Genomic DNA, 56,915 nt, shown 5'->3' on the forward strand with positions numbered 1-56,915 from the left:
ACGGTAAGAACTATAGCCGACGCTTTCAAAATAAAGAATTGTTAGCACACATTTTTAGTCATGTGCTTCATCACGTTTTGGAGGCGGGGCTCATTGATCCCTCAGAAATCTTCATCGATGGGACACATATCAAGGCAGCTGCTAATAATCATAAGTACAAAAATGTTGTTGTTGATCAAAAAGCTAAATTCATGAGTGAACAACTGGATGTTGAGATTAATTTAGACAGGAAGAAGTATGCAAAAAAGTTCTTAAAGCCCGCCAAAAAAGGCGAGGCTAAATCTAAGAAACAATCAACGACTGATCCAGATAGTGGTTGGTTTCACAAGGGAGAACACAAGGAAGTCTTCGCTTATAATGCTCAGGTAGCTTGTGATAAACATGGTTGGGCCTTGGCTTATACAGTTGAAGCAGGTAACATCCATGATAGTCAGGCCTTTCCTGCTCTTTTCGCCAAGTTAGAACCCTTCTCCCCTGAATTCATTATTGCGGATTCGGGCTACAAAACACCTAGTATTGCCAAGTTTCTTTTAGAAAAAGAGATTACGCCAGTATTCCCTTACACTAGGCCAAGAGGTAAGAGAGGCTTTCTACGTCCTAAAGACTTTGTCTATGACGAGCATTTTGACTGCTATCTTTGTCCAGAGAACCAGGTATTAACTTACCGTACAACGACACGTGAAGGTTATAGAGAATATAAAAGCGATCCTAAAATTTGTAAGACCTGTCCCTTGTTAGCGATTTGTACTGAAAGTCGCCAGCACCAAAAAGTTGTTGTGCGTCATATTTGGAAAGATGCCTTAGAAATCTGTGAAGATATCCGTCATCAAAGTGGGATGAAGGAACGGTACCAACACCGGAAAGAAACGATAGAACGTTTATTCGGAACAGCTAAAGAATATCATAACTTGCGTTATACCAGAGAAAAAGGAAAGTCCAAAATGGAAGATAAGGTTGGGCTTACTTTGGCATGTCTAAATATCAAAAAATTGGTAAAAATGATGGCAGGAAAGACTTGTTATTTTACCCAAATAACTCAATACTATTGAATTATAGGAGAATTAAGTGTGAATATAAAAAAAGACAAACATCAAAAACGATGTTTGTCTTCATTCTGAAATCAGCCAAACGGCTGATTTTTTTTGATGCTTAACGATAACTTGTAAGTGTTCCTTGTTGCCCTGTGTATGCATAGAAGAGAGGGTAGTGTTCCCAATTTCCTACATAGTTTTCTTTATCTGGGAAGGTCCATTTATCATCTTTTTTGGTTAGTTCGACTGAATAACCATCAAATACATTGGTTCCTTCAGTTTTTGGCGTTGATGGATTGACTTCTTTGATTGAATTAGGCAAGTAAGTTTCCATGTAGTATTGCTTGGTCAATTGGTCAACATTATCAGCATTAGCTCCCTTACCTTGCAGATAGTTTTTAAGCTCATCTGTGAGATTTGGATGGCTAGCAGCATAGGCATCGTCAGCTTCTTTCATACTAATGGTTGACAAATCAAGGTTAAATTCTGCCTTATCCTTAGTGACAATAATATTGTCAACAGTATAATGACCACGCTCACGGTTAGCAGTTTGAACCCAGTCGAAAACTTTTGGAACTTCATCTCCAGTTGGTTTGATATTGCCAGTTCCTTCATAACTGTATTGAAGGTGATCTGAGAAATATTGGCTGAGTTCGCCTTTGGACTTGTCTAAATCGTTAGAGACGAACTTGCTGTAGTCCTTGCTCTTTCCGCCTAGAAGAACAGCACTGAAATACGCATCTACAGCCTTTTTAACATTAGTAGTTGCGTTACTATCAAAGCCTTTTAGGTCGGTAGAAACCGTTTCGCCCTCGGTTTTTTCATCTTTAGATTCAAAGTATAGTTTATAGGTTTGGTTGTTTTTAACTTCGAAGAAGAGGGATGCAGACTTATAGTCGTCTGATTCAACTTTTCCAAAATCATCCGTAGCGTCCTTGACGTCCTTATTCTTCTTAAAGAGAGAAGGTAGGTCACTCTTGTCAAGATTACTTGCTGTGACTTTTTTACCATCTTTATCTTTGAGGTAGAATTGTTTAGCAGATGTTTTCAAATCTTTTTCCATATCTTCAGAAGTATTCTCAAGTTTAAAAGATACTTCAATCAGACTTTGGTTATCCTTAAGTTTGAGGTTGCTTCCTGACATCTGAACGACATCATTAACAGATAACTTGGCATCGAGTTTTGGCTTGGCACATGCTGATAATGTCAAGATGGTTGCTAGAGCAAGTGCCCCAGAGTAAAGATATTTTTTCATAAATAATCTCCCATTTTTTTGTTTAAGTGATATGTCTATTGTAACATGAAAACCCCATCGAGATGATTAGAATTTTGGTTTTCAAACCTTTTCTTATGCTATAATAAGGTTACTATGCAAAAAAATGGAGAATAAAATGACAAAAACACCTTTTATTACGGCAGATAAACTTGAACAGATTACTGCAGAATTTCCAACACCTTTTCATCTTTACGATGAAAAAGGCATTCGTGAAACAGCACGTGCTGTAAATGCAGCCTTTTCATGGAATCCAGGTTTTAAAGAATTCTTTGCTGTCAAGGCAACACCTAATCCAGCAATCCTCAGAATCTTGAAGGAAGAAGGCTGTGGAGTGGACTGTGCAACAGATACAGAGCTTGTCATGAGTAAGAAAATTGGGTTTGATAACACTACGATTAGTTTTACTTCTAATGACACACGTTCTGAAGAATTTGTATATGCTCGTAACATTGATGCGACAATTAACCTTGATGCTTACGAAGATATTTTCTTTTTAGAAGAAGTTGCGGGACTTCCAGAGACCCTTTCTTTGCGTTTTAATCCAGGTGGTGTCTTTTCTCTTGGTACAGACATTATGGACCATCCTGAAGAATCTAAATTTGGGATGACTAAGGAACAACTCTTTAAGGGTTATGCCTACCTCCAAGAAAAAGGGGTTAAATCATTTGGCTTGCACGCCTTTTTAGCATCTAATACCGTCACTAATGAGTACTATCCAACCTTAGCTGCTCAGCTATTTGAATTGGCTGTAGAAATCAAGAACGAATTAGGTGTCAGTCTTGATTTTATTAACTTGTCTGGTGGTGTTGGAGTCGACTATACTCCGGCTAACAAACAAAATGATATTGTAGCTATTGGTGAGGGCGTCCACGCTAAATTTGATGAGATTTTGGTTCCAAATGGTCTAGGTCACATCAGTATTTATACTGAACTTGGTCGCTATATGACAGCACCTCATGGTCTCGTAGTAACTAAAGTTCTTCACATTAAGGACACTTATCGTCGTTATGTAGGTGTCGATGCGTCTGCGGTTAACTTACTCCGTCCAGCTATGTATGATGCCTACCACCACATCACTAATATGACCAATCCCAATGGCGAGATTCAAGTAGTTGATGTGACAGGTTCGCTTTGTGAAAATAATGATAAGTTTGCTAAGAACCGTGAATTGCCAGAAGCTCGTATTGGAGATACTTTGGTTATCCATGACACTGGTGCCCACGGCTTCTCAATGGGTTACAACTATAATGGTCGTCTTCGCTCTGCGGAAATCCTCTATCAAGAAGATGGAACAGCTCGCATGATTCGTCGTACTGAGACCATGAATGATTACTTTGCGACACTTGACGGTTTTGATTTTGAAATCTAACAAAAATAAGCTAGGCCTATAAGGCTCTAGCTTATTTTACTTTAATGATAACAGCTTCAAGAATGATATCTGCTAACTCCTCAGGAGATTCGATACAGTCTTCCTTGAGCCAAAGTGTCAGAATGGTAACAATAGTGCTAACGTAAACTTCCAATGAATACTTGGCTGGGATATGATAGCTTTGTTCCATAAGCTCTGTGACGTTTTCAATATCAGAGTTAAGGATAGTCTCGATAATGAATTCCCGGATCATTCCATTGATGTTGGGAATATGCGTCATTAGTGTGAGACATAGTTTGCGATTGTCTTTAAGATAACGTAGCATCTCAGTGACAACACCTTCTTGGTAAGTCATGTCTTCTTGCAAAATGCTTGAGACGTTATCTAAAATTTTTGAGAAGGTGGTCTCAACCAAATCCTCTTTATTTGAATAGTAGTAGTAGAAGGTTGGTCTGCTAAGATTAGCCTTCTTGATGATGTCTGTGATGCTGATTTGTTCTAGTGAACTCTCTTCTAAGAGTTCAATAAATGCGTTGACAATTTTTCGTTCGGAAATAGTTGCTTCCTTTAGCATAAATAAACCCCTTTATATAAACATAATAATAATTCCACAACCTATATAATAACCTATTTTTTTTCTAGAAATCTTACAAGTCCTTTACAGTTGTAAGTAAAATAAACTGAAACTCTCATTTTACTAGTATTTTAGTCAAAAAATTTTTTGGTGGTTTAGAAACCATCGTCTTATTTGTCAGTAAGTGGCATTTTTGCTATAATAGGAAATAATTAACGTTATAGGAGAATAGAATTTATGAACACCGTCCTTTGGATTATTCTTGTTTTTGTAGCCCTCTTGGCTGGCTTCTACGGAGGCGCCTATTTTGCCCGCAAACAAATGGAGAAAGAGTTAGCTGAAAATCCTCGTTTGAATGTGGACGCTGTTCGTACCATGATGTCTGCAGCAGGACAAAAACCTAATGAGGCAAGGGTACGTCAAACATATAACCAAATTATCAAGCAACAAAAACAAGCACTTGCAAATAGCAAGAAAAAGAAAAAATAATGGTGGGGAGCTGGGACGTGAATCTCAGCTTTTTACATGTAACGTAAGGGGATAAGGAGGCAAGATGGATAATCGACCTATAGGATTTTTGGATTCTGGCGTCGGAGGCCTGACGGTGGTACGTGAGCTTAAACGTCAGTTGCCTCATGAGTCTGTCGTCTATATTGGCGACTCTGCTAGAGCCCCGTATGGTCCAAGACCAGCGGAACAAATCAGGGAGTATACCTGGCAGTTGGTTAGGTTCCTTCTGACTAAAAATGTCAAGATGATTGTTATTGCCTGTAATACGGCAACGGCAGTGGTTTGGGAAGAAATCAAAGAAGCCTTGGATATACCAGTGTTGGGTGTGGTTCTGCCAGGGTCTAGTGCAGCTATTAAGTCTAGTCAGTCTGGCAAAATTGGTGTGATTGGCACCCCTATGACGATTGCCTCTAACATCTATGAACAAAAAATCAAACGTTTGGCACCACAGATGGCTGTTTTAAGTTTGCCTTGTCCTCGCTTTGCCCCCATTGTTGAATCCAATGAGATTAAATCAAGTGTGGCTAAAAAGATTGTCTACGAAAGCATGGCGCCCTTAGTCGGTAAGGTAGATACCTTGGTCTTGGGTTGTACCCATTACCCACTATTACGCCCTATTATCCAAAATGTCATGGGACCAAGTGTCAAGTTAATTGATAGCGGTGCTGAGACTGTTCGTGATGTATCTGTTTTGCTCAATTATTTTGAGATTAATCGTAGTCGTGAAGTTGAAGATAAGACAGAAGAATATTACACCACAGCCAGTGTGCGAGGTTTTAAAGAAATTGCGGATCAATGGCTAGGTGAAGCCGTTACTGTTCAGCACGTAGATCTGGACAAGGAGTTAGAAAATGACTAAATCAATTTTTGAATATAAAGATGAGCAAGACTGGTACTTGGCTAGTTTTGGCAGTTACAATCAGTTGACCTGTTTTGGTGGCGATGAAGCTTATGAACAGTATGTTGATTTTTTCCAGGGATTGACAAATGCACTTGCTGTTAGTGGTTTCCAGTTGCATATTGTTAAGCACTCATCAGATCTTCGCTTGGTGTCTTTTATCTTAGACAGTTTGAAGGAGATTACTGGTCGCAATTTGGCTGTTACACAACATCAAGGTGCCTTACTCGTCAGTGAAGGTGAAAAACTTGTCTATGTCCATGTGCCTAAAGAAGGAGTCGCTTTGGAAGATTTCTTTGGTTCTAAGAGTCAGTCCGCATTTGGCGACCTTTTGTTGATTGCAACACGTAATGAAGGAAAAACTAAGGAGTTTCGTAAACTTTTTGGAAAACTCGGTATTACGGTAGAAAATCTTAATGATTATCCAGACCTACCTGAAGTTGCTGAAACAGGCACAACCTTTGAGGAAAACGCTCGTTTGAAGGCAGAAACGATTTCTGAGTTAACTGGTAAAATGGTGCTTTCAGATGATTCAGGATTGAAGGTTGATATTCTTGGGGGCTTGCCTGGAGTTTGGTCTGCTCGATTTGCGGGTCCTGATGCGACCGATGCTGAGAATAATGCTAAGTTATTACATGAGCTCGCTATGGTGCTTGATGATGATAAACGCTCAGCTCAGTTCCATACAACCTTAGTGGTTGCAGCCCCTGGACGTGATAGTCTAGTTGTTGAGGCAGACTGGGAGGGCTACATTGGTCGAGAACCAAAAGGTGACAATGGCTTCGGTTATGACCCTCTCTTTTTAGTAGGTGAGACAGGTAAGACGGCAGCAGAGCTTTCGTCAGAAGAAAAAAATGAACAGTCGCATCGTGGTCAGGCTGTTAAGAAACTTATGGAGGTTTTTCCAGCATGGCAGAACAATCAATAATTGTAATGAGCGACTCTCATGGAGATCGTGATATTGTAGAAGATATTAAGAAGCGTTACCAAGGTAAAGTAGACGCTATTTTCCATAATGGGGATTCTGAGTTAGAATCAAGTGACCCGGTTTGGGACGGTATTTATGTGGTTCGTGGGAACTGTGATTATGACTCAGGTTATCCAGAACGCTTGGTGGTTAAACTTGGTGATGTGATTATTGCTCAAACGCATGGTCATCTTTACGGTATCAATTTCACATGGGATAAGTTAGATCTTTGGGCACAACAAGAGGACGCTGATATTTGTCTTTATGGGCATTTGCATGCAGCAACAGCTTGGCGAAACGGTAAAACAGTATTTATCAATCCAGGATCTGTTTCGCAGCCACGAGGGCCTATCAATGTTAAGCTTTATGCTAAGGTGCTTATAGACAATGCTAAGATTCGTGTGGAGTATTACACACGTGATCATGAGCTTTATCCAGAACTGACACAGGAATTTGAACGATGATTGCTAAAGAATTTGAAGATTTTTTATTGGCTCATTTGGATAATTATTTGATTCCGTCAGATCAGCTTGCCATTTTTATTGATAGCCATAAGGCTAATCATGTGGTTTTGCTTTTGACAAGTAACGGGTATTCTCGTGTTCCAGTTTTGACCAAAGATAAACACTATCTTGGAACGATTTCTTTGACAGATATAAAACGTTATCAAGAAGAACACAACTTGCAAGAGTGGGAAATGGTTAACCGTGATATTAGACCGATGACATCAGACGTTATGGAAACAGTGGAAGATAATGCTAGTCTGAATGAGGTCATGCATAAGTTGGTCAATAATCCTTTTCTTCCAGTCGTTGATAGCCAAGGTATTTTCAAAGGAATTATTACACGAAAATCGATTCTCAAGGCAGTCAATAGCCTTTTACATGACTTTACACATGACTATATCATCCTTCCAAAAACAACTGGCAACTCAGATCACTGAGTTTCTGAGTACCAAGACTATCTCTGATAGTTCAAGGCAGGCCTATGCTTATGACCTTAAACAGTTTGCCAACTTAATCTCTGGACAAATTGATGCAACTAACCTCAAGGTTTATGAAAACCAATTGAAGGATTGGAAACCTTCGGTACAAAAGCGTAAGCGGTCCGCAGTTAATCAATTTTTGCGATACCTCTATCAAAAGGGTGACTTATCTGAATTTTTAACACTTTCAGAAATAGCAAGGGTGTCTACTCAAGAAGAGGAGCTAGAGAGACTGGAGCTTTTAGCGCTTTATGAAGGGCAGGAGGGACCCGGTAAACTAGCTTGTCTGTTTATTCTAGAGTTAGGACTCCTACCTTCTGAATTTTTGGAGCTAGACTGGGCTGATATTGACTTGGCATTTGGTATTGTAACTGTGGCCAAGGGAAGCACTAAGCGTGTTCTCAGACTAGATGGCGCTTTGAAGCAATCCTTGTTGATGATTCAGAATGAGAATAGTCAGGGATTACTTCTGGGTAAGCCCTTCACTCGTCAATGGTTGTATAAGCAAATTCAGACTTATGTTACTGCATGTGGATTACCTGGGGTCACCGCACAGATTTTGCGACAGCAGTTTATTCTTAGACAGATTGAAAAGGGAACGGGCGCCTTTGAACTGGCTCGTTTGCTAGGGCTAAAAAGTCCAGTGACCTTGGAGAAATACTACAAGACCTAATGGATATTAAGTTAAAAGATTTTGAGGGGCCACTGGATTTGTTGCTCCACCTGGTTTCTAAATATGAAGTAGACATTTACGATGTTCCCATTGTTGATGTCATTGAGCAATATTTGGCTTATCTGGCAACCTTGCAGGCAATGAAGCTCGAGGTTGCTGGTGAATATATGCTCATGGCCAGTCAACTCATGCTAATTAAGAGTCGCAAGCTTTTGCCGACAGTTATAGAGTCTGAGCCCGAAGCGGATGATCCGGAGCTTGAGCTCTTGAGTCAATTGGAAGAGTATGCTCGCTTTAAGACGGCTAGTCAAGAGCTTGCCAAACAACATGAAGAGCGAGCCCAATATTTTTCAAAGCCAAAGGTTGAATTGGTTTATGAAGACGTGTCCCTTAATCAGGACAAGACTATTCAAGATATTTTCTTGGCTTTTTCAAAGATTATGGCGGAAAAGCAGGAGGAGATTCGTCGAAATCACACGACCATTGTGCGTGATGATTATAAGATTGAAGACATGATGTTGGTCATTGAGGAGGCCTTTAGTGCTAAAAATGAGTTGATTCTAGCAGATCTTTTCACAGATGCTAAGGATATGAACCAAGTGATTACCCTCTTTTTAGCAACCCTTGAATTGATTAAGGTACATCGCATTTCGGTACAGCAGGAAACCATTTTTGGAACAATCACACTAAGAAAGGAATGGACGAATGAGTAGCCACTTAGCACGATTAGAAGCCCTACTTTTTGTGGCTGGTGAAGATGGACTCAGTCTACGTACTATGGCACAGCTTTTGGAAATGCCAGTTACGGGACTTACTCAGTCCTTGGAAAAATTGCAGGCAAAGTATGAGGCAGATGAGGATTCAGCTCTTTGTTTATTGGAGTCCTCAAATACCTACAAGCTAGTGACTAAGGCAGACTTTGCAAGTCTTCTTCGTGAGTACTCAAAAACGCCAATTAACCAAAGTCTCTCTCGAGCGAGCCTTGAAGTTCTTTCTATAATTGCTTATAAACAGCCTATTACTCGTGCTGAGGTTGATGCTATTCGGGGTGTTAATTCCAGTGGCGCCATTACTAAGCTTCAGGCTTTCGATTTGGTACGAGAAGCTGGTAAAAAAGATGCTGTTGGTCGCCCTAACCTTTATGCGACGACGGATTATTTTCTAGACTATATGGGAATAAACAGTTTGGATGAATTGGTGGCTATCGACCAACTAGAACTCGAGGATCAGGAAACCAGTCTCTTTAAGGAAGAAGATTTGGAAGAACATGTGGATTTCGATAATCAAGCTTGAGAGTTGGTTAAGTTTGATTACCAAAAGCTAAAGGAACATAGCAGAGATGCTAGGTAGAAAGGATACAGCGCAAAAGCTGTAGAAAAAGAATGCGTATTAATAAATATATTGCCCACGCTGGTGTGGCTAGTCGTCGTAAGGCCGAGGAACTCATAAAAGAAGGTCGTGTGACCCTAAATGGCAAGACAGTTACGGAATTGGCAACAATTGTCAAAAACGGTGATACTGTTGAAGTCAATGGCAGTCCTATTTACAATGAGGAGAAAGTTTACTATCTTCTGAACAAACCACGTGGGGTCATCTCTTCAGTATCTGATGAAAAGGATCGTAAGACGGTTATTGATCTTATGCCTCATGTTAAGGAACGTATTTATCCAGTCGGTCGCCTTGACTGGGATACGACGGGCCTTCTTATCTTGACTAATGATGGTGACTTTACTGATAAAATGATTCACCCACGTAATGAGATTGACAAGGTTTATTTGGCGCGTGTGAAAGGCATTGCGACCAAGGAAAATCTTCGTCCTTTAACTCGTGGTGTGGTGATTGACGGTAAGAAAACCAAGCCAGCACGTTACAATATTGTTAAGGTTGATCATGAAAAGAACCGTTCAGTTGTTGAATTAACCATTCATGAAGGCCGTAACCACCAGGTTAAGAAAATGTTTGAGTCAGTGGGCTTGCTTGTTGATAAGTTGTCACGTACCCGTTTTGGGACTCTTGATTTGACAGGCCTTCGTCCAGGTGAATCACGTCGTCTTAATAAAAAAGAAATCAGTCAGCTTCATAACGCTGCTGTTAACAAGGTTAAATGATAAAGAGGTTTCTGATTGTTCTGGTTAGGGCCTATCAGAGATGGATTTCTCCCCTCTTTCCACCGTCTTGTCGCTTTCGTCCAACCTGTTCGGTTTACATGATTCAAGCCATTGAAAAACATGGTTTAAAAGGTGTTCTTATGGGTATTGCTCGTATCTTACGATGTCACCCCTTTTCAGAAACTGGAGAGGATCCGGTTCCAGATTATTTTAGCCTAAAACGTCATAAAACTCCTTTGGATAAGTAATCCAAAGGAGTTCTTGTATGCTTAAATTTTTGACCAAGTTTTTGGTAGGAATAGGAGCAATACAGGATAAATTTCCAAGCGTCCAGCAATCATAGCAAATCCCATGATAAGCTTAGACAAAGGACTAAAAATAGCGAAGCTATCACTGGTTCCTAGTAATGGTCCAATGTTGTTGAAGGTTGAAGCAGCAGCGCTTGTCACGACTAAAAGATTTTGATTATCCAATGACAGAAGGGTTACTAGACCTAGCATAATAAATACATATACAGCTAAGTATTTAAGGACACTATGTTGTGTTTCTTTATCAAGAACGCTTCCATTAATGTGAAGGGAAAGGATTCTGTTAGGATAAAGACTTGCTAGGGTTTGATTACGAGCAATTTTAGCAATAATCATTGCACGGATAACCTTGAAACCACCAGCCGTAGAACCTGCTGATCCCCCGATAAACATCAAGGTGAGCAGGAGATACTGAGAAAATAGAGGCCAATTGGTAATATCTGTTAGACCAAAACCAGTGGTTGTGATGATGGTTGACACTTCAAAGAATGAATATTTAAACGAATCAGCCAAATTGTGGTAGATACCAAAAATATTGAGGACGATTAAACCTGTTGAGATTGCAACAATCGCAAAATAAGTACGTAATTCTTCATCTTGGAAGAAGAATTTGACTTTGCGCAGCAAAATATAGAAATAAAGGTTGAAGTTAACCCCAAAGAGAAGGGTACCAACTGTAACCACATAGGTAATTAAGTCGCTATGATAGTGAGCGATAGAGTCATTGTAGACTGCAAAGCCACCGGTACCAGCACCTCCCATAGCAATGATAATACTATCAAAGAGTGGCATACCACAAATCCATAGAATCATAGCAAAAATCACAAACATGACCAGATAGATGATGTACAGAATCTGAGCTGTATTTTTCAGCTTGGCAACAACCTTACCAAAGACTGGGCCAGGGACCTCTGCACGCATAACCTCATGGTGACCATTTTTACTGTTGTTCATGATAGCTAATGCAAAAACCAATACCCCCATCCCTCCAATTAAGTGGGCGAAGCTTCGCCAGAAGAGAAGAGAGTGTGTCAGGACCCCAGTGTCAGTGAGAATTGTAGCTCCTGTGGTTGTGAAACCTGAGCTCATTTCGAAGAAAGCATCGATAACACTTGGGATTTGCCCAGCGAAAACAAATGGCAAGCCTCCAAAGAAGGACCAAAGTACCCAACAGAGGGCTACAATGAGCATTCCTTCTTTTGTGTAAATATGGTAATTTTTTGGTTTAAAGAGAGAGCCAATACCACCAAGGAGGAGAAGTATCCCCATCGTCCCCAAAATACTAGCAAATACCTTAGCATCCTCATGGTAAATAAGGGCAACGATAAGTGGTACAACTAAGAGACCAGCTTCAATAAGCAGAAGTTTTGAAATAAGAAAACGGACAATAGATCTATTCATGGCAGCTTACCTCTTTAACAAGTCGTAAATGTGAGTCACGTTTTGCAAGAGGGTAACGACCACGATTTTATCACCATAAGCCAGTCTATCCTCACCAGTAGGGAAAATCGCTTTTCCATTACGGATGATAGCGGCGATAAGAACACCGTTAGCGAAATCAATGTCAGAAAGCTTCATACCGGCAATTTGGTTATTTTCCTTGATTTGAAATTGCAAGGTTTCGATGCGACCATTTGCCACATGGTGAAGAGCATCAAGACTAGAATCTTTGGCATTATAGCGTCCACGGACAAAGTGCATGACAGTATCGACGGCAATACTCTTTGGTGTGACAATTGTTGAAGTCTCACGTGTATCGATAATCTCTAAAAGACTGGTACGGTTAACCTTGGTAATGTTTTTATGAATACCAAGACTCTCAAGGAACATAGAGGTAATGATGTTTTCTTCGTCTACCCCAGTGAGCGTAGCTACCGCATCATAACTAGCAGCACTTTCCTCAAGAAGAAGGTCTTTGGCCGTACCATCTCCCAGAATGACAGAAACTTCTGGGAAGACCTGACTAAAAGTTTGTGCTCGATCCATTTTCTGCTCAATCAATTTGACCTTAATACGAGTGTTTTTCAAGATATTGAGCAAATAGTAGGAGATACGTCCAGCACCAATTAACATAAGATTTTTAATGCTTTTTGATTTGATGTAGCTGTGGAAAAGTGCCATGTCAACACGTTTCCCGGTTACATAGATCTTATCGCCAACTTGAATGGTGGCATTCCCATCTGGAATGATGAGTTCATTTTTACGATCAATCGTACAAACCAAAATGTTACTAAATTTCTTCCGGAATTGTTCAAGAGTCATGCCAGATAATTGACTGTTTTCGGTGACTTTAAAGGCCATAAGAATGACACGCCCATTAGCAAAAGTCTCGACCGATAAAGCATTCGGAAATTCAACTGTATTGGCGATATACCGAGCTGCTAGCAGTTCAGGGTTAACTACCGCTGAGAATCCAAGGAAGTTTTTGTCTTTGAAATAAGCATTGGAATATTCTGGGTTACGAACACGAACGATGGTTTCTTTAGCCCCCATTTGTTTGGCCAGAACCGCTGAAATCATGTTTACTTCATCTTTGTCAGTCATTGCAATAAAAACATCACAATTATTGACCTCGGCTTGTTCTAAAATTTTGAAGTTGGCGCCATTACCGGCAAAGCCCATAATATCGTAGCGCTTGATGAGGCGTTTAAGGACCTCTTCCTTCTGTTCAATTAAAATAACATCGTGCTTCTCTTCGACAAGAGAACGACAGAGTGCGGCACCGACTTTACCGGCACCTACGACAATAATACGCATGAGTTACCTCCAAATAATCACTTCTATGATACTCTATTTTGGCTGAAAAATCATCCTTTTCAGGCCTTTATAAGTGATTCCTATGAAAATTAGATGACAAGATCATAAATAATAATTTTTTTCTGTCAATAGTATTGACTTTTATAACAATAGTGCTAAAATAGTTTTTAAAGATTCGTTATTTTAAATCTAACCTGTCATGATTTAAGCTAATGAACGTCCACAACCATGTCGTCTGCTGAGCTTGACTCCGGGCGACATGGTATTTTTTATGTCTAGGAGAATTGCTATGTCACGTAATCACATTGTCTTGTTTGAGCCTCGTATCCCACAAAACACAGGGAATATTGCCCGTACCTGTGCAGCGACCAATAGCCCTCTTCATATTATTCGACCAATGGGTTTTCCGATTGATGACAAGAAAATGAAACGTGCAGGCTTAGACTACTGGGATAAGCTTGACATCACTTATTATGACAATTTGGCAGATTTCATGTCTAAAAATCAGCAAGGACGTTTACATTTAGTTACGAAGTTTGCGGATAAAACTTATTCTGATGAGGTCTATGACGATGGCAAGGACCACTACTTTATGTTTGGACGTGAAGATACGGGTCTACCCGAGGAATTTATGCGTGAGCATGCTGAAAAAGCTATCCGTATTCCGATGAATGATGAACATGTCCGTAGTCTTAATGTATCAAATACGGTTTGCATGATTGTTTATGAAGCACTGCGTCAGCAGCAGTTCAAGGGGTTGGAATTGAGTCACCATTATCAGCATGACAAATTAAAATAAACAGTCTTATCTCCATACCAAGAGTCTATAGTTAATGGTTATCAATAGATTAGAAATCCATAATTCCAAAACCTTGTCACCAAGGTTTTTTTATGTTACTCTTAAAAGGTCTTCAGGGCAGGGTGAAACTCCCGACCGGTGGTGATTCTATAATCTACTGTTAGGACCTAATTGAAAGAGATTCTCTAGATGGCTTGTCAGCTTTTGGAGGATTTTAGACATTAATGGTATTGATAGTAATCTTAGATAAGTCCGCGAGCGCAAGCTGATGAGGTGTGATTCCTCAACCGACAGTACAGTCTGGATGGAAGAAGACCAGTCTTTTTGCGTAGGCTTTTTTGGCATAGGCAAATCCATTGGGAACTTCTTTCAAATTGTTCAAATTTGGAGGAATTTTTTTATGACAAACACACGTAAATTGGCTTATATCGCCATTTTATCCGCAATTTCATTCTTGTTGCTTTATTTTTCATTTCCATTGATTCCGGCAGCAGATTTTTTGAAGGTTGATTTTTCAATCCTTCCTGTTATGATTGCCTTAGTCATCTTTGATTTTAAGAGTGCTATTGGCGTTCTCTTGTTGCGTTCATTGCTGAAGCTTTTGCTAAACAATGGGGGTCCAGGTTCAATAATTGGACTTCCTATGAATTTTATTGCTTTAGGATTCTTTGTTTGGGGACTTAGCTATTTCTGGAAGAAAAACCAAACAAGTAAGAATTTTATTCTTGGTTCAGTTGTAGGAACACTAGCTCTTACACTTGCCATGGTTGTCCTCAACTACATTTATGCAGTACCACTCTATGCTAAATTTGCTAATTTCGATATTGGACAATTCATAGGACTTTATAAATACCTTTTTACTATGGTTGTACCTTTTAATTTGCTTCAAGGTTTGATTTTTGCAGTAGTCTTTGCTCTGATTTATGCTCCGCTTAAGTCAATTCTAGTAAAATTATAAAAATTCTAGTAAAATTATAAATATGAAACACAAACAAATACATTATATTTATACTTCTTTTACCCTCTTACTATTTGTTGCTCTCGGTTACATGGTCAAGTTCTACCCTGAAGCCTTGACAGGATTTGATAGCAGCATCCAGACCTGGGTTCGAGGAGATTTGCCAACAGGACTGACGCATTTTTTTAAGGCGGTTACGGTCCTTGGGAACACACCTGTTCAGGCCATTATTGCAATTGTAGCGGTAATTTGGCTTTATTTAAACCAGTACAAATCTGAAGCTATCTTTGTGGGAACCAGTGGCGTTCTCGCTAGTATCATGATTGTAAGTCTGAAATATATTTACCAACGTCTACGTCCATCAATTACGCATTTGGTCCATGCTGGTGGTTATTCTTTTCCTAGTGGCCACTCCCTGGGAACCTTTATGATTCTTGGTGCAATTGCTATTGTCCTTGCCCAGCGTCTGGCTAAAAAAGGAGCAAAAGTAGTCATTTATATTGTTACGGGGCTTCTAATTGCGCTCGTCGGACTTTCCCGTATTTACGTAGGGGTTCACTATCCTACAGATGTTTTGGCCGGTTTTACCTTGGCATTTGGTTTACTGAATGCTATTTACCCGACTTACGACCGTATTCGCTTTGAATGGCGGTTCCAAAGTAAACAGAAATAGCATCAAGAGGTTGGAACAGATGTTTCCAACCTTTGACTCATTATTAAGGCAACGATACAGGTCCGTATTTCTTAAAGATCATATGAATTATCGATACATTAAAAAATACTAACTATATGTCAATTACATTACAATTGTGATATAATAGCCTTAAGCTTTTGAATTGAATAAAGGAGATTTTATTGAGTATTAAGAACAGTATCGGATTAAGAATAAAAACTGAGCGTGAAAGTCAACAGATGTCACGTGAAGTACTCTGTTTAGATGGTAAGGAGTTGACCGTTCGCCAGTTAATTCGTATTGAAAAAGGAGAGTCTCTCCCTTCTTTGGATAAATTATCCTACATAGCAAAACGTCTGGGGAAAAGCATGGCTGACTTATTGGATCATGACAGGATTGAAATTCCTGACACTTACTATGAGATGAAAAATCGTTTAATAAAGTTCCCAACGTACGGAGATAAGGAGAGAATTAAACAGAAGTTGGATCTTATTGAAGATGTGTATGATCAATTCTTTGATATTCTTCCAGAAGAGGAACTATTGACTCTAGATATTCTCGAAAATATATTGAGTTTTACCAGTTGGGAGGAGAGACCTAAAGTCGAAGAAATCTATGAAGATTTGTTTGAACAAGTCAAAAGAAAGAAGAAGTTTTCAACTAATGATTTGTTAGTTATTGATTATTATTTCTATCATCTTTATGGGAGAAAGCAGTATGATAAAAAGATTTTTGACAGAATAGCAGGTAGAGTATTAAAGCAAAACATCCCAACGGATGATGCTTATAATATTGCCTTATTTAATGATTTGATGGCTATAGCTGCTTTAAAGATTTCTCATGAGTCCTTCTCAGATTTCTTAACAGTAATAGATAAACTTTTAGCTGTCATAGAAAAATCACAGTTTCATAGTTACAAACCAGGTGTCTATATTTTAGAAGCTAAGTATGAGCTTATACATAATGGGAACAAGAAAAAAGCTGCTGAAAACTATGATAAGGCTATAATGTTTGCGTCGGTTTTAGAAGATTCCGTTTTGGAAGAAAAGACTCGAGCAGAGAAAGCGGCAGATGGTTTGTAAACAACTGAGTAGTGACATTTATGTCACTACTTTTTTTATAGTTAAACGTTTATCATATAGTTAATAAAAATATTAAGGAGTTTAATTTTGAAAAACTTAAGAAAATTTTTAGTATTACTTATTGCAGCAGCACCATTCTTCATTATTTATTATTAAATAGGAGTCACCATGTCAAAATATCCATATATTTCTCAGGTTGATCAGCGTGATTGTGGTGTAGCTGCCTTGGCCATGATTCTTAAAAACTATGGTTCATCTTATAGTTTGGCTTATTTGAGGGAGTTGGCTCAGACTTCTCGTGAAGGCACTTCTGCGCTTGGCTTGGTTGAAGCAGCCAAGCAGTTGGGTCTTGAAACGCAAGCTATTCGTGCGGATTTAGACTTGTTTAAACAAGAAAATCTATCTTATCCTTTTATTGCACATGTGGTAAAGGATGGTGGTCTTCAACATTATTATACGGTGTTTGGTCAAGCCAAGGGTCAGGTCGTCGTCGGTGATCCAGATCCTAGCAAGAAGGTCATTAAAATGTCACTTGAGGAGTTTGCTAAGGAATGGACAGGGGTTACTCTATTTTTCGAACCAGGAGAAACCTACATTAAATATAAGGAAGAGGTACCTGGTCTCTTTTCATTCCTACCAATTTTATTTTGTCGTAAGGGATTGATAGCAATCATTGTCTTGCTGAGTTTCCTAGTGACGCTTGTTAATATTATTGGTTCTTATTATTTGCAATCTATTATTGACCGCTTGATTCCTCAAGAAGACTATGCTCTTCTGACCATGATTTCTCTAGGCCTGTGTATCGCTTATCTAGCTCAACAAGTTTTTACTTTCTTCAAAGAATATCTATTGCATCGATTGGGTAATTACTTGTCCATTGCGGTCATCCTTCCTTATATCAAGCATGTGCTTTCTTTGCCCATTAGTTTCTTTAGTTCACGTCGTACTGGGGAAATCACGTCACGTTTTGGAGACGCCAATACCATTATCGATGCCCTGGCTTCAACTATTTTATCGATTTTCTTAGATGTGACCATTGTGATGACTCTAGCTGTGGCTCTCATTTTACAAAACCCTTCGCTTTTTGCGATGACTTTAACTGTAGTACCTCTCTATGTTTTGATTATTCTAGCTTTCTATAAGCTTTTTGAGAAGGAAAATTATCAGTTGATGGAGGCAAACAGTCAAGTCAATACCGCCGTTATTGATGATTTGAGAGGCATTGAAACGCTAAAATCTTTAAGAGTTGAAGAGAGACGTTATCGAGAAATTGAGGTGAAATTCCATGACTACTTGAAGAAGTCCTTGTCTAAGGCCAAGTGGCAATTAACACAAGATGGTTTAAAGACTGGGGTTCAGCTAGTTTCCAATGTCTTTATCCTCTGGTATGGAGCGCAATTGGTCATGGAGGGACAGCTATCTGCTGGTCAGTTGATTACCTATAATATGTTGCTGAATTATTTTACAACTCCTTTAATTAATATTATCAATCTCCAATCCAAAATTCAGCAGGCCAAGGTAGCCAATAATCGTCTTCAGGAAGTTTATGTTGTGGATAAGGAAGAAAAGGGAAAACTCAAGGATTTATCCTTTAAGCAATTAACTCTCAGAGGTGTTAGCCATCGTTTCAGTTATCAGCAAGAGACTCTTAGTGATGTTGATTTGACCATTAACAAGGGTGAGAAGATTGCTCTCATGGGGCAGAGTGGGTCTGGAAAAACAACTTTGGCTAAAATTTTGTCGGGCTATTATACAAGGTCTGCTGGACATGTTTGTCTGGATAAAAGTGCCATTAGCCATGCAGAGTTACGTCAATTGGTGACCTATGTCCCCCAGCAAACCTATGTGTTTACGGGAACCATTTTAGAAAATCTGCTATTAGGATTTGAAGGAGAAGTTGATGAGAGAAAACTTCTTAAAGTTTGCCAACAAGCTGATATCTTAGACGATATTCAAAAAATGCCACTAGGCTTTCAGACCCAAGTATCTGAAGATGGAGGCCTCTCTGGTGGTCAAAAACAGAGGTTAGCGATAGCAAGGGCTCTCTTGTCTAAACAACCTATCTTGATTTTTGATGAAGCGACAAGCGGTCTAGATAGTGATACAGAGAACAGGGTGTTGACTAATCTTGCTAAAATGAAACGAACAGTGATTTTCATTGCTCACCGAGCCAGTGTCCGTCAGCATGTTAGTCGCATAGTAACCATGACTAACGGACAGGTCGAAGGAGATAGTCCTATTTTCAATCCGTTTCAGTTTATTTAAAAAATTTCCTTACTTATATGAAAAAAACTTAAGAAGTCTAACATTTCACATCTTGCACCTATAAAGTTTCTATAGTATACTGTTAACATCATACTAAGAGGTGTAAACATGTTAGAGGCATATAAAAATTTTTGGTTAGGCTATCTCGATTTTTATGGTCGTACAAAACGATCAGACTATTGGTGGGTAGTCTTGATTAATGGCGTTATCGGTAGCTTGATTTTCCTACTGATGGACTTACTTGGTCAAACAAAAGCTGCTGGCTTTACGTTGACGGCTTTCATTTTATTCATAGCAGCAACGGCACTTCCTACGATTGCAATTCAGATTCGTCGTCTACGTGATGCTGATTTTAATGTTGCTTGGATAGTTTTAAAGGCAACTCCTTTAACGGTAGCTCTCTGGGTAATGTACGCCTTCCCAACAAGAAATTCAAAATAACTCCAATGAAAAAAAGGGGTGAGACTAGGAAATCTAGTTTCACTCCTTTTTCTTATAAAATAAAGCTACCTAAGAGGCTAACGAGGGTAAAGCTGATAGTCGCATAAAAGATGGCTAGACGAGTTGTTTGAATGGGTTTATAAAGTCTAATAAGCGTAAGAATACACCAAACGAAGAGCACGGTCACAAACCATCCTGACAGTAAGCGACGTGGTGTAATGCCATAAAGTGCAATATAGACCCCAAAGAGTTTCCAACCAGCGATAAGGGCAAAGAGGCTAGTAAAAGTAAAGAGTAGAGTACTAATCCAACGGAGTCCTTTGTGGTTAAAGATATTTTCTTTTGAGTAAAGATAGAGTCCCACTAAGACACCAAAATTCAGAATAGAAACGCGAACCAATTGCCAGAAGCCCTGAACAGCCATATGTGAGGCTTGGTGGGCTGGGATATTGACTTGGTTGAGAGAAAGGAGTTCTCCCATTTGACTTGTGGCAGTGAGTAAAAATAGGGCATAAGTGAAGCAGAGACTTCCAATCACAATATAAGCTGCCAGTTTTGGGAAAAGACGGGTCTTTTTGAGACTAGTTTCAAGTTGAGTTTGACTGAGTGGCTTATCCTTGGCTAAATAGACTGCAGCCAGTTGGGCAAAAAGTCCCAAAGCTAGAGGAATACTTGAAAGCAAACGGAAGATGATTAGGCCACTGTTTTCGAAGTGAATGTTGAAGTTAAACAAAGTAGCAAGTGTCTGGAAAACTTGTTTCCAAAGTTGTCCGAAAGCAGGTAATACCTGACTGAGCTGGCTGGCAGCAAATACAGTAAGTATCAAGGCTACAAAAATACTAACTAAAATCATCCCCTTGTGGAGCTGGCGGTTGTGTCGCTCTTCTGTAGAAAGTTCTTGCTTAGGTCTTGTTTTATAGGGGAGTGTAAAAACTCCAAGGAAAAAATATTTCAGAGGAAAGAGGCAGCTAGTGTAGATGAGGTCTATCCAAACCATAATTCCCAGTCTATCCTGGCTACTTTGTCCAGTTCGTGCCATTAAATAAAGTAAAAAACTGGCATGAAGGCAGAGCATTTGAGCACTTTCCCAACTGTCGTGTAGTCCCCAAAGACTTATTTGCAGACCTTGTAGGAGGCTAGTAGTCATAAATATTCCTGATTCAAGACGCATTCCTCTCTTTTCTTTTCCTGCCAGTAAACGACAGCCAAGTTCGACAGTCATTATGAGTACAATTATTGCCGGTAAGGCGAAAGAAAAATTGGTAAGGTAAGTAACATAGAGGAAGCAGGCGACAAGTAAACCGATAATCAAGCTCTTGAGTTTCCAGATGTCTCTTGGTGAAAGATGTTTCAAGAGTTTTTTTGTTTTGGTTTGCAGACTTTCCTCTTCGTAGGGATACTCCTGAGAGACTACCTGTAAATCGGTGTTGTAGTTATTTGTTTCCATCATAATTCTCCTTTAGATTTTAAATCCAAAGAAGACTTTATCATAAAAAATGAAGATAATTGTTACGCAACCGTAAAATTACTAAAAATAGGTCTATGGACTTAGGACTAGAGAAGGAGAGAGAAATAAAACGCCACCATAAAAATTTTTCTCACACGAGATGATAGAATTTGGCTGATGATTGGCAGTATCTTTCTCATTCGAAAAAAGTGTTTGCCTAATTTATAAATGGTTTATCCACTTTCAACCGAAATAGTACAAGGAATCATTTTACTTGATGGTCAAATGATGGTCAAAAGTGACGCTATTTTTTGACATTTTATGTGAGATTGAGGCCTACAGTGATGTTGCAAAAATTCTGAAAATTCGTTGACATGTGTTGTCAAAGTAGTATGATATTAACATAAAAAAATTTTAGGAGGTTCTTATGTTAGGTGTCATCCTACTCTATGTTGGCATGGTTTTAATGAGTAATGGATTTCATCGCTTGGAAGGGATTCCCGACAAATCAAATGTTGTCATGAATATCTTTACAGGTGGTTTGGGATTGATTCTCAATATTATTGTCATTGCTTATGGGGCCTGCACAGGAAAAGGTGCTGACTGGTTTTATGGTAGTGCCACAGGTCTTTTGTTTGCTTTTACCTATCTTTATTCAGCTATCAATACGATTTTTGATTTTGATCAACGTTTGTACGGCTGGTTTAGTTTATTTGTGGCAATTAATACGATACCAGCAGGGATTCTTTGCTTAACATCTGGATATGGTGGTAATGCTTGGTATGGTATTATTTGGTTCTTGTGGGGCATTCTATGGCTAACTGCCTTTATTGAAATTAACCTTAAGAAGAATCTAGGGAAATTTGTTCCTTACCTAGCTATTTTTGAAGGAATTGTAACAGCTTGGATTCCAGGGCTTTTGATGCTTTGGGGCAAGTGGTAAGCATTGATTTAAGGAGGAAAAACGATGCAATTGACAATGCGTGAGCAGGAAAAAATGATGATTAGTCTTGCGGCTATGATTGCTCAACGACGTAAAGATAAAGGGATCAAATTGAATCACCCAGAAGCAGTCGCTTTGATTACAGATTATGTACTTGAGGGTGCAAGAGAAGGTAAGACGGTTGCTCAATTGATGGATGAAGCTCGTAATCTCTTAACACGTGAAGATGTTATGGAGGGAATTGCGGAAATGATTCCAATGATTCAAGTTGAAGCTACTTTTACAGACAGTACAAAATTGGTTACTGTTCATGATCCTATTCAGTAAGGAGAAAATGTAATGATTCCAGGTGAATACCATGTGGCGAGTGAGCCAATTGATTATAATGGTGGTTATGAGGCCATTAGTCTTGAAGTGAAAAATGTGGGTGACCGTGCTGCCCAAGTAGGGTCTCACTATCATTTTTACGAAGCAAATGAAGCTGGTCTTCAATTTGACCGTGAGAAAGCACGAGGCAAACGTCTAGATATTCCAGCAGGTACAGCCATTCGTTTCGAACCAGGTGAAACGAAAACAGTGCAACTTATTGACTTTGGAGGCAAACGTCGTATTTTTGGTTTCAATAACAAAGTCAATGGTTTCTTAGACTAGAAAGAGGGCAGATAGATGAGTTTTAAAATGGATCGTAAAGAATATGCTCAACACTATGGACCAACTGTAGGAGATAGCGTACGTCTTGGAGATACCAATCTTTTTGCAGCCATTGAAAAAGACTTCACAGTATATGGACAGGAGTCTAAGTTCGGTGGTGGTAAAGTTTTGCGTGATGGTATGGGTGTCAGTGCTACGGAAACACGTGAAAATCCATCGGTTGTGGACACGATTATTACAGGTGCTACCATCATTGACTATACAGGTATCATTAAAGCGGATATCGGTATTCGTGATGGTAAGATTGTTGCTATCGGTCGTGGTGGTAATCCAGATACAATGGACAATGTGGACTTTGTTGTGGGTGCTAGTACAGAAGCCATTGCAGCAGAAGGTTTAATTGTGACTGCTGGTGGTATTGACCTTCACGTACACTATATTTCTGCTGACCTTCCTGAATTCGGTTTGGATAATGGAATCACAACCCTCTTTGGTGGTGGTACTGGTCCTGCTGACGGAAGTAATGCAACAACATGTACGCCAGGTAAATTCCACATTACTCGTATGTTGCAAGCTGTGGACGATATGCCTGCTAACTTTGGTTTCCTCGCTAAAGGTGTTGGTTCTGAAACTGAAGTGGTTGAAGAACAAATCAAGGCAGGTGCAGCAGGTATTAAGACACACGAAGACTGGGGTGCAACTTACGCAGGAATTGATAATTCTCTTAAAGTTGCGGATAAATATGATGTTTCCTTTGCGGTCCACACTGACTCATTGAATGAGGGTGGATTCATGGAAAACACTCTTGAGTCTTTCCAAGGTCGTACCGTTCACACCTTCCACACCGAAGGTTCAGGTGGTGGACACGCTCCAGATATCATGGTTTTTGCTGGTAAAGAAAATATTTTGCCATCATCAACAAACCCAACTAATCCATACACGACAAATGCTATTGGTGAATTGTTGGATATGGTTATGGTTTGTCACCACTTGGATCCAAAAATTCCAGAAGATGTTTCCTTTGCGGAATCACGTGTTCGTAAGCAAACTGTTGCTGCAGAAGATGTTCTTCACGATATGGGTGCCCTTAGTATCATGACTTCTGATGCCATGGCAATGGGACGTGTCGGTGAGGTTGCTATGCGTTGTTGGCAACTAGCTGATAAAATGAAGGCTCAACGTGGTCCACTTGAAGGGGATTCAGAGTTTAACGACAATAACCGTATCAAACGTTATGTGGCTAAATATACTATTAATCCTGCTATCACTAATGGTATTGCAGACTATATTGGTTCTGTAGAAGTTGGTAAATTTGCGGACCTCGTTATCTGGGAACCAGCTCAATTTGGTGCAAAACCTAAATTGGTGCTTAAGGGTGGTATGTTAACTTACGGTGTTATGGGTGACGCTGGTTCAAGTCTTCCAACACCTCAACCTCGTATAATGCGTAAATTATATGGTGCTTATGGTCAAGCGGTTCACCAAACAAATCTTACATTTGTTTCTCAATATGCCTATGATCACGGTATCAAGGAAGAAATTGGTTTGAATAAGATAGTTCTTCCGGTTAAGAATACACGTAACTTGACTAAGCGTGATATGAAACTTAATGATTACGCTCCAAAAACAATCCGTATTGACCCACAGACCTTTGATGTCTTTATTGATGATGAATTAGTTACTTGTGAACCAATCCATACGACATCATTGTCTCAACGCTATTTCTTGTTCTAAGAAAGAGTGTCATATAAATGAGGCTGGAATTTTTCCTCCAACCTCTTTTGTATTTTATGGCGAAAACGTTTTTAGTGCTTTCTTAAAGCGCTAAATGACTTTGATGCAGTTTTTAAATGTAATAGAAAAGGAAAAAGTATGATTTTTACAAAAGTAGATGCTCTTGTTAAAGATATTGATGTTGATAAATATCATATTGAAACAGTCATTCTTTCAAGTGATGATCTTAATAAAAAAATTATTCGTGTGAAAAGCGACCACGGCAATGAATTTGGTATTCGTCTTGATAAGGGGCAAAAATTGCAAAATGGCTCTGCCTTTTTCATTGATGACCATCATGTTTTGGCGATTGGTGTTGAATCACAGGATTTGATTGTCATTTCTCCTAAAGATATGGATGAAATGGGAATTACAGCTCACATACTTGGAAATACTCATAAACCAATTGAGGTGAAAGATGCCAAGATTTATTTGGAAGTTGACCCTGTTGTAGAGCAAGTATTGACTCAAAAAGACATTGCCTACACGATTGAGGAAGTGGTCCTTGACAAACCCCTTCGTCACGTGAATTTGACTGCCCATGAACATTAATCCTTTTGCTAACGTGTCTTTGCGAGACTATCTTGAAATTGTTCAAATTGTTGATTCAACCTTTCCAATTGGATCATTTAACCACTCTTTTGGGATGGAAAATTATCTGCGTGAAGACACTGTAACAGATGATAAGGGCTATGAGGAATGGCAAGAGGCTTATTTAGATAGCCAATTTAAGTATGGTGAAGGACTTGTGATTAAGCTAGTCTATGATGCCATGGCTTCTGATGATTTGGCTCAAGTTTGGCAATATGATAAGACTTTGACTGTTTCGACGCAAGCACGTGAAACCAGACAAGGAACGAAGATGATTGCTAAGCAAATGTTGCGCCTGATTCAAAGGCTACATGCTATTCCAGTATTGGATGACTATCAGTCCAAAATACGTAAGGGTGAGGTTTATGGCAATCCTGCTATTGTCTTTGCGCTTTATGTCTTCAACAAGGGGGTTGGTTGCAGTGAGGCCATAGCCCTTTATGGCTATAGCATTATCTCGACTATGGTTCAAAATGCTGTTCGTGCCATTCCCCTTGGACAATTTGCTGGACAAGAGATCGTTTTACGTAGCTTTTCACAATTAGAACACATAACACAAGCCATTCAAGAGCTGGATGCGTCCTACCTTGGGGCCAATACACCTGGTCTTGAATTAGCTCAGATGAAACATGAAACTCAGGTGTTCCGCCTATTCATGTCTTAAAATATCAACAAGGTTAAGAGGAAAAAACAATGACAAAACGTACTGTAATTATTGGAGTTGGTGGACCTGTTGGTTCAGGGAAGACTCTTTTGCTTGAACGTCTCACACGACGTATGTCTGACCTAAATTTAGCGGTTATTACCAACGATATTTATACCAAAGAAGACGCCCTTTTCTTGGCGAAAAATTCAAGCCTAGATGAAGACCGTATCATTGGTGTAGAAACTGGTGGATGTCCTCATACTGCGATTCGTGAGGATGCTTCTATGAACTTTGAAGCGATTGAAACCCTTCAAGAACGCTTCAACCATGATTTGGATGTTATCTTCCTTGAAAGTGGTGGGGATAACTTGGCTGCGACCTTCAGTCCTGATTTGGTTGATTTCACCATTTATATTATTGACGTTGCTCAGGGTGAAAAAATCCCACGTAAGGCTGGTCAAGGGATGATTAAGAGTGATTTGTTCTTGATCAATAAGACTGACCTTGCTCCTTATGTTGGAGCCAACCTAGACCGTATGCGTGAAGATACCCTTCATTTCCGTAACGAAGATTCTTTCATTTTCACAAATTTAAATAATGATGACAATGTTAAGGAAGTGGAAGAATGGATTCGTAAGAATTTCCTACTAGAGGACTTGTAAGATGACACAAGCATACGATGGCTTTGTCCATCTTGGATTTTCAAACCGAAATGGTCGTACAATTTCCCACAAGAAATACCAAGAAGGTAACTCTCGAGTATCAGCGGATAATTCAGATGCCAATGGTGTTCCTTACTATTTCCTGATTAATATGGGTGGGGGCTTTGTCGAGGGTGAGCAGTATCAAGTGACCATTGATGTTAATAAAGATGCTCATGCCTTGGTAACAACCCAAACACCTACCTATGTTTACAAGTGTGAAAGAGGACAGTTGACGCAACAACATACGTCCATCACACTTGAAGAAAATAGCTATTTGGAGTACATGGCTGATGAAGTCATTCCCTATTTGAAATCACGCTATTTCCAAACAAGTCGTATTGATATGGATAAGTCTGCCCACTTGATTTATTCAGATGGTGTGACGGCAGGTTGGTCTCATGAGGATTTGCCGTTTCAATACCATTATTTTCGTAATTTGACACAAATCTACCAAGATAATGAGCTTGTTTATAGCGATCAGACCCTCTTAGAGCCTCAGAAACAAGATATGTTTAAACTTGGTTATTTTGAAGGCTGGCGAAATTATAATAGTTTGGTAATGGTGTCACCAAATATTGACGAGGCTTTTGTTAAGGCTTTGCAGAAGCACTTAGAAGATCTGAATTTAGAGTCTGATTTTGCTATTTCATCCTTAGATATCCCAGGTCTGGTGTTACGTATCTTAGGAAAAACTGCTGAGGATAATCGTCGCGTCATTTATGCCTGTGCAGACTATTTTAGACAAGAAATACATGGATTAACCCCTTTGAATTTGAGAAAAAATGATATGAGGAGATAAAAAATGCATATTCCTGAAAATTACCTAAGCCCTACGACTTGTGCGGCAATGGGGGCAGTTATGTTGCCTATTTGGTATAAGGCCGTCAAGGAAGTAAAGGTTAAAGTTGATACGGATAAAAAAACGATTCCTATGTTGGGAATCGGGACTTCCTTGTCCTTCCTTATCATGATGTTTAATCTTCCAGCCCCAGGTGGAACGAGTGCCCATGCTGTTGGAGCAGTGCTAATTGCTATATTGTTAGGGCCTTGGGCTTCCTGTTTAGCAGTTAGTGTGGCCCTGGCTATGCAGGCCTTGCTCTTTGGTGATGGTGGAATCTTGGCCTTTGGTGCTAACGCCTTTTGTATGGCCGTTGTTATGCCATTTGTAGGTTATGCTGTTTATAAACTCTTGAATAAGTGGACAAAGAACAGGATAATTGCCAGCTTTTTTGGAGGTTATATTGGGATTGTAGCTGCAGCTCTGACTGTTGCTGTTTTACTTGGTATTCAGCCGATTTTCTTTAAAGACAGCAGTGGTAACCCTCTTTACAATCCTTACCCATTGTCGGTGACGATTCCAGTCATGGGTGTAACCCACCTCTTAATTGGTCTGGTAGAAGGTTTTTTCACAGCAGGTGTACAACAATTCATTGAACGTTTAAATCTTGAGAATAATAAGCAAACGACTGTCAAAAAGCTTCGTCCTTTGTTGTTGTTTATCTTGGCGATGATTATTTTAACCCCTCTTGGTTTATTGGCCACTGGAACAGCTTTTGCTGAATGGGATGTTCAAGAGTTGGTGGAAAAATTGTCCCACTATCATGTGGTAGCTCAAGCGCCCAAAGGTATGCTAAATGGATTCTCATTCCACGCCATCTTCCCTGACTATAGTATTGCAGGAATTCCTGAAGTCTTGGGATATATCCTAAGTGCTGCGTCTGCTGTTTTGATTTCCTTTGTCCTCTACCGCTTGATTTTTGGTAGAAAGGTTGAAAAATGATTCTGCCAGATTGGATGTTAGAAGAGCGTCCGGAAGTGACTAAAGTTGGGAAAAATAGCTTTCTTATCCGAAATCGTCACCATTTGGAAGCTCTTATCCAAAAGTTTGAGACACATCCTGTGCCAGTCGCATCCATCTTTCATCCAACGACTAAGGTTTTACTTCTCCTCTTGTTTCTTTTTTCGGTTGGGATTAGTCGAAACCTCACAGTCCTATGGATTCTAGGCTTAGTCTTAGGTTTTGGTGTGGCTTTCCTACCCCATTCCGTTTTAGTTAGGACCTTAAAAAAGACCATTTTATTATTGGTCTTCCCTATAATTATTTATCTGCCCCATCTCTTATTTAGCGGTGGACAAACCCTCTTTCTTTTAAGGCTTCCCTTGATTGCTTTGGCCATTGCCTATTATTCGGAGACGAGTACGATAAGTGAGATGTTAGCTGCCTTAAAGGGTCTGCATTTTCCTGACCTTATCCTACTCCAGTTGGATATTACCATAAAATATATTGATGTTTTTGGGAAACAATTAATGGACTTGCTTAAAGGAATTGAGGCACGTAGCTATGGTGGTAACCACCGTTTCCAAATTGGGAGCAATGTCTGGGGAATTCTCTACCTTAAAGCAATACGTTATGGTGAGGAACTCACTCAGGCCATGGAAGCGCGTTGTTTTGTTGGTGAGTATGTCAAGTCATCACGGTCGTTCACATGGAAGGATTGGTTTGCCTTGGTTGGACTAGTGGTAGTAATTTTAGGACAAATTCTTTTAGGAGGATGAGATGTTTCAATTGAATCAAGTGGCCTGTGCCTATGAACAAAAAAAGGTCTTTACTGGTCTTGATTTGGAGATTAGACAAGGGCAATATGTGATGTTGATGGGGGAAAATGGGACTGGAAAGTCGAGTCTCATCAGTCTATTAACAGGCTTCAAACAAGAAGAGTCTGGCCGTATTCTTTTCCTAGGGAAAGAGGTCAGGGAATGGTTGAAGGACAAACGTCAAAAACGTGATTTCTATAGTCGGTTAGGTATTCTTTTTCAAGATGTAGATAGTCAGCTTTTTAATAGTACGGTCTATGATGAGATTGCCTTTGGGCCTCGTCAGTTAGGTTTGACTGAAGAAGAAGTCTCAAAACGTGTTGAGGACACTCTAACCTTACTTAAAATTGACGATTTAAGGGACCGAGTGCCTTATCAATTGTCTGGTGGTGAAAAGAAGAAAGTAGCCTTTGCCAGCATTATGGTAACCAATCCAGATGTCTATATTCTTGATGAACCCTTCAACAATCTCTCTAAAGAATATGAAGAATTTTTTAGAGAGCTCTTACATGAGCTTCATTCGGCCGGTAAAACCATTATCATGTCAGCCCATCACTTTAAGCATCTTCATCATGAGAAGGCAGATGTTCTTCTTTTTGAGAATGGGAAGGCTGATTTCTTTCCTGCAAGGGAGGTTCTCAGTAATCAGCAAGTGATTGAGCGCTTATCACATTACTAATGAGTAAAAAGGTAGAAAATCGTTATTGGTTTTCTCCCTTTTTTATTTTGTCAAACAATTGATACTTCAGAGTGATAGGATTTTCTTATCACCTTGATTATGTTTAAGTATTAGTTAAGACTAGTGATTTTTGTTACAATTAGAACAATCAATCTCAAAGGAGACAATTATGAAACTTAAAAAAATTCTTGGAATCACAGGTGTAGCCATTGCTTCAGTAGCATTGCTCGCTGCATGTTCTTCAAAATCAAAAGATACATCTTCAGATACATCTTCGTCAAAATCATCTGGTGCTAAAGAAACTGTTAATTTTGCAACGGTCGGAACAACAGCACCATTTTCATATGAAAAAGATGGTGAATTAACTGGTTACGATGTGGAAGTGGCTAAAGCGGTCTTCAAAGACTCTGACAAGTATGAAGTGAAATTCCAAAAAACAGAATGGTCTTCAGTCTTTACAGGTCTTGACTCAGCTAAATACCAAATGGCTGGGAACAATATCTCTTACTCAGAAGAACGTGACCAAAAATACCTCTTCTCATATCCAATTGGAACAACACCTGCAGTCTTGACGGTTCCAAAAGATAGTAAAATCAAGAAGTATGATGACATCGCTGGTCACTCTACACAGGTAGTTCAAGGAACATCAACAGCTACTCAATTGACTGAATTCAATGATAAACATTCAGATAAGCCAGTTGAACTCAACTACACTAATGAAAACATTACACAAATGTTGACAAACTTAAATGAAGGTAAATACGACTTCAAGATCTTTGATGCCCCAACAGTTAATTCAATTATCAAAAACAATAAGTTGACAAACTTGAAGACCATTGAACTTAAGTCTGATCAACAACCATACATTTACTTCTTGTTTGCTGATAATCAAAAAGACCTTCAAAAATTTGTAAATAAACGTTTGGAAGAACTCCAAAAGGATGGTACTTTGGCTAAATTGGCTGAGAAATTCCTTGGAAATAAAGATTATATCCCAACTAAAGATGCCTTGAAAGTACCAAGCAAAAAATAAGAAAATAGGCTGAGGATAGATATTTCTCAGCATTTTCTTATAAATAAAATTTAGGATAGGCTATAGCTAATAACTATAGATTCATACAATTATAAACAATTTGCTACAATTGTCATCCTATGGGATAATAGTTTTACACTTAAAACAATTTAAAGGAGCTTATGATGAAATTTAAAAAAATTCTTGGAATTGCAGGATTAGCAGTCGCTTCAACAGTAGCCTTGGCTGCATGTGGTGCTGGTGGTAACAAGTCAGCTAAAGATGATAAAACATTGACAGTTGGTATCATGACATTGGATGATGCAACTGAACCAGTATGGGATAAGGTCAAAGAATTGGCTAAAGAAAAAGGCGTAACGATTGAGTTGAAAGAGTTTACGGACTACAACCAACCAAACGAAGCCCTTAAAAACGGTGAAATCGATGTCAATGCTTTCCAACACATTTACTTCTTGAATAACTGGAATAAAGAAAACAAGGGTGATGTTGTTGCTGCAGCAGATACACTTCTTAGCCCTATCCACCTTTTCTCAGGTACTGAAAACGGAAAAGCTAAATATAAAGATGTGAAAGATCTTCCTGAAGGGGCTACTATCTCAGTGCCTAATGATGGTACAAATGAAAGCCGTGCTTTGACTCTTCTCCAAACAGCTGGTTTGATTAAATTAGATGTTAAAAAAGGTGAATTGGCAACAATCAAGAACATTTCTGAAAATCCAAAGAAATTGGAAATCAAAGAAATCGCAGCTGAACAAACAGCTCAAACTCTTTCATCTGTAGATGCAGCAGTTGTTAACAACTCATATGCCCAACAACAGAACGTTAACTACGATACAACCCTCTTCCAAGAAGATCCAAGTCAAGATTTGAAAGATTGGGTTAACATCATTGCAGCTAACAAGGATTGGGAAAAATCAAATAAGGCTGATGCGATCAAAGTTTTGATTAAAGCTTACCAAAATGATGAAGTTGCCCAAACCATTTACGATGCCTCTAACAAGGTTGACCTTCCAGCATGGAAAGGTGCACCAACACAAGATCAATTGAAAGCTAATTCAAAGAAATAAGCTAAGGGCGGAAGGGCGTGTGAGAACACGCCGTTTTGTCTTGTATGAAGGAGACGAATTTGATGGCATTTTCTAGTGAAGAAGAACAGTTACAAAAGTTCCGTAATGACGAAACTGCTCAACACTATTTTGAAGTTTTGCGGACTTTGATTTCTAAAAAATCTATTTTTGCTCAAAATATTGGTCTCTATGATGTGGCTGCCTACCTTGGTGAAATCTTTTCAAGGATAGGTGCAGAGGTGACGATTGACGAGACCTATACGGCACCTTTTGTCTTGGCAAAATTTAAGAGTCCAAATCCGGATGCTAAGACCATTATCTTTTATCAGCATTATGATACTGTTCCTGCGGATAATGATCAGCCTTGGACGGATGAACCTTTTCGTTTGACTGTTCGTAAGGGTTACATGTATGGTCGTGGTGTTGATGATGATAAGGGGCATATTACAGCTCGTCTGACAGCCCTTCGTAAATATATTCGAGAGGTCGGTGACCTTCCTGTTAATATCACGTTTATGATGGAAGGCGCTGAGGAATCTGCTTCAACTGATCTTGAAAAGTATTTGGAAAAATACCGTGACGACCTTCTTCCTGCAGATCTTTTGGTTTGGGAACAAGGTAACCGCAATAGTAAAGGACAACTAGAAATCACAGGTGGCAACAAGGGGATTATTACCTTTGATTTGTCTGTCGAGAGTGCCGATGTTGATATTCATTCTAAATTTGGTGCTGTGATTGAATCGGCGTCATGGTATTTACTCAATGCTATCTCTAGTATGCGTGATGATCAGGGACGGATTCTCATTGATGGTATCTACGATAAAGTGATTCAACCTAACGAACGTGAGATGGATCTCATTGAGACCTATGCTATTGAAAATGCAGACAGCCTTCGAAAAATTTACGGGCTAAAACTTCCAATTTTGGAAAGTGACCGCCGTGATTTCTTAAAGACTTATTACTTTGAACCAGCCCTTTCTATCGAAGGGATTTCGACGGGTTATCAGGGACAAGGGGTTAAGACCATCTTACCAGCGCAAGCCAAAGCTAAAATGGAGATGCGTTTGGTTCCTGGCTTGACACCTGAGTATGTTTTGGAGCATATCAAGGCCCATCTTAAAAAAGAAGGATTCGACCGTATTAAGGTAACCTTCACTCTTGGTGAAGAAAGTTATCGTAGCGATATGTCTGATCCGGCTATTGTCAATGTTATTGAGTTGGCAAAAGGCTTTTATGAGGAAGGTGTCGCTGTACTCCCAACGGCTGCCGGTACTGGACCTATGCATATGATTTATGAGGCTTTGGGTGTTCCTATGGCAGCTTTTGGTATAGGAAATGCTAATAGCCGTGACCACGGTGGGGATGAAAATGTTAGCCTAGCAGACTACTATACCCACATTGAACTAATTAAGGAGTTAATTGCAAGTTATGAGTAATGTCATTATTGATTTGAAAAATATTGATATCACCTTTACACAGAAACGCCGCACTATCCAAGCGGTTAAAGATGTGTCTATCCAGATTGAAAAAGGTGATATTTACGGAATTGTTGGTTATTCAGGGGCTGGGAAGTCTACCCTGGTGCGTGCTATTAATCTTTTGCAAGTGCCTACAGCTGGTCAAATCACTATCGGTAAGGATGTGACTTTTGCAGATGGTAAGGTCCAATTAACGACAAAAGAGTTGCGTCAAAAACGTCAAACAATTGGGATGATTTTCCAACACTTTAACTTAATGGCTCAGAAAACAGCTTATGAAAATGTTGCCTTTGCTCTCCGCCACTCTAAGTTAAGCAGTGAAGAAAAGGACAAAAAAGTTCGTGGCCTCTTGGAGTTGGTTGACTTAGCTGACCGTGCCGAAAACTATCCTGCACAATTGTCAGGTGGACAAAAACAACGTGTAGCGATTGCCCGTGCCTTGGCCAACGATCCTGAAATCTTGATTTCAGATGAATCTACATCAGCCCTTGACCCTAAAACGACTAAGCAAATTCTTTCACTTCTGCAAGATTTGAATAAGAAACTTGGTTTGACAGTGGTTATGATTACCCACGAAATGCAAATTGTTAAAGATATTTGTAACCGTGTAGCTGTCATGCAAAATGGTCAACTTTTGGAAGAAGGCAGTGTCCTTGATATCTTCTCAAATCCACAAGAAGATTTGACACAAGAGTTTATTGAAACTGCAGCGGGAATTGAAGATGCTTTGACTAAGATTAATGCGCAACCTTTGGTTAAAAACTTGCCAAGTTCAGCTCTTCTTGTTCAACTTAAATACGCTGGTTCTTCGACAGATGAGCCACTCTTGACTGAAATCTTCAAAGATTACGGTGTTTCAAGTAATATCCTTTATGGAAATGTTGAAATTCTCGGTGATACACCTGTTGGTGAATTGGTCGTTGTTTTGGATGGCGATTCTGACAAGGTTATTGCAGCGCAAAAAGCGATTGAAAATGCAGGTGTTAACTTGCAGGTACTTAAGAAAGGAGCCCAATAATGGCAGATTGGATTCAACAAAACTTTCCAGATATTTATCGTATCGGTATGCAAGGGGTTAACTCTTGGCCAGATGCCATCTACGCAACTCTTTATATGACCGTGATTTCCTTCATCATTGGGGGACTTCTTGGTCTGGTTATGGGACTCTTCTTGGTATTGACAGGACCTCGTGGGGTTATTGAAAATAAATTTGTTTTCCAAATCCTAGATAAGGTGACCTCTATCTTTCGTGCCATTCCTTTCATCATCCTCCTAGCGATTTTGAAAGGCTTTACTTACTTCATCGTAGGGACTAACCTTGGGATGACAGCGGCCTTGGTTCCATTGTCAGCGGCAACCTTCCCATTCTTTGCCCGTCAAGTACAGGTGGTACTTGCAGACTTAGACCGTGGGGTAATTGAAGCAGCACAAGCTAGTGGTGCGACTCTTTGGGATACTATTAAGGTTTACCTTGGTGAAGGTCTACCTGAGTTGGTTTGTGTATCAACCGTGACCCTGATTTCACTCGTTGGTGAAACTGCTATGGCCGGTGCCATCGGTGCAGGTGGTCTTGGTTATATTGCCATCTACTATGGATACAACCGTTCAAATACTTCCGTCACTATCTTGGCAACCTTGTTGATCCTGATTTTGATCTTCCTTATCCAATTTGTCGGTGACTTCTTAACTCGTAAATTGAGTCATAAATAAGAGTGGAAAGCCTGCTTTCAACAGGCTTTTTTCATGTCTTGACGATTTGAGAAATATATCATAATATGGAAGTCAATGAATGTTTTGTGGTTTTGTTAACCACATAAAAGGAGTTAATGAGTTATGCAACGTTTTATTTCAACGTGGAATAGAACCAGCTTGATAAAGCGTATTGCCATTGGTGTGGTAATCGGTGCTTTGCTTGGTTTGCTTATTCCTAAGATTACAGTTATTGGTCTCTTGGGAGATATGTTTGTTGGTGGTTTGAAGGCCATTGCACCCCTCTTGGTTTTTGCCTTGGTTGCCAATGCCCTTTCCCAAACACGTGAAGGCCAACAAAGCAACATGAAGACGGTAATTGTTCTCTACCTATTTGGAACCTTTGCTGCAGCTTTGACAGCTGTGATTTCCCACTATATTTTTCCAATTTCATTGAAATTGGGAGCAGCCGCAGCTACCAAAGCAAGTGCACCTCAGGGGGTTGGTGAGGTGTTTAAGGATTTATTGCTTAAGATGGTGGATAATCCTATTAATGCCTTGGCTCAAGCCAACTATATTGGGGTTTTGGTCTGGGCTGTTGTCTTTGGTTTTGCTATGCGAACAGCCAGTCAACACACTAAAGAATTGCTTAATACCTTGGCTGAGGTGACCTCTCAAATCGTGCGTTGGATTATTAACCTAGCACCATTTGGTATTCTTGGTCTTGTCTTTAATACGATTTCTGAAAATGGTATTGGCGTCTTGGCAGATTATGGAGTTCTTATCCTTGTTCTGGTTGGTACTATGGCCTTTGTTGCCTTGGTGGTCAATCCAGCCATTGCCTTTGTGATGATGGGCAAGAATCCTTTCCCATTGGTTTTCCGTTGTCTGAAAGATTCTGGGATTACTGCCTTCTTTACCCGCTCATCAGCTGCCAATATCCCCGTCAACCTTCAATTGTGTGAAGACCTTGGTTTGAATCCTGATACTTACTCAGTTTCTATCCCTCTGGGTTCAACAATTAACATGGCAGGGGCAGCCGTGACAATTAATGTTTTGACACTGGCTGCAGTGACTACTTTGGGAATTGAGGTTGACTTTGCGACAGCCCTTATTCTTAGTGTAGTGTCAGCTATTTCTGCCTGTGGTGCCTCAGGTATTGCAGGAGGTTCCCTTCTCTTGGTCCCCGTAGCATGTAGCCTCTTTGGTATTTCAAATGATCTGGCCATGCAGGTTGTCGGTGTCGGCTTTATCGTCGGTGTCATCCAAGACTCATGTGAAACGGCCCTCAACTCGTCAACAGATGTTCTCTTTACAGCAGTAGCAGAAAAAAGCCGTTGGAATAAGGCTTAGATAATAAAGAAGGTCAGCCTCTGGGGCTGACTTTTTGAGGTTATGTAGTCAACATAGGCAAAGACTATAGCTAGCTCAAGGATTTGTCATCTTTAAAATACCCATAAAATGTGGTAAAATAAACGTCTCTAATAGAAAAGGGTGAGATATTTATGACTAATAATCTATTAGTACTTCAATCGGATTTTGGTTTGGTTGATGGTGCTGTTTCGGCCATGATTGGTGTGGCTTTACAAGAAGAGCCAAGCCTAGGAGTGCACAACTTAACCCACGACATCACTCCCTATAACACATTTGAAGCTTCCTACCGTCTCTTTCAAACCGTTGAATACTGGCCGAAAGGGACAACTTTTGTATCCGTAGTTGACCCTGGTGTCGGATCGTCACGAAAAAGTGTGGTTGCTCTGACTAAGACTGGGCAATATATCGTTACTCCCGACAATGGCACACTTTCTTATATTAAAAAGAATGTTGGTATCGTGGCTGTTCGAGAAATTTCAGAGGTTGAGAACCGCCGTAGTAATACCGAGCTATCTTATACCTTCCACGGACGTGATGTTTATGCTTATACAGGTGCCAGATTAGCCTCTGGTCATATCAGTTTTGAAGATGTTGGACCCGAGTTACCTGTGGAGAAAATTCTAGAACTTCCAGTGGTTGAAACCATCATAGAAGATCATTTAGTTCGTGGTGCGATTGACATTCTAGACGTCCGTTTCGGATCGCTTTGGACCTCAATCACACGTGATGACTTTTACGCTTTGGAACCAAACTTTGGTGATCGTTTCGAAGTGACCATCTTTAACAATGATATGTTGGTCTACCAAAACCAAGTTACCTATGGAAAATCTTTTGCGGATGTTCGTATTGGTCAACCCATTATTTATATCAACTCCCTCTATCGTGTGGGACTAGCCATTAACCAAGGGTCTTTTGCCAAGGCTTATAATGTCGGTGTAGGATCTAACTGGCACATTGAAATTAAACGTTTAGGAGATTAAAGTAAAATTATGAAAAATAATTCAATTCGTACAGTAGTTGCGACAGGTATTGGTGCAGCACTCTTTATTATCATTGGTATGTTTGTTAACATTCCTATTTTTGGGAATACTAGCATCCAACTGCAATATGCAGTTCAGGCTCTGTTTTCAGTAATATTTGGCCCCATCACAGGTTTCTTCATGGGCCTCATTGGTCATGCGCTTAAGGATGGTATCCAATACGGAAGTATTTCATGGGCTTGGGTTCTTGCTAGTGGTGTTATAGGTCTTGTCATTGGTCTATTTCGTAAAAAATACGATGCAACAAAAGGGGTTCTGACATTTGGAAATATGATTTGGTTTAACCTCATCCAACTCTTATCTCTTATTATTGCGTATGGTGTTGTGACACCAATCGGTGATAAAATCCAATTTGCGCAAGAATGGTCTTACCTCTATGCTCAAGGTTTTGTTGCTGGATTGGCAAACTTTATTACAATTGCAGTTGGAGGAACGGCTCTACTTGCAATTTACGCCCACTCACGTACACAATCAGGTAGTCTTACTAAAGACTAGAAATAATTTATAGCAGAGTGTGGCTTGTCAAGATTTTTTTGATAAGCCCTCTCTTTTTTAGTAGAAACATGGATAAATACATTAGTTTTAATCAGTTTACATTTCAATATGATGCGCAAGCGGAAGCTACAATCAAAAATATCAGTTTTGATATTGCCAAGGGTGAGAAAGTACTTATCTTAGGCCCGTCTGGTAGTGGAAAATCAACCCTGGCCCAGTGTCTTAATGGTATCATTCCTAACATTAACAAAGGTCAAGCGCAGGGGCAGGTGACTATAGGCGGCCAAGACATTTTCAATCAATCAATCTATGATAGGTCTCAATTGGTATCTACGGTGTTACAGGATCCAGATGGTCAGTTTATTGGATTGACGGTAGCTGAAGATTTGGCCTTTTCCTTGGAAAATGATTGTGTCAATCAAGGTAAGATGAAAGATAAGGTGGCTCTCTGGGCCGAACGTTTGAATTTGAGTTCTCTCTTGGGTCATCGTCCTCAAGATTTATCAGGTGGACAAAAACAACGGGTCAGTCTAGCTGGGGTCTTGATTGATGAGAGTCCGATCCTCTTATTTGATGAGCCGTTGGCAAATTTGGATCCTAAATCGGGCCAAGAAACGATTGCCCTTATTGATAAAATTCACAAGGAAGTAGGAGCCACGACGATTATTATTGAGCACCGTCTGGAGGATGTTCTTTATCGTCCTGTTGACCGTGTTTTATTGGTCAATGATGGGAAACTCCTCTTTAACGGTAGCCCAGATGAGCTTTTATCAACTACTCTCTTGTTGGATAATGGTATTCGTGAACCCCTCTATGTGACGGTTTTACGTCAGTTGGGATTTAACACCAAAAGTGCAGAGCAACTCAGCCAACTAGAAACTTTGGACCTGTCTGGTTTAAGCTTGCCGGACAGAACGAGAAAGGTTCCATCTGAAAGTCAAACAACTCCTATTTTAGAGGTTGGGAAACTTAAAGTTGGCTACGGAGATAACCTACCTATAATTGAGAATTTGTCCTTTAGTCTGAAAAAGGGTGAGCGTCTAGCAATTGTTGGTAAAAACGGAGCTGGTAAGTCAACGCTTGCCAAGGCTTTATGTGGCTTTGTCCCTAGTCACGGCAGGCTGATTTATAAAGGTCAGGATATTAGCCAGGATAGCATCGCTGAGCGTTCAGAACGTATCGGGTTTGTTTTACAAAATCCTAACCAGATGATTAGTCAAGCTATGATTTTTGATGAAGTAGCTTTAGGTTTACGTTTGAGAGGTGTTGACGAGTCAGAAGTTGAAGAGCGTGTTTATGAGGTTTTGAAGACCTGTGGCCTCTATAGTTTTCGTAAATGGCCCATTTCTGCCCTATCATTTGGTCAGAAAAAGCGTGTGACTATAGCTTCTATCTTGGTTTTGAAACCTGAAATCATTATCTTAGATGAGCCAACGGCTGGTCAAGATTACCAAACGTATACGGATATCATGACTTTCCTTGACAGTCTTCAGCAGCAAGGCCATACGATTGTAATGATTACCCACGACATGCAACTTATGTTGGAATACAGTGATCGTTGTTTGGTTGTCGTTGATGGTGCGATTATCGCAGATGATAATCCTGTCGCCATCCTCAATCAGCACGACCTGTTGGAGGCAGCTAATCTGAAACAGACATCACTCTATACCTTGGGTCAGAAATTGTCCTGTGATCCAGTAGACGTGACAGAGTATTATATTGATAAAATTAACAAAGGAGGCCCTTATGTCTAATCGTTTAATTGGTTATCAATCAGGTCAAGGTTTCCTTTATGGATTATCTGGTGCAAGTAAAATGATTTTCTTCATTTTAGTATCAGTTGCTTGTATGGCAACTTACGATCCTAGATTTATATTAGTAATAGGTTTTCTATCTATTTATCTTTTCAAGCGAGCTAATATTCGATGGAAAGATGTTTCATTTGTTGTTGAAATCATTGGAGCTGTTGCCCTCTTTAACTTAGTCATGGTTTATCTTTTCGATCCTAGCTATGGTGAGGAGATTTATGGTGCTAAGACCGTATTGGTTGAAGGATGGGGCCGCTTTTATTTAACCAGTCAGGAGATTTTCTATCTTGCTAATCTCTTGCTTAAGTATTTTTCAACGGTTCCTCTTGCCATTCTCTTTCTGATGACTACCCATCCGAGTCAGTTTGCAGCTAGTCTTAATCAGATTGGATTGCCTTATAAATTTGCCTACTCCGTTAGTTTGACATTGCGTTATATTCCAGATGTTCAAGAAGAATTTTTTACGATTCGCAAGGCCCAGGAAGCGCGTGGCTTAGATTTGTCGAAAAAGGCAGGTCTGGTTAAGCGCATTCGTGGGAATCTACAAATCGTTCTTCCATTAATTTTTTCTTCGTTAGAGCGTATTGATACCATATCGACAGCTATGGAATTACGTCGCTTTGGTCGCTATAAAAAACGTACCTGGTATGTTCATAAATCTTTGACTAAGCAAGATTATCTTGTAATCTTATTAGCGTTTCTGCTGTTAGGGATTAGTCTAGGATTGATTTTCCTGAATCAGGGTCGCTTTTACAATCCTTGGTTATGATATTAAGGTTAAAGATTGTATGGATTTTTGCAACAATAAAAAACGTTCTAGTCCTGTTCATTGTGAACAAGATTAGAACGTTTTTCTGTTATTTCAAATACCCCAAATAATCAAATTTTTCTAGTGTTCGATTGTCAGCAACGACTAGGATAGTTCCTTCATTAGGCAGCTGTTTCGTAGGGTCAAAATGAGTGTTTAGTTTTCCATTTTCATCGTTTCTAAAACCAATGACATTGACGTTGTAAGTTTTTCGGAGATTCAAGGTGTGCAAAGATTTTCCTGCCCATTCATGAGGAATCCTAAGCTCGATTAAAGCCACGTCATCCTCTAGATGAAAGACATTTGAAATGTTATAGCGGAGTATGTTGGAAGCCAGTTCTTTTGCCGTACTGCGTTCGGGTGTAATGACGAGGTTGGCTCCCATACCATAGAGAACCTCTTCGTAATTGATGCTTTTAGCTTTAGCAATGATACGTTTAATCCCTAGCTTCTTACAGTGCAAAAGAGCCAATGCTGAAGACTCCAGATGCTCCCCTGTAGCAATAATAACGGTATCACAGCTCTCAATACCAGTCGAGCGAAGAAAATCAATGTCAGTAATATCCCCCACAGCAGCCTTAGTCACCTGATCTGCTAGAGAATCAATGGTTTTAGGATTGTTATCTAAGGCAATGACATTTTGGCCAAAAGTGGAAAGTTCGGTTGCGATGGTTTGTCCAAAAATCCCCAAACCGAGGACGCCGATAATTTGTGTTTTCATGTAGAATCCTTTCAGAATTTTGTTAATGAATTGGTTGTTTAGCCAACAGAGATGTCAGTTGGTGAGTAGGAAACCTGTTTCTCTTTTTTGGTCATCAAACTCAAGAGAACAGTGATGGGACCGACACGACCAATGAACATGAGAGCCATGATAACAAAGCGCCCTATGGTATTAAGACTAGGAGTCAAATCCATAGACACACCGACTGTGGCAATAGCTGACACACTCTCAAATAGCAAGGCCAGTGGTGAGAGATTTGGATTGGTTTCAAGCAGAATAACATAGCCGACAAAGAGCATTGTTAGGAAAAAGAGTATAACTGTGAATGCTTGCAAAACAGTCTTATTAGATATAATACGATTTCGAAAAACAACGCTCGAGTTACCAGATAGCTCTGACTTAAAAAGTAGGAACATGATGGAGGCAGTTGTCACCTTGATACCACCCGCAGTTCCTCCAGGTCCACCACCGATAATCATCTGAATCATAAAAAGAAGATTAGTAGAGAAATCGGCCTTGGTATAGGAAATCGTTGCGAAGCCAGCGGTACGCATGGTTACAGTTTGAAAGAAACTGACCATAAGTTGCTGCCAAACGTTGAGAGAACCGATAGTCTTAACATTATCCATTTCCAGTAGCCAAGCTAACAAGGTCCCCATCAAGAGGATACAAGCTGTACTAATAAGCACAAGACGGCTTTGATTACTAAGGGGTCTACAAGCTAAATTCCAGTTTCTAGGACGATTCTTGATATAACGCTTAAATAACTGAATCAAATCAATCCAGACTGCAAAACCCAAACTTCCAGACATGATGAGACCTGCGACAGCAAGGTTTATTGTTGGATTGGTCGCATAGTCTTGTAGGCTGTTAGCTCCTAAGTTATCAAAACCAGCGTTACAAAAAGCTGAGACCGCTAGAAATAGACTGTTAAAAATGCCGTGACCAAGTCCAAAGCGAGGGATAAAATCAGTCATAATCACTAGTGCCGCTAAAGCTTCAATGGAAAAAGTTATTTTATAGACCTTGAAAAGATAGGATTTTAAATCTTTTTGATTGTCCCTGCTGAGTGCAGATTGAAGGAGATCTTGATCGCTCAAGCCCAATTTATTTTTAAGGCTGTAGGTACTGATAGCAATCAAAGAGACTAGCCCAAGACCCCCGGTCTGCATGAGAAGCATGGAGACAATTTGACCAAAACCATTGTAAGCTTTACTAACAGGAACCACAGAAAGTCCAGTCACACAGACCATTGATACCGTGTTGAAAAGATGGTCTAGATAGTTTGTTTCTGGACTATTAGCATAGTGACTAATGGGAAGACTAAGTAAGATACTTCCCACCAGAATGACAAAGACAAAACTAAGCACAAGTCTTTGAGTGACAGAAAAACGATTAATCAATGAAAACCTCCAAATTTACCATAAGGGGAAACAATAATCCAAGGAATCAAAAACATCCTTGGATGAACGTTATAGTGGCTTCTTATTAGGCATTCCAGCACGACGAGGGTACTTGTTTGGAGTTTCTTTTTTCTTCTCGACAATGGTAATATGACGCCCATCACCATTTGGTAAATGGTAGTTATCGTTGAGAATAGGTTTGGCAAAAAGGAGGTTCAAAGCATTCTTAGCTTCAGCCAATTCTTCATCGGCCGCTGCAGCCTTAAGTGCAATGAGTTGTCCACCAACCTTCAAGAAAGGAATGGTCAATTCTGAGAGAATCTGCAGACGTGCAACAGCACGGGCAGTCACCACATCAAATTGAGCACGGAAGGACTTATCTTGACCAAAATCCTCGGCACGTCCATGATAGAAGTGAACACCGCTAAGTTGCAGCTCATCTGCCAAGAGATTGAGAAAATTGATGCGTTTATTAAGAGAATCAATGATGGTCACTTCAAGCTTAGGACAAAGAATCTTCATAGGGAGACTTGGAAAACCAGCTCCAGCCCCAATATCTAAGAGTCGAATATCTTGATTTTTGATATGTCCTTGCAGAACGGGAGCCAACGAATCATAGAAATGCTTAAGGTAAACATCGTTTTTATCAGTGATTGCCGTAAGATTGATTTTTTCGTTCCATTCTACCAATAGCTCAAAATAGCGTTGAAATTGGTCTTTTTGCTGCTGACTCAGATTGAATCCCTCTTCTTGTAGAGCCTTGTAAAAATCTTCAGGTGTCATTTTTATATTCCTTTTAAATAGTTTCAATGCTCTTATTTTACCATAATTAAGGCCTTTCATCTAACACCAAAAATGAGCGAACATTAGGAGCAAACGTATTTTTCATTATCTTTTAAAGAAGTTCTAAGTTTAAGAAATATGTAATATTTAAGGTGTTATTTTTTCTTAAAAATCTGATATAATACTAATTAAGTCTAAAATCATAATTACTCGCTTAAAAGAAAGTGACAATATAGTTGCTTTAATGAAAGGCGGTTGTGGGGGATTATGGTCTTGTGGATTAAAAATCACTCCCCGTGGGGAAATTTAGTTTGAGGATTGACAATGATTTATCTTTCAGAAGTTAGAAAGTCTCCAGAAGGGCTTGCTTTTAACGAAGCACCTTTACTTTTGGAGTCTATTAAAGAACGCTATAATCAGGTTTTAAATCTTGAACAGATTCAAGCAAGTGGACAGGTAGTCTATGATAATGGATTGTACCTTTTGGATTATCAATTAGCTTATAATATTACATTACCATCTAGCCGTTCTCTTGAGCCTGTAACGCTTAGTTTTAACTATCCAGTCTCGGAGACCTTTATTCAAGAGGCAGATGCCCTTCTACAGAAGGAATTAGTCGAAGAAAACTTGGTTCTTATCTTGGATGGTGATGCCATTAATCTAGATGAGAGTATATTGGACAATATTCTTCTTAATATTCCTATGAAAGTCTTAACACCAGAAGAAGAGAAAGGTCAAATTTCTCTTTCAGGAAATGACTGGGAAGTCCTGTCGGAAGAGGAATATGCAGCCCTCCAACAAGAGAAAAAAGAGGCAAGTAATCCTTTTGCCCAATTGAATGGTCTATTTGATGAAAATTAATTCAAAAAAATAAACTAAAAATGTTTGACAATTTTAAAACTGTATATTATTATATCATTAGAAGTTAATTTTCAGATTTATTTGCTAAATAAATCGACAGACTTTTAAAGGGAAATAGAAGTCAAAAAAATTTAAGAAAGTGGTAAATACTTATTATGAGCAAACGCATTTTGATTGTTGAAGATGAGAAAAACCTTGCTCGTTTTGTCTCGTTAGAACTTCAACACGAAGGATACGACGTTGTGACAGCAGACAACGGACGTGAAGGACTAGAAATGGCACTTGAGAAAGATTTCGATCTTATTCTCTTGGATCTTATGTTACCTGAGATGGACGGTTTTGAAGTAACTCGTCGTCTCCAACAGGAAAAAGATACTTATATTATGATGATGACAGCTCGCGACTCAATCATGGACATCGTTGCCGGATTGGATCGTGGTGCTGATGACTATATTGTAAAACCATTTGCGATTGAAGAACTTTTGGCACGTATTCGTGCGACCTTCCGTCGTCAAGATATTGAAGCTGCTAAGAATGCACCAGCTAAAGCGTCAACTTACCGTGACTTGAAATTAGATGTTCAAAACCGTACAGTTGTACGTGGTGATGAAGCTATCCCATTGACAAAACGTGAGTTTGATTTGTTGAACACACTTTTGAGCAATATGAACCAAGTGATGACCCGTGAAGAACTTTTACTTCAAGTTTGGAAATATGATGATGCTATCGAAACAAACGTTGTAGACGTTTATATTCGTTACTTGCGTGGAAAAATTGATGTTCCAGGCAAAGAATCATATATTCAAACGGTACGAGGCATGGGTTATGTTATTCGTGAAAAATGAGTAAATTACAAGATAAATTATTCGGTAAAGTAACCATTAGAAAAAAGTTGACCATGACAACTGCTGTGGTCTTCTTTCTTGTATTATCGATGTTCACCCTCGTTGTTGTTTTTTCAGCAAATACGCTTCTTTTACAACGTGAACGTCAAAATGTAAATGCTACCATCTCAAAGGTTGTTACATACATTGAAAAAGACTGGGATTCTGATGAAGAATTAAGTCCAGAACCGCTCTTAGCTGCCCTTTATTCGCCTAAAAATATCTATGCATCAATTATTAATGGCGTGCTTTCTGAAAAGCATTCTCTAGATGGCCAAGTTGCGATTTCTAATAAACTCTATTCAAATCAGTCAGTCTTTGTTTATGACAAAAAAGGAACGTTTATCTTTACCTCTGAGGAGAATACAGATTCTCCACCAGGCATGTCTGAGGTTAACAAACTAAAGTCAGTGTCTTATAAGGGAAAACGTGGCTTCTTGCTAGAGGTTCCGATTTATGGTAAAGATAAAAAGACAATAGTTGGTTATGCCCAAATCTTCCATGATTTGGAATTCTATTATGCCCTCAAAGAGCGTCTGATTTTCTTATTGATTTTCCTTGAAGTAGGGATGACGGTCTTGGTCATCGCAGCGACTGTCGTTGTCTTGACATCTATTCTTCGTCCGATGAGACAGTTGCACGAGACTATGGGGGTTATCACCGATTCACCAAGCGATTTGGAGCTCCGTTCTAAGATTGAAAGTCATGATGAAATTGGTGATTTGGCGGTTAACTTTAACCGTATGATGGATAAAATCCAAGAAAATAATCAGATGCAGATGCGCTTCTTGAGTGACGTGAGTCACGAGTTGCGTACTCCGATTGCCGTTATCAAGGGACATATGGACCTCTTGCAACGTTGGGGTAAAAATGACCCTGAGATTTTGGAAGAAAGTCTTGAGGCTGCAAGCCATGAGGCCAACCGTATGACCATTATGATCAATGATATGTTGGATTCTATCCGAGTTAAGGGATCCTTTGAGAATCACAGAAATGACACTTGTGATTTGAATTCTTCAATTCGTACGGTTATTGGGAACTTCCGTGTTTTGCATGAAGATTACCAATTCTATCTCAATGATTTTGAAAGTTCTGAGCGTCCAGCACAGATTTACAGCCAACACTTTGAACAGGCTATCACAATTTTGATTGATAATGCCGTCAAGTATTCACCTGTTGACAAGGAAATCCAGGTAACAATTAAAGCTCTGGAAAATGAAATGCTGGTACAGGTACAAGATAATGGTGAAGGAATTTCTAAAGAGGACATCGAACATATCTTTGAGCGCTTCTACCGTTCAGACAAGGCACGTAATCGTACTACAACTCAATCTGGTGTGGGTATTGGTTTATCAATCCTTTACCAAATTGTGGAAGCTTACCGATGCCGTATTGAAGTTAGTTCTGAATTGGGTGTCGGTACACGTTTCGACCTCTATATTCCTTTTGCAGAGGCAGAAACTACGTCACCACAACTTGAACTTTAAGTAAGAAAAAATGAGTGCTATAGCGACTCTCTTCATAAGCATGTCCTAGCTTAGGGCGTGCTTTTTACGTGCATTTATGGTAAAATAGAGTACCGAATTTCGAAGATTGGTGGTGAAATGCATGCGTTGTCCAAAATGTCAACATAATAAATCTAGTGTTATCGATAGCCGTCAGGCAGAGGATGGGAATACCATCCGTCGTCGTCGGGAGTGTGATACGTGTCACACTCGTTTTACAACATTTGAGCGTGTGGAGGAAGTTCCACTTTTAGTTGTCAAAAAAGACGGTACGCGTGAACAATTCTCTCGTGATAAGATTTTCAATGGTATCTTGATGAGTGCACAAAAACGCCCAGTTTCTAGTGAGGATATTGAAAATGCTATCACTCGGATTGAGCAAAACATTCGCCGCAACCATGATGGAGAGGTTGATAGCGAGGTTATTGGGAATTTAGTCATGAAAGAACTCGCTGACCTTGATGAAATTACCTATGTCCGTTTTGCCAGTGTTTACCGTTCTTTCAAAGATGTTGATGAAATTGAAGAGTTACTTCAAGAAATCACCAAGACAGTACGTGCGAAAAAAGAGTCTAAAAAATGAGACCTATTGAAGAATTTGTCTATGTTGGCAATCAGGTTATCGTTCCCGATCAGGCAAGTTTAATGCGTTGCTACTACCCCATTATTGGGAGTGAGGGTTACGCTCTTTACCAGTATTTTGTGGCTTTCTATGACAATGGAAATCACCGTCATAAGTTTGCGGCTATTTTGAATCACCTCAATTTTGGCATGCAGCCCCTCAAGGAGGCTCTGGCCGTCCTGACAGCGGTGGATCTTTTAGCCTTCTATCAATCACCCCAAGGAATTTATGTTGTTGAGCTTAAGTCTCCTTTATCCATTGAGCAATTCCTCAAGCATGCGGTTTACAGCTCGCTTTTGGAACAAAAAATTAGCGAACCATCAGTAGATGCTTTAAAACCGGCAAGTCTACACGGTTTGCAAGATTTATCCAAACGTTTTTCAGATGTCTTTACAGATGAGCGTTTGGCTCAAAAGACCGTGTCAGACATCAAGCCTAAGAATTCATTTGATTTAACTAGCTTCAGAAATCGGATGCAGGCCGATGGTCTTGTCTTTACAGATGAAAAGACAGATGTGCCTGAAATCTATAAATTGTCTGAAATTCATCATATGAATTGGTATGATACCTATCTCTTGGCTAAAAAAACAGCTGTAAACCATCAGATTATTGTCAAGCGTATGCAGGTGCAATTAGAGCAGGCACAAGCTCAAAAATTAGGTGGTGACTCTGCTTTGACGGAGACTGAAGAAAAGATTCTTAAGGCGGTCAGGTCTGAAAAACCTATAGATTATCTACAAGGTGCCAAGGGTCCTGGTGGTGCTGTGACTAATTCTGAGAAGAAGATTCTCACAGACTTGGCACAAAGAGGCTTTATGGATGAGGTCATCAATCTCATGGTTGCCTATAGTTTGGGTAGGACACATTCAACCAATGTGAATAGAGAGTATATTTCTAAACTTGCTAATGATTTTGCCTTTAAGAAGATTATCAGTGCTGAACAAGGGCTTTTAGCTTTGCGTAGTGGTTACGATAAGAAATCAAAGCAAACTAAGGCTGATGCTAAGAAAAAAACAAATGTGCCGAGCTGGAGTGATCCTAATTATGACAATCAGACCAGCCAGGCCGATCAAGCCAAATTGGACGAAATTAGACGTCGTGCTTTGGCTAAACTAGAAAAAGGAAAGGAGTAGCCCATGGAAAGAGTTGGACAAACCCTCAACCGAGCGGGTCATTACGGGTCTGCTAATGCAACAGATTTAACCAAGCAAATCTTGGCAGATCCAAGAGTGGCACGTTTTATTCAAGAGCATGGCTTAAGTCAGGATGAAATCAAGCGTAGTCTCCCTAAGTTTAATCAATTCTTGGTGGAATGCCGTAAGGTCAAAGAAGGTGATGTCTCCTACATTGCCAAGGGGTATGAGCCAATTCTAACCATGAATGAGGGCTACGCTGATGTGACTTATAAGGAGACACGTCAGCTCAAAGAGCAGCAGGAGCAACAGGCTATTGCCAATCGGATTAACTTGGTAAGTCTCCCTCAATCTTATCGTAAGATTACTTTTGCGGATATTGCTTTAGACGATGTGGCTCGTGTTGATACCTATGAGAGTCTTGTAGAGTTTGTGGCTGATTATCCAAGTCCAGATCAAAAGGGTCTCTACCTCTATGGTGACATGGGAGTTGGAAAGTCCTTTATGTTGGCTGCCATGGCTCATGAACTTTCAGAGACCAAGAAGGTTGCTACGACCATTATCCACTACCCATCCTTTACCATTGATGTTAAAAATGGTATTAAAGATGGTTCTGTTAAGGAACAAATTGATGCTGTAAAAGAAGCAGAAGTCTTGGTTTTAGATGATATTGGTGCAGAGCAGTTCTCTTCTTGGATTAGAGACGATGTTTTGCAGGTCATCCTCCAGTACCGCATGATTGAGGAGCTACCGACCTTCTTCACATCTAACTATAGCTTTGTGGACCTAGAAGCTAAGCTATCTAATGGACGTCAGGGAGACGAAACATGGCAGGCTAAACGTGTCATGGAGCGAATCCGTTTTCTAGCCAAAGAGGTTCACTTGAGAGGCGTTAATCGTCGTTAAGTTGACCCCAATAAATGATAAAAAAATGATTGATTTTGCTTTACTTGTGGAAGGTAAGGTTGCTAAACGAAGAAAGGAATCCCTGTTTTAACTAGGGACTTAAACATATGACATTACCTACAGTTGCTATTGTGGGTCGCCCCAATGTTGGGAAGTCGACCCTATTTAACCGAATTGCGGGTGAACGTATCTCTATCGTCGAAGACGTCGAGGGGGTAACACGTGACCGTATTTATACTTCTGCTGAATGGCTTAACCGTCAGTTTAGCTTGATTGATACGGGTGGTATTGATGATGTTGATGCCCCATTCATGGAGCAAATCAAGCATCAAGCTGACATTGCCATGACTGAAGCAGACGTTATTGTCTTTGTTGTTTCAGGTAAAGAAGGCGTTACAGATGCGGATGAGTACGTTGCTCGTATTCTCTATAAGACTCATAAGCCAGTTATCCTAGCCGTCAATAAAGTGGATAACCCTGAAATGCGTGCAGATATCTATGATTTCTATTCTTTGGGGCTTGGCGATCCCTATCCTGTTTCATCTGTTCATGGTATCGGAACGGGGGACGTTCTCGACGCTATCGTTGAAAATCTCCCAACAGAGATTGAAGAAGAAAATCCAGACATCATTCGTTTCAGTTTGATTGGGCGTCCAAATGTCGGAAAATCAAGTTTGATTAACGCCATTTTGGGCGAGGACCGTGTGATTGCCAGCCCAATTGCTGGTACGACTCGCGATGCCATTGATACAAACTTTGTGGACAGTGAAGGTCAAGAGTATACCATGATTGACACCGCTGGTATGCGTAAATCTGGTAAGGTTTATGAAAATACAGAGAAATACTCTGTCATGCGTTCTATGCGTGCCATTGACCGTTCTGATATTGTTCTTATGGTTATCAATGCAGAAGAAGGTATCCGTGAGTATGACAAGCGCATTGCTGGTTTCGCCCATGAAGCTGGTAAAGGGATTATCATCGTAGTTAACAAATGGGATACGATTAAGAAGGACAACCATACTGTTGCCAATTGGGAAGCGGATATCCGTGAGCAGTTCCAATTTTTGAGCTATGCACCAATTATCTTTGTATCGGCTGAAACTAAACAACGTCTTAACAAGTTGCCAGAGATGATTAAACGCATCAGTGAGAGTCAAAACCGTCGTATTTCATCGGCTGTCTTGAATGATGTTATTATGGATGCCATTGCCATCAACCCAACACCAACAGATAAAGGAAAACGTCTTAAGATTTTCTACGGCACACAAGTTTCGGTTAAACCACCAACATTTGTTATCTTTGTCAATGAAGAAGAGCTTATGCACTTCTCATACATGCGTTTCTTGGAAAATCAAATTCGTCAGGCTTTCGGTTTTGAAGGAACACCAATCCACTTGATTGCTCGTAAACGTAAATAAAAAAAGAGACCAACCAGAATAGAATCTTTAAGGGTTGGTCTTTTGTCATTGTAAGGAGAAATGATGTTAGAAAATATTAAAGCTTATTTATCTAAACAAGGGGTTAAGTATATCAAACCTGAAAAAGCGGGTCCGCATCAAGAAGAGATGGAAATGCTCAAGGCACTTGGTCAAGCAGCTCGTAAGGAAATGCAGACTTTGTCAAAAGTTTTAGAGGAGCGTTTGGCACCCTTTAAGGTGGATCGTGTCAGTAATTGGGCCAATCAGGCACAAATATGTCGCCCACACTTTTGGTGCTATTATAGGGCCCCTGAGGACAGTTTAGACGATGTTGCCATGGCGATTCGCCTTTATGGTCAGCCTGAAAAATGGGGGATTTCAGTTGAGGTTAGCTTTGTCGAACGGAAAAAATCAGACACCACTCTAGCTAAGCAACATAAGGTCCTAGACTTACCGATTGCCCCCTCTCTATACTATTTTGCCCAGGAAGATGGTGTCAGTCATCGTGTAGAAGGAACTGAAGAGAATCGTCAGATGCTTAAAGCAGCAGTTAGAGATGGTCGTGTTCGTAAGGTGTTGGTTAAATATGATGTACCTGTGACGAGTAGCTTGACTGAGGCTGACTTGATAGATCAACTAATGGAAGGCTTTCAACTATTAAGGCCCTATTATGATAGTTGTCATGACACAAATGAGTTATTGTAGTAATAGTGTAAACGAGGAGAATACATACACAGGGCTTACTGCTTTGAATGAGAATTTTAAATTAGCCTCCAAAGGTATCCCTTTCGTAATATCAGCCCCACAAGATTGACTTGGGTTTTCCCGAGTCGGAAAGTGGACAAAAAGCTCAGTTGGCTACTGCATTAATGCTTTAAAGTAAAATAAAAACGAGGTTGGAACAATTGTCCCAGCCTCGTTTATTCATTTATTTATTTTGGTGCAATAACTTCAGCACCACCCATGTAAGGACGAAGAACTTCAGGGATAGTTACTGAACCATCTTCGTTTTGATAGTTTTCAAGGATAGCAGCTACTGTACGTCCAACAGCAAGTCCTGAACCGTTAAGAGTGTGAAGAAGTTTTACTTTACCATCAGCTTCGTCACGATAGCGGATTTGTGCACGGCGGGCTTGGAAATCTTCTGTGTTTGAACATGAAGAAATTTCGCGGTAAGTGTTTTGCGCTGGAATCCAAACTTCCAAATCGTAAGTTTTCGCAGCTGAGAATCCCATATCGCCAGTACACAAAGTGATGACACGGTATGGCAAGTTAAGTTTTTGAAGAATATTTTCAGCGTTAACTACCATTTTTTCCAATTCATCGTATGAGCTTTCTGGTTTTGAGAATTTGACCATTTCAACCTTGTGGAATTGGTGAAGACGGATTAATCCACGTGTATCACGACCGGCTGAACCAGCTTCTGAACGGAATGAAGGGCTCATGGCTGTGAAGTAGATTGGTAATTCTTTTCCGTCAAGAATTTCACCACGGTAGTAGTTGGTCAAAGGAACTTCGGCTGTTGGGATAAGGACGTAGTCAGTACCATCAAGTTCGAAAGTGTCCTCTTTGAATTTTGGATATTGACCAGTACCAAACATTGAGTCGTGGTTAACCATGTAAGGTGTAATCATTTCAGTATAGCCTTCTTTAGCGTGTTCATCCAGCATGAAGTTGTAGATTGCACGTTCCAATTTTGCTCCCAAGCCTTTGTAGAAGAGGAAGCGAGAACCAGTGACCTTAGCACCACGTTCCCAATCAAGAATGCCAAGGTCTTCACCAAGATCCCAGTGAGGTTTAATCTCAAAATCAAAGTCACGAGGTGTTCCCCAACGGCGAACTTCTACATTTTCATCTTCGTCAGCACCAACTGGTACAGTCTCGTGTGGTGTGTTTGGAAGTGTCACAACGATACTGTTAAGTTTTTCATCGATAGCAGCAAGTTCAGCATCAATTTCTTTGATTTCGGCAGAAACTTTTTGCATGGCTGCAATTTGCTCTGAGGCGTCTTCTTTATTACGTTTTGCTTGAGCGATACCGTCTGAGGCAACGTTACGTTGAGCTTTGAGTTCTTCAGATTTGATAAGAAGTTCACGACGTTTGACATCAAGTTCTTTTAGTTCATTTAAAGTTTCAGCAGCGACACCACGTGTAGCCAATTTTTCAGCAAGGGCATCGAAGTCGTTACGAATACGTTTTACATCTAACATAGGTTCCTCCAAAAAATAAAACACCCCAGTGAAACTGTTGGAGTGACATGAGCCACGGTTCCATCCAACTTCACAGGAGTGCACTTGTTTATGTCTTTAATTAAATGAAACGGTAGAATTTCGTAGGTTAACCCTACCTGCTCGCAGCAACCGCAGGCTTTCTGGAAAGGTCTAGCTATTACTTATCCGTCCCTAACATTATACAAAAATTATGATTTTTTGGCAAATAAACCTTTGAAACGAGCGCCAATAGTCTGAAGAAGAGTTGGTAATTTGACGACCTTGTCATTTCCTAGATGTTCCCTTGCAATCTTTAGAATCTTTCCAGAGTCCTTTGAAGCAAAGAGAAATTTGCTCTTGTCGGTTAGGATTTCAAAATGACGGCTGATCCTCTTTCCTGACACATTAGCACCAATTTGAGTGATGCTGGTCCAAGGAATTTGAATATATTGTTCAACATTAATATCAGGATAGAATTCAATAGCCACATCGCCAATTAGAAACTTCCCCACCTTACCTCCGATGGCCATGTAGGAGACGCCTGTTGTATGCAATTCAACTGTTTTGTTTAATGATTGTGCCATATTTTTCTCGCTTTTTGATAGTAGTATCCTTATTATAGCATAAGAAAAGAGTTTAGCTCGGCTAAACTCTTACTCTTTTTGTTACATAATTTTGAAGAAGCTTGCAATAATACCAACTACAAAGAGTCCGATAATGATTGTGATTGGTGAAACTTTCTTCTTAAGCAACCACATACATGCAAACGTAAGGAGAAGTCCCATCAAACCTGGAATCAAAGAATCCAATTGTTTTTGTAGGGTATCGACTTGAATCTTATCAAAGCTGAGTTTATCGTTGACTTGACCAAGGATAGTTTTAAGTTGGTCACCAGAAACATTTCCTTTTGGCCATACAATGTAAGCACCTTTAGAAAGTACCTTACCAGGAAGATTTACGATGAAGTTGATTGAAACCCAACGTTCAACCAAGACGGCAAGGATGAACATACCGAGGATTGAAGCCCCTTTAGTAATATCTTTCAAGATACCACCAGACATGTCTTTAGTAATTTCTGAACCTGCTTTGTAGCCAAGTTCTTGAGTATACCACAAGAAGGCCATACGAATAATATTCCAACCGATGAAGAAAATAAGTGGACCAGCAATGTTACCAGATGCAGCAAGAGAAGCACCAAGTGCCCCAAGGATAGGACGGATTGTGAACCAGAAGACTGGGTCACCGATACCAGCAAGAGGTCCCATCATACCAATCTTAACCCCTTGAACAGCAGCATCTTCGATAGGAGTACCATTAGCTTTTTCTTCTTCAAGAGCTAGGGTAACACCCATGATAGGAGCGGCAACATAAGGGTGAGTATTAAAGAATTCCAAGTGGCGTTTTAAGGCAGCAGCTTGATCTTCTTTCTTTGAGTAGAGTTTTTTAATAGCAGGAATGAGTGAGTAAGCCCAACCCAAGTTTTGCATACGTTCGTAGTTCCATGAACCTTGCAAGAATTGTGAGCGCCACCAAACTTTTTGACGATCTGATTTGGATAATTGAATTTTTTCAGCCATGAGAGCACTCCTTCCTAGTAGTCTTCTAAAATATCGCCGATAGGGTCGCCAGAACCAGAAGCAGTTCCACCACCACCGTTACCGCCACCTTGTTTAGAAAGGTTGAGGTAAACGAAGGCGATAGCGACACCGATTGCACCAAGAGCAATAAGAGTCAATTGACTAATAGCTGCAAGTGCAAAACCAATGGCGAAGAATGGCCAAACTTCACGAGTTGCCATCATGTTGATAACCATGGCATAACCAACGGCTACAACCATTCCACCACCGACAACCATACCATGGTTGAGCCAGTCAGGCATCAAGCCAAGGGCATGTTGAACAGATTGAGCTGGGATAGCAAGAAGAAGTGCAGCAGGAACAGCAATACGCAAACCTTGAAGAACAAGAGCTAGGTAGTGAGCACGTTCAACACCTGCGATATTTCCGTTTTCTGCAGCCTTATCAGCAGTGTGAACAAGGGCAACAGAAGCTGTACGAACAAGCATCGTTAAGAAGAGACCAGCAACTGCAAGTGGGATAGCTGTTGCAGTTGCAACCCCGATACCTTCAGTTGTGAAGTTACCACCTTTAACCAAAATAATGGCAGCAGCAACAGATGCAAGGGCAGCGTCAGGAGCGACGGCAGCACCGATATTGGCCCAGGCAAGGGCAATCATTTGAAGGGAACCACCAAGCATGATACCTGCAGTGAGGTTACCTGTAGCAGCACCAATAAGAGTACAAGCAACAAGTGGTTGGTGGAATTGGAATTGGTCAAGGATACCTTCAAGACCAGCAAGGAAGGCAACAACTACGACCAAAATAGCAGAAATAATTGACATATCTGACATGGTTATAATTCCTTTTCTATTGAGTTGTGATTAGCTGAGCAAGTCAACTAATGTATCCGAATGAAGATTATTGAACGTTTGCTTTTTTGATAAGGTCAAACAAGTCTTTCTTAGAATCGTTTGGAACCTTACGAACGTCAAATGCTACGCCAAGGTCACGCAATTTTTCAAAACATGCAACATCGTCTTTGTCCATTGACAAAACGTTGTTAACCATTGTTTTACCAGTTGAGTGAGCCATAGAACCAATGTTAAGTTCTTTGATTGGCACGCCACCTTCGACAGCACGAAGGGCATCTTGAACAGTTTCGAACAAGATAAGAGCGTGTGTGTTACCAAAGCGAGGATCTTTAGAAGCATCAATCAATTTTTGAATTGGAACCACGTTAGCTTTAACGCCATTTGGTGCTGCTTGTTTAATCAATTCCTTACGCAATTCGTCTTTAGCAACATCGTCTGATGCTACAATGATACGGTCTGCTTTAGATGCAGGGGTCCAGTTAGTTGCAACCTGACCATGCAAAAGACGTGTATCCAAACGTGCCAAGTTAATCTTGAGCTTACCATCTCCAATAACTGTCCCTTCTGGGATAGCTCCTTGAGGTGCTGCAGCTTCTTGAGGTGCAGCTGTTGTTTCTTCCACAGGATTAAGTTCCTCTGGAAGTGCTTTAATACCACCCTTAGCTTCCTTGATGATATTACCAGCAACTTGCTCTGCAGTAGCGTTAGCATCTATCATACGTTCTGTGTATGCTTGGATAAGCATTGGCAAGTTAAGACCTGTGATGATGGCAATCTTACGATCTGGATTTTCCCCAGCAATACGGCTGGCTTGGTTAAATGGTGATCCACTCCAAAGGTCAGCCAAAACAAGAATTTCATCATCAGCATCGAATTGTGCGATGGCATCGTTGAAGTGGCCGTAAAGGTCGTCAGGACCTTCACTTGGCATAAAGGTAACGACTTGAACCTTCTCTTGGTCCCCAAAAATCATAGATCCTGATTGGTGGATTCCCTCAGCGAACTTACCATGGCTGGCGATAATAATACCGATACCCATTCGTGTTCTCCTCCTTTAAAATATTTTTTCCTAGGCTTAAAAAGACTATCTCCGATTTCATTAAGACGGCAAAAAAAGCGCCTCTCAATCTTTTTGAACATAAGAAATCAAGAACAATTATATTCTAAAACGCTTCCACTAAAATGTCAATAGCTAGTGAAACAAAAATGTAAAACAGACCAATCACTATCAGAAATTAGCGTGAAATGATAAAAAAGATTATCCAATGATTAGACTGGATAATCTTTTTATCATATTTAAAGACTAGTTCTTCTTAACAATGAGTCGGAAGAGATTTTTAAAGCCTTGTTTGAGAACAGCTAGAAAGCTAGGAGCTTTTCTTAAGCTTTCACGTGGAATTCTTTTTTGAATTTCTTTTAAGGTTGTTCTGCTTTTTCGACTGGCAAAACGGAAACGTCCATTTTGCTTAGTGCGGATTTCAAAGCGTGGGATGAATTTACCGCCAAAGTAAACGTCAGCAATCACATAAGTAATTTCATCCCA

At 39.9% G+C, this 56,915-nt stretch carries 60 protein-coding genes, 1 pseudogene and 1 riboswitch (1 of these 62 running past the window's edge); of the genes and pseudogenes, 47 read left to right on the top strand and 14 right to left on the bottom strand.

The window, feature by feature from the left end; all coding sequences use genetic code 11:
* A pseudogene (locus HMPREF0848_RS07915) lies at positions 1-1,146 on the top strand (IS1182 family transposase); the annotation flags it as partial.
* Positions 1,147-1,149: 3 nt separating this feature from the next.
* Here the strand turns inward: HMPREF0848_RS07915 and HMPREF0848_RS07920 are convergent.
* A complete protein-coding gene (locus HMPREF0848_RS07920; RefSeq protein WP_008535814.1) occupies positions 1,150-2,286 on the bottom strand; it encodes a DUF5105 domain-containing protein in 1,137 nt (378 codons plus the stop codon).
* A 136-nt stretch (positions 2,287-2,422) separates the two neighbouring features.
* Here HMPREF0848_RS07920 and HMPREF0848_RS07925 point away from each other — a divergent pair, with 136 nt between their 5' ends.
* Positions 2,423-3,676 carry a diaminopimelate decarboxylase gene (locus HMPREF0848_RS07925; protein ID WP_037609354.1) on the top strand — a complete coding sequence of 418 codons (1,254 nt, stop codon included), beginning with the start codon at positions 2,423-2,425 and terminating at the stop codon, positions 3,674-3,676.
* A 31-nt stretch (positions 3,677-3,707) separates the two neighbouring features.
* Here the strand turns inward: HMPREF0848_RS07925 and HMPREF0848_RS07930 are convergent, their stop codons facing one another.
* Complete coding sequence (locus tag HMPREF0848_RS07930) at positions 3,708-4,250, bottom strand: TetR/AcrR family transcriptional regulator (RefSeq protein ID WP_004183717.1); 543 nt, start codon at positions 4,248-4,250, stop codon at positions 3,708-3,710.
* A gap of 237 nt (positions 4,251-4,487) precedes the next feature.
* On the opposite strand from HMPREF0848_RS07930, the gene HMPREF0848_RS07935 reads away from it, so the two are divergent.
* The 10 genes from HMPREF0848_RS07935 (at position 4,488) to yidD (ending at position 10,639) form a co-directional block, all read left to right on the top strand.
* A complete protein-coding gene (locus HMPREF0848_RS07935) occupies positions 4,488-4,739 on the top strand; it encodes a YneF family protein (protein WP_008535824.1) in 252 nt (83 codons plus the stop codon).
* 64 nt (positions 4,740-4,803) lie between these two features.
* A complete protein-coding gene (gene racE / locus HMPREF0848_RS07940; protein WP_008535826.1) occupies positions 4,804-5,619 on the top strand; it encodes a glutamate racemase in 816 nt (271 codons plus the stop codon).
* Positions 5,612-6,586: a nucleoside-triphosphate diphosphatase gene (locus tag HMPREF0848_RS07945; protein WP_008535827.1), complete on the top strand. Its 975-nt coding sequence runs from the start codon at positions 5,612-5,614 to the stop codon at positions 6,584-6,586. Before racE ends, HMPREF0848_RS07945 begins: the two co-directional genes overlap by 8 nt.
* The gene (locus HMPREF0848_RS07950) at positions 6,568-7,089 is read left to right on the top strand and encodes a metallophosphoesterase (protein WP_004183713.1); all 522 of its coding nucleotides are present in this window, start codon (positions 6,568-6,570) and stop codon (positions 7,087-7,089) included. Before HMPREF0848_RS07945 ends, HMPREF0848_RS07950 begins: the two co-directional genes overlap by 19 nt.
* Positions 7,086-7,568: a cyclic-di-AMP-binding protein CbpB gene (gene cbpB / locus HMPREF0848_RS07955; protein ID WP_008535828.1), complete on the top strand. Its 483-nt coding sequence runs from the start codon at positions 7,086-7,088 to the stop codon at positions 7,566-7,568. The genes HMPREF0848_RS07950 and cbpB overlap by 4 nt, the downstream gene beginning before the upstream one ends.
* Positions 7,522-8,283: a site-specific tyrosine recombinase XerD gene (gene xerD, locus HMPREF0848_RS07960; protein WP_008535829.1), complete on the top strand. Its 762-nt coding sequence runs from the start codon at positions 7,522-7,524 to the stop codon at positions 8,281-8,283. The genes cbpB and xerD overlap by 47 nt, the downstream gene beginning before the upstream one ends.
* The gene (locus HMPREF0848_RS07965; RefSeq protein ID WP_008535830.1) at positions 8,283-8,996 is read left to right on the top strand and encodes a segregation/condensation protein A; all 714 of its coding nucleotides are present in this window, start codon (positions 8,283-8,285) and stop codon (positions 8,994-8,996) included. Before xerD ends, HMPREF0848_RS07965 begins: the two co-directional genes overlap by 1 nt.
* Positions 8,989-9,576, top strand: a complete 588-nt coding sequence (gene scpB, locus HMPREF0848_RS07970; RefSeq protein ID WP_004183708.1) for an SMC-Scp complex subunit ScpB — start codon at positions 8,989-8,991, stop codon at positions 9,574-9,576. Before HMPREF0848_RS07965 ends, scpB begins: the two co-directional genes overlap by 8 nt.
* An 89-nt stretch (positions 9,577-9,665) precedes the next feature.
* Entirely contained in the window at positions 9,666-10,391 is a 726-nt protein-coding gene (locus HMPREF0848_RS07975) for a pseudouridine synthase (protein WP_008535833.1), read from the top strand.
* A complete protein-coding gene (gene yidD, locus HMPREF0848_RS07980) occupies positions 10,388-10,639 on the top strand; it encodes a membrane protein insertion efficiency factor YidD (protein ID WP_008535835.1) in 252 nt (83 codons plus the stop codon). The genes HMPREF0848_RS07975 and yidD overlap by 4 nt, the downstream gene beginning before the upstream one ends.
* Before the next feature lie 21 nt (positions 10,640-10,660).
* On the opposite strand, the gene HMPREF0848_RS07985 is transcribed toward yidD, so the two are convergent.
* Complete coding sequence (locus HMPREF0848_RS07985; protein WP_008535836.1) at positions 10,661-12,100, bottom strand: TrkH family potassium uptake protein; 1,440 nt, start codon at positions 12,098-12,100, stop codon at positions 10,661-10,663.
* Between the two features lie 6 nt (positions 12,101-12,106).
* Positions 12,107-13,456, bottom strand: a complete 1,350-nt coding sequence (gene trkA, locus HMPREF0848_RS07990) for a Trk system potassium transporter TrkA (RefSeq protein ID WP_008535837.1) — start codon at positions 13,454-13,456, stop codon at positions 12,107-12,109.
* Between the two features lie 289 nt (positions 13,457-13,745).
* Between trkA and HMPREF0848_RS07995 the strand changes: the two genes are divergently transcribed.
* The 6 genes from HMPREF0848_RS07995 to HMPREF0848_RS08020 all read left to right on the top strand — a co-directional run bounded on the left by HMPREF0848_RS07995 (position 13,746) and on the right by HMPREF0848_RS08020 (position 19,674).
* The gene (locus HMPREF0848_RS07995; protein ID WP_050788006.1) at positions 13,746-14,255 is read left to right on the top strand and encodes a tRNA (cytidine(34)-2'-O)-methyltransferase; all 510 of its coding nucleotides are present in this window, start codon (positions 13,746-13,748) and stop codon (positions 14,253-14,255) included.
* 104 nt (positions 14,256-14,359) lie between these two features.
* Positions 14,360-14,575: riboswitch (FMN riboswitch) on the top strand.
* An 80-nt stretch (positions 14,576-14,655) separates the two neighbouring features.
* Positions 14,656-15,213 (top strand): ECF transporter S component, encoded by a 558-nt coding sequence (locus tag HMPREF0848_RS08000; RefSeq protein ID WP_008535840.1) that lies wholly within the window; start codon positions 14,656-14,658, stop codon positions 15,211-15,213.
* Positions 15,214-15,235: 22 nt separating this feature from the next.
* Positions 15,236-15,886 (top strand): phosphatase PAP2 family protein, encoded by a 651-nt coding sequence (locus HMPREF0848_RS08005; protein WP_008535842.1) that lies wholly within the window; start codon positions 15,236-15,238, stop codon positions 15,884-15,886.
* Between the two features lie 182 nt (positions 15,887-16,068).
* Positions 16,069-16,968, top strand: a complete 900-nt coding sequence (locus HMPREF0848_RS08010) for a helix-turn-helix domain-containing protein (protein WP_008535844.1) — start codon at positions 16,069-16,071, stop codon at positions 16,966-16,968.
* Positions 16,969-17,136: 168 nt separating this feature from the next.
* Complete coding sequence (locus HMPREF0848_RS08015; RefSeq protein ID WP_008535846.1) at positions 17,137-19,233, top strand: peptide cleavage/export ABC transporter; 2,097 nt, start codon at positions 17,137-17,139, stop codon at positions 19,231-19,233.
* Between the two features lie 108 nt (positions 19,234-19,341).
* Complete coding sequence (locus HMPREF0848_RS08020) at positions 19,342-19,674, top strand: DUF805 domain-containing protein (RefSeq protein WP_008535848.1); 333 nt, start codon at positions 19,342-19,344, stop codon at positions 19,672-19,674.
* A 52-nt stretch (positions 19,675-19,726) separates the two neighbouring features.
* Here the strand turns inward: HMPREF0848_RS08020 and HMPREF0848_RS08025 are convergent, their stop codons facing one another.
* Positions 19,727-21,121 (bottom strand): DUF4153 domain-containing protein, encoded by a 1,395-nt coding sequence (locus HMPREF0848_RS08025; protein ID WP_008535849.1) that lies wholly within the window; start codon positions 21,119-21,121, stop codon positions 19,727-19,729.
* 427 nt (positions 21,122-21,548) lie between these two features.
* Between HMPREF0848_RS08025 and HMPREF0848_RS08030 the strand changes: the two genes are divergently transcribed.
* The 21 genes from HMPREF0848_RS08030 to HMPREF0848_RS08130 all read left to right on the top strand — a co-directional run bounded on the left by HMPREF0848_RS08030 (position 21,549) and on the right by HMPREF0848_RS08130 (position 40,456).
* Complete coding sequence (locus HMPREF0848_RS08030; protein ID WP_002889220.1) at positions 21,549-22,064, top strand: AmiS/UreI family transporter; 516 nt, start codon at positions 21,549-21,551, stop codon at positions 22,062-22,064.
* 24 nt (positions 22,065-22,088) lie between these two features.
* Positions 22,089-22,391: an urease subunit gamma gene (locus tag HMPREF0848_RS08035; protein WP_002886558.1), complete on the top strand. Its 303-nt coding sequence runs from the start codon at positions 22,089-22,091 to the stop codon at positions 22,389-22,391.
* A 12-nt stretch (positions 22,392-22,403) separates the two neighbouring features.
* Positions 22,404-22,715: an urease subunit beta gene (locus tag HMPREF0848_RS08040; protein WP_002886559.1), complete on the top strand. Its 312-nt coding sequence runs from the start codon at positions 22,404-22,406 to the stop codon at positions 22,713-22,715.
* Between the two features lie 15 nt (positions 22,716-22,730).
* On the top strand, positions 22,731-24,449 hold the full coding sequence (gene ureC, locus HMPREF0848_RS08045; protein WP_002889219.1) for an urease subunit alpha: 1,719 nt from the start codon (positions 22,731-22,733) through the stop codon (positions 24,447-24,449).
* Positions 24,450-24,587: 138 nt separating this feature from the next.
* The gene (gene ureE, locus HMPREF0848_RS08050; protein WP_008535851.1) at positions 24,588-25,040 is read left to right on the top strand and encodes an urease accessory protein UreE; all 453 of its coding nucleotides are present in this window, start codon (positions 24,588-24,590) and stop codon (positions 25,038-25,040) included.
* Positions 25,030-25,743: an urease accessory protein UreF gene (locus tag HMPREF0848_RS08055; RefSeq protein WP_008535852.1), complete on the top strand. Its 714-nt coding sequence runs from the start codon at positions 25,030-25,032 to the stop codon at positions 25,741-25,743. The genes ureE and HMPREF0848_RS08055 overlap by 11 nt, the downstream gene beginning before the upstream one ends.
* Before the next feature lie 29 nt (positions 25,744-25,772).
* Positions 25,773-26,387 carry an urease accessory protein UreG gene (gene ureG / locus HMPREF0848_RS08060; RefSeq protein WP_002889928.1) on the top strand — a complete coding sequence of 205 codons (615 nt, stop codon included), beginning with the start codon at positions 25,773-25,775 and terminating at the stop codon, positions 26,385-26,387.
* A gap of 1 nt (position 26,388) precedes the next feature.
* The gene (locus HMPREF0848_RS08065) at positions 26,389-27,228 is read left to right on the top strand and encodes an urease accessory protein UreD (RefSeq protein WP_008535853.1); all 840 of its coding nucleotides are present in this window, start codon (positions 26,389-26,391) and stop codon (positions 27,226-27,228) included.
* 3 nt (positions 27,229-27,231) lie between these two features.
* Positions 27,232-28,209: a cobalt transporter CbiM gene (cbiM, locus tag HMPREF0848_RS08070; RefSeq protein ID WP_008535859.1), complete on the top strand. Its 978-nt coding sequence runs from the start codon at positions 27,232-27,234 to the stop codon at positions 28,207-28,209.
* On the top strand, positions 28,206-28,985 hold the full coding sequence (locus tag HMPREF0848_RS08075; protein ID WP_008535861.1) for an energy-coupling factor transporter transmembrane component T: 780 nt from the start codon (positions 28,206-28,208) through the stop codon (positions 28,983-28,985). Before cbiM ends, HMPREF0848_RS08075 begins: the two co-directional genes overlap by 4 nt.
* 1 nt (position 28,986) lies before the next feature.
* Complete coding sequence (locus HMPREF0848_RS08080; protein ID WP_008535863.1) at positions 28,987-29,703, top strand: ABC transporter ATP-binding protein; 717 nt, start codon at positions 28,987-28,989, stop codon at positions 29,701-29,703.
* Between the two features lie 169 nt (positions 29,704-29,872).
* Positions 29,873-30,736, top strand: coding sequence for an amino acid ABC transporter substrate-binding protein (locus HMPREF0848_RS08085; RefSeq protein ID WP_008535864.1), 864 nt, complete (start codon positions 29,873-29,875; stop codon positions 30,734-30,736).
* Positions 30,737-30,900: 164 nt separating this feature from the next.
* A complete protein-coding gene (locus tag HMPREF0848_RS08090; RefSeq protein ID WP_008535865.1) occupies positions 30,901-31,803 on the top strand; it encodes a MetQ/NlpA family ABC transporter substrate-binding protein in 903 nt (300 codons plus the stop codon).
* 62 nt (positions 31,804-31,865) lie between these two features.
* The gene (locus HMPREF0848_RS08095; RefSeq protein WP_008535866.1) at positions 31,866-33,239 is read left to right on the top strand and encodes a M20/M25/M40 family metallo-hydrolase; all 1,374 of its coding nucleotides are present in this window, start codon (positions 31,866-31,868) and stop codon (positions 33,237-33,239) included.
* A complete protein-coding gene (locus tag HMPREF0848_RS08100) occupies positions 33,232-34,299 on the top strand; it encodes a methionine ABC transporter ATP-binding protein (protein ID WP_008535867.1) in 1,068 nt (355 codons plus the stop codon). Before HMPREF0848_RS08095 ends, HMPREF0848_RS08100 begins: the two co-directional genes overlap by 8 nt.
* Positions 34,299-34,991 carry a methionine ABC transporter permease gene (locus tag HMPREF0848_RS08105; RefSeq protein ID WP_008535868.1) on the top strand — a complete coding sequence of 231 codons (693 nt, stop codon included), beginning with the start codon at positions 34,299-34,301 and terminating at the stop codon, positions 34,989-34,991. Before HMPREF0848_RS08100 ends, HMPREF0848_RS08105 begins: the two co-directional genes overlap by 1 nt.
* Positions 34,992-35,114: 123 nt before the next feature.
* Positions 35,115-36,323 (top strand): serine/threonine transporter SstT, encoded by a 1,209-nt coding sequence (gene sstT, locus HMPREF0848_RS08110; protein ID WP_008535875.1) that lies wholly within the window; start codon positions 35,115-35,117, stop codon positions 36,321-36,323.
* A gap of 152 nt (positions 36,324-36,475) precedes the next feature.
* Positions 36,476-37,324, top strand: a complete 849-nt coding sequence (locus HMPREF0848_RS08115) for an SAM hydrolase/SAM-dependent halogenase family protein (RefSeq protein ID WP_008535880.1) — start codon at positions 36,476-36,478, stop codon at positions 37,322-37,324.
* Positions 37,325-37,333: 9 nt separating this feature from the next.
* Complete coding sequence (locus tag HMPREF0848_RS08120; protein WP_002889196.1) at positions 37,334-37,879, top strand: ECF-type riboflavin transporter substrate-binding protein; 546 nt, start codon at positions 37,334-37,336, stop codon at positions 37,877-37,879.
* Between the two features lie 68 nt (positions 37,880-37,947).
* Complete coding sequence (locus tag HMPREF0848_RS08125; protein WP_037609358.1) at positions 37,948-39,633, top strand: ABC transporter ATP-binding protein; 1,686 nt, start codon at positions 37,948-37,950, stop codon at positions 39,631-39,633.
* Complete coding sequence (locus HMPREF0848_RS08130; RefSeq protein WP_008535885.1) at positions 39,626-40,456, top strand: energy-coupling factor transporter transmembrane component T family protein; 831 nt, start codon at positions 39,626-39,628, stop codon at positions 40,454-40,456. Before HMPREF0848_RS08125 ends, HMPREF0848_RS08130 begins: the two co-directional genes overlap by 8 nt.
* 88 nt (positions 40,457-40,544) lie before the next feature.
* On the opposite strand, the gene HMPREF0848_RS08135 is transcribed toward HMPREF0848_RS08130, so the two are convergent.
* From HMPREF0848_RS08135 to rsmG, 3 genes are all read right to left on the bottom strand, one after another.
* Complete coding sequence (locus HMPREF0848_RS08135; protein ID WP_008535887.1) at positions 40,545-41,216, bottom strand: potassium channel family protein; 672 nt, start codon at positions 41,214-41,216, stop codon at positions 40,545-40,547.
* Between the two features lie 38 nt (positions 41,217-41,254).
* The gene (locus tag HMPREF0848_RS08140; RefSeq protein ID WP_008535889.1) at positions 41,255-42,619 is read right to left on the bottom strand and encodes a TrkH family potassium uptake protein; all 1,365 of its coding nucleotides are present in this window, start codon (positions 42,617-42,619) and stop codon (positions 41,255-41,257) included.
* A 69-nt stretch (positions 42,620-42,688) separates the two neighbouring features.
* Entirely contained in the window at positions 42,689-43,402 is a 714-nt protein-coding gene (gene rsmG, locus HMPREF0848_RS08145; RefSeq protein WP_008535891.1) for a 16S rRNA (guanine(527)-N(7))-methyltransferase RsmG, read from the bottom strand.
* Positions 43,403-43,726: 324 nt separating this feature from the next.
* Here rsmG and HMPREF0848_RS08150 point away from each other — a divergent pair, with 324 nt between their 5' ends.
* From HMPREF0848_RS08150 to HMPREF0848_RS08185, 8 genes are all read left to right on the top strand, one after another.
* A complete protein-coding gene (locus HMPREF0848_RS08150) occupies positions 43,727-44,263 on the top strand; it encodes a DUF177 domain-containing protein (RefSeq protein ID WP_008535894.1) in 537 nt (178 codons plus the stop codon).
* Between the two features lie 155 nt (positions 44,264-44,418).
* Positions 44,419-45,108, top strand: coding sequence for a response regulator transcription factor (locus HMPREF0848_RS08155; RefSeq protein ID WP_002883757.1), 690 nt, complete (start codon positions 44,419-44,421; stop codon positions 45,106-45,108).
* Positions 45,105-46,634 carry a HAMP domain-containing sensor histidine kinase gene (locus HMPREF0848_RS08160; protein WP_008535896.1) on the top strand — a complete coding sequence of 510 codons (1,530 nt, stop codon included), beginning with the start codon at positions 45,105-45,107 and terminating at the stop codon, positions 46,632-46,634. The genes HMPREF0848_RS08155 and HMPREF0848_RS08160 overlap by 4 nt, the downstream gene beginning before the upstream one ends.
* A 121-nt stretch (positions 46,635-46,755) precedes the next feature.
* On the top strand, positions 46,756-47,235 hold the full coding sequence (gene nrdR, locus HMPREF0848_RS08165; protein ID WP_002889188.1) for a transcriptional regulator NrdR: 480 nt from the start codon (positions 46,756-46,758) through the stop codon (positions 47,233-47,235).
* Positions 47,232-48,407 carry a DnaD domain protein gene (locus HMPREF0848_RS08170; RefSeq protein WP_008535898.1) on the top strand — a complete coding sequence of 392 codons (1,176 nt, stop codon included), beginning with the start codon at positions 47,232-47,234 and terminating at the stop codon, positions 48,405-48,407. Before nrdR ends, HMPREF0848_RS08170 begins: the two co-directional genes overlap by 4 nt.
* A 3-nt stretch (positions 48,408-48,410) precedes the next feature.
* A complete protein-coding gene (dnaI, locus tag HMPREF0848_RS08175) occupies positions 48,411-49,313 on the top strand; it encodes a primosomal protein DnaI (RefSeq protein WP_008535900.1) in 903 nt (300 codons plus the stop codon).
* 107 nt (positions 49,314-49,420) lie between these two features.
* Positions 49,421-50,731: a ribosome biogenesis GTPase Der gene (gene der, locus HMPREF0848_RS08180; protein ID WP_008535902.1), complete on the top strand. Its 1,311-nt coding sequence runs from the start codon at positions 49,421-49,423 to the stop codon at positions 50,729-50,731.
* A gap of 63 nt (positions 50,732-50,794) precedes the next feature.
* On the top strand, positions 50,795-51,436 hold the full coding sequence (locus HMPREF0848_RS08185; protein ID WP_008535904.1) for a hypothetical protein: 642 nt from the start codon (positions 50,795-50,797) through the stop codon (positions 51,434-51,436).
* Between the two features lie 227 nt (positions 51,437-51,663).
* On the opposite strand, the gene serS is transcribed toward HMPREF0848_RS08185, so the two are convergent.
* From serS to HMPREF0848_RS08215, 6 genes are all read right to left on the bottom strand, one after another.
* Positions 51,664-52,941 (bottom strand): serine--tRNA ligase, encoded by a 1,278-nt coding sequence (serS, locus tag HMPREF0848_RS08190; RefSeq protein ID WP_002889181.1) that lies wholly within the window; start codon positions 52,939-52,941, stop codon positions 51,664-51,666.
* A gap of 209 nt (positions 52,942-53,150) precedes the next feature.
* A complete protein-coding gene (locus HMPREF0848_RS08195) occupies positions 53,151-53,525 on the bottom strand; it encodes a DUF956 family protein (RefSeq protein ID WP_002889180.1) in 375 nt (124 codons plus the stop codon).
* Between the two features lie 81 nt (positions 53,526-53,606).
* The gene (locus tag HMPREF0848_RS08200) at positions 53,607-54,518 is read right to left on the bottom strand and encodes a PTS system mannose/fructose/sorbose family transporter subunit IID (protein WP_002889179.1); all 912 of its coding nucleotides are present in this window, start codon (positions 54,516-54,518) and stop codon (positions 53,607-53,609) included.
* 14 nt (positions 54,519-54,532) lie between these two features.
* Positions 54,533-55,351 carry a PTS mannose/fructose/sorbose transporter subunit IIC gene (locus HMPREF0848_RS08205; protein WP_008535905.1) on the bottom strand — a complete coding sequence of 273 codons (819 nt, stop codon included), beginning with the start codon at positions 55,349-55,351 and terminating at the stop codon, positions 54,533-54,535.
* Between the two features lie 67 nt (positions 55,352-55,418).
* Positions 55,419-56,411 (bottom strand): PTS sugar transporter subunit IIB, encoded by a 993-nt coding sequence (locus HMPREF0848_RS08210; RefSeq protein ID WP_002889177.1) that lies wholly within the window; start codon positions 56,409-56,411, stop codon positions 55,419-55,421.
* 264 nt (positions 56,412-56,675) lie between these two features.
* Positions 56,676-56,915, bottom strand: the 3' portion of a protein-coding gene (locus tag HMPREF0848_RS08215; protein ID WP_008535906.1) for a DUF956 family protein. It continues 147 nt past the right edge of the window; the window shows 240 of its 387 coding nt (coding positions 148-387); its start codon lies off the right edge, out of view — the gene reads right to left on this strand; the stop codon is at positions 56,676-56,678.

Source organism: Streptococcus sp. C150, from assembly GCF_000187445.1.
Lineage (GTDB): Bacteria > Bacillota > Bacilli > Lactobacillales > Streptococcaceae > Streptococcus > Streptococcus raffinosi.

Bases quoted from the DNA above. Each gene is read 5' to 3' on its own strand.
- HMPREF0848_RS08120 (WP_002889196.1), top strand. From the start codon at position 37,334: ATGAAAAATAATTCAATTCGTACAGTAGTTGCGACAGGTATTGGTGCA.
- HMPREF0848_RS08135 (WP_008535887.1), bottom strand. From the start codon at position 41,216: ATGAAAACACAAATTATCGGCGTCCTCGGTTTGGGGATTTTTGGACAA.
- HMPREF0848_RS07945 (WP_008535827.1), top strand. From the start codon at position 5,612: ATGACTAAATCAATTTTTGAATATAAAGATGAGCAAGACTGGTACTTG.
- HMPREF0848_RS08115 (WP_008535880.1), top strand. From the start codon at position 36,476: ATGACTAATAATCTATTAGTACTTCAATCGGATTTTGGTTTGGTTGAT.
- HMPREF0848_RS08100 (WP_008535867.1), top strand. From the start codon at position 33,232: ATGAGTAATGTCATTATTGATTTGAAAAATATTGATATCACCTTTACA.
- HMPREF0848_RS08090 (WP_008535865.1), top strand. From the start codon at position 30,901: ATGAAATTTAAAAAAATTCTTGGAATTGCAGGATTAGCAGTCGCTTCA.
- cbiM (WP_008535859.1), top strand. From the start codon at position 27,232: ATGCATATTCCTGAAAATTACCTAAGCCCTACGACTTGTGCGGCAATG.
- nrdR (WP_002889188.1), top strand. From the start codon at position 46,756: ATGCGTTGTCCAAAATGTCAACATAATAAATCTAGTGTTATCGATAGC.
- HMPREF0848_RS07965 (WP_008535830.1), top strand. From the start codon at position 8,283: ATGGATATTAAGTTAAAAGATTTTGAGGGGCCACTGGATTTGTTGCTC.
- HMPREF0848_RS07930 (WP_004183717.1), bottom strand. From the start codon at position 4,250: ATGCTAAAGGAAGCAACTATTTCCGAACGAAAAATTGTCAACGCATTT.
- serS (WP_002889181.1), bottom strand. From the start codon at position 52,941: ATGTTAGATGTAAAACGTATTCGTAACGACTTCGATGCCCTTGCTGAA.
- sstT (WP_008535875.1), top strand. From the start codon at position 35,115: ATGCAACGTTTTATTTCAACGTGGAATAGAACCAGCTTGATAAAGCGT.
- HMPREF0848_RS08205 (WP_008535905.1), bottom strand. From the start codon at position 55,351: ATGTCAGATATGTCAATTATTTCTGCTATTTTGGTCGTAGTTGTTGCC.
- HMPREF0848_RS08185 (WP_008535904.1), top strand. From the start codon at position 50,795: ATGTTAGAAAATATTAAAGCTTATTTATCTAAACAAGGGGTTAAGTAT.
- trkA (WP_008535837.1), bottom strand. From the start codon at position 13,456: ATGCGTATTATTGTCGTAGGTGCCGGTAAAGTCGGTGCCGCACTCTGT.
- HMPREF0848_RS08000 (WP_008535840.1), top strand. From the start codon at position 14,656: ATGACAAACACACGTAAATTGGCTTATATCGCCATTTTATCCGCAATT.
- HMPREF0848_RS08200 (WP_002889179.1), bottom strand. From the start codon at position 54,518: ATGGCTGAAAAAATTCAATTATCCAAATCAGATCGTCAAAAAGTTTGG.
- der (WP_008535902.1), top strand. From the start codon at position 49,421: ATGACATTACCTACAGTTGCTATTGTGGGTCGCCCCAATGTTGGGAAG.
- HMPREF0848_RS07920 (WP_008535814.1), bottom strand. From the start codon at position 2,286: ATGAAAAAATATCTTTACTCTGGGGCACTTGCTCTAGCAACCATCTTG.
- HMPREF0848_RS08065 (WP_008535853.1), top strand. From the start codon at position 26,389: ATGACACAAGCATACGATGGCTTTGTCCATCTTGGATTTTCAAACCGA.
- HMPREF0848_RS08075 (WP_008535861.1), top strand. From the start codon at position 28,206: ATGATTCTGCCAGATTGGATGTTAGAAGAGCGTCCGGAAGTGACTAAA.
- HMPREF0848_RS08125 (WP_037609358.1), top strand. From the start codon at position 37,948: ATGGATAAATACATTAGTTTTAATCAGTTTACATTTCAATATGATGCG.
- HMPREF0848_RS07995 (WP_050788006.1), top strand. From the start codon at position 13,746: ATGTCACGTAATCACATTGTCTTGTTTGAGCCTCGTATCCCACAAAAC.
- HMPREF0848_RS08130 (WP_008535885.1), top strand. From the start codon at position 39,626: ATGTCTAATCGTTTAATTGGTTATCAATCAGGTCAAGGTTTCCTTTAT.
- HMPREF0848_RS08195 (WP_002889180.1), bottom strand. From the start codon at position 53,525: ATGGCACAATCATTAAACAAAACAGTTGAATTGCATACAACAGGCGTC.
- HMPREF0848_RS08020 (WP_008535848.1), top strand. From the start codon at position 19,342: ATGTTAGAGGCATATAAAAATTTTTGGTTAGGCTATCTCGATTTTTAT.
- xerD (WP_008535829.1), top strand. From the start codon at position 7,522: ATGACTATATCATCCTTCCAAAAACAACTGGCAACTCAGATCACTGAG.
- rsmG (WP_008535891.1), bottom strand. From the start codon at position 43,402: ATGACACCTGAAGATTTTTACAAGGCTCTACAAGAAGAGGGATTCAAT.
- HMPREF0848_RS08055 (WP_008535852.1), top strand. From the start codon at position 25,030: ATGAACATTAATCCTTTTGCTAACGTGTCTTTGCGAGACTATCTTGAA.
- HMPREF0848_RS07935 (WP_008535824.1), top strand. From the start codon at position 4,488: ATGAACACCGTCCTTTGGATTATTCTTGTTTTTGTAGCCCTCTTGGCT.
- ureE (WP_008535851.1), top strand. From the start codon at position 24,588: ATGATTTTTACAAAAGTAGATGCTCTTGTTAAAGATATTGATGTTGAT.
- HMPREF0848_RS08005 (WP_008535842.1), top strand. From the start codon at position 15,236: ATGAAACACAAACAAATACATTATATTTATACTTCTTTTACCCTCTTA.
- HMPREF0848_RS08150 (WP_008535894.1), top strand. From the start codon at position 43,727: ATGATTTATCTTTCAGAAGTTAGAAAGTCTCCAGAAGGGCTTGCTTTT.
- HMPREF0848_RS08210 (WP_002889177.1), bottom strand. From the start codon at position 56,411: ATGGGTATCGGTATTATTATCGCCAGCCATGGTAAGTTCGCTGAGGGA.
- scpB (WP_004183708.1), top strand. From the start codon at position 8,989: ATGAGTAGCCACTTAGCACGATTAGAAGCCCTACTTTTTGTGGCTGGT.
- racE (WP_008535826.1), top strand. From the start codon at position 4,804: ATGGATAATCGACCTATAGGATTTTTGGATTCTGGCGTCGGAGGCCTG.
- HMPREF0848_RS08160 (WP_008535896.1), top strand. From the start codon at position 45,105: ATGAGTAAATTACAAGATAAATTATTCGGTAAAGTAACCATTAGAAAA.
- HMPREF0848_RS08105 (WP_008535868.1), top strand. From the start codon at position 34,299: ATGGCAGATTGGATTCAACAAAACTTTCCAGATATTTATCGTATCGGT.
- HMPREF0848_RS08025 (WP_008535849.1), bottom strand. From the start codon at position 21,121: ATGGAAACAAATAACTACAACACCGATTTACAGGTAGTCTCTCAGGAG.
- HMPREF0848_RS07975 (WP_008535833.1), top strand. From the start codon at position 9,666: ATGCGTATTAATAAATATATTGCCCACGCTGGTGTGGCTAGTCGTCGT.
- HMPREF0848_RS08085 (WP_008535864.1), top strand. From the start codon at position 29,873: ATGAAACTTAAAAAAATTCTTGGAATCACAGGTGTAGCCATTGCTTCA.
- ureC (WP_002889219.1), top strand. From the start codon at position 22,731: ATGAGTTTTAAAATGGATCGTAAAGAATATGCTCAACACTATGGACCA.
- HMPREF0848_RS07950 (WP_004183713.1), top strand. From the start codon at position 6,568: ATGGCAGAACAATCAATAATTGTAATGAGCGACTCTCATGGAGATCGT.
- HMPREF0848_RS08095 (WP_008535866.1), top strand. From the start codon at position 31,866: ATGGCATTTTCTAGTGAAGAAGAACAGTTACAAAAGTTCCGTAATGAC.
- HMPREF0848_RS08040 (WP_002886559.1), top strand. From the start codon at position 22,404: ATGATTCCAGGTGAATACCATGTGGCGAGTGAGCCAATTGATTATAAT.
- HMPREF0848_RS08015 (WP_008535846.1), top strand. From the start codon at position 17,137: ATGTCAAAATATCCATATATTTCTCAGGTTGATCAGCGTGATTGTGGT.
- HMPREF0848_RS08155 (WP_002883757.1), top strand. From the start codon at position 44,419: ATGAGCAAACGCATTTTGATTGTTGAAGATGAGAAAAACCTTGCTCGT.
- cbpB (WP_008535828.1), top strand. From the start codon at position 7,086: ATGATTGCTAAAGAATTTGAAGATTTTTTATTGGCTCATTTGGATAAT.
- dnaI (WP_008535900.1), top strand. From the start codon at position 48,411: ATGGAAAGAGTTGGACAAACCCTCAACCGAGCGGGTCATTACGGGTCT.
- HMPREF0848_RS07985 (WP_008535836.1), bottom strand. From the start codon at position 12,100: ATGAATAGATCTATTGTCCGTTTTCTTATTTCAAAACTTCTGCTTATT.
- HMPREF0848_RS08080 (WP_008535863.1), top strand. From the start codon at position 28,987: ATGTTTCAATTGAATCAAGTGGCCTGTGCCTATGAACAAAAAAAGGTC.
- HMPREF0848_RS08030 (WP_002889220.1), top strand. From the start codon at position 21,549: ATGTTAGGTGTCATCCTACTCTATGTTGGCATGGTTTTAATGAGTAAT.
- HMPREF0848_RS07925 (WP_037609354.1), top strand. From the start codon at position 2,423: ATGACAAAAACACCTTTTATTACGGCAGATAAACTTGAACAGATTACT.
- ureG (WP_002889928.1), top strand. From the start codon at position 25,773: ATGACAAAACGTACTGTAATTATTGGAGTTGGTGGACCTGTTGGTTCA.
- HMPREF0848_RS08170 (WP_008535898.1), top strand. From the start codon at position 47,232: ATGAGACCTATTGAAGAATTTGTCTATGTTGGCAATCAGGTTATCGTT.
- HMPREF0848_RS08035 (WP_002886558.1), top strand. From the start codon at position 22,089: ATGCAATTGACAATGCGTGAGCAGGAAAAAATGATGATTAGTCTTGCG.
- yidD (WP_008535835.1), top strand. From the start codon at position 10,388: ATGATAAAGAGGTTTCTGATTGTTCTGGTTAGGGCCTATCAGAGATGG.